Below are 56343 nucleotides of genomic sequence, written 5' to 3'. Positions count from 1 at the left end.
GGCGCGCTCTACCGGGGCGTCCGGCTCGCGGTCACCGGCGACTGGGCCAAGCGGCACGAGGACGACATGACCGCGCACGAGCGGTCGTTCCTCGACTCCAGCAGGCACGCCGAGGCGCTCGACCAGGCGCTGCGCCAGCGCCGCAACCGGCAGTTGCGCTGGCTCACCACGGCGCTGTCCGCGCTGCTCGTGGTGGCCGTCGCCGTCACGGTCGTGGCCGTCCGGCAACGCCAGGACGCCATCAGCGAAGGCCTGGTCAGCACCTCGCGGCAACTCGCGGCCGAGGCGGAGACGCTGGCGGGCAAGGACGTCGCCCGCGCGATGCGCGCGAGCCTGGACGCCTACCAGAGCTACCCCACGGTCGAGGCGCGCAGCGAGGTGCTCAGCCTCGCGTCGCGGCGTGACTACCAGGCGCTGCTGCCCTCGCCGTCGGACGTGCGCACGAAACCGGCGTTCACGCCCGACGGCCACCTGCTCGCCGCTCCCGGCGGACCGGGGCACGTCGACCTCTGGGACGTCGCCGAGCGCACCCGCCGCGACGAGCTGACCGGCTCGTTCGGCCAGGTGCTGGTGGTCGCGGTCAGCGTGGACGGCACCCTGGTCGCCGCGGGCACCGAGGACGGCGAGGTGCTGATCTGGAGGCTGGCCGACCGCTCGCTGGTGGCGCGCGGCGCGTCCTCCACCGACCCGGTCCGCGAGCTGCGGTTCAGCCCCGACGGCCGGGCGGTGGCGGTGGCGGACGCGGGTGCGACCCGGCTGCTCGACACCCGCGACGCCCGCCCGGTGACCACTCCGGGCACCGGCGCGGGATCCGGCTCGCTCGCGTTCAGCCCGGACGGCACGACGCTGGCGTTCACCGACGGCGGCGGGGTCGTGCTGTGGGACCTGCGCACGGGCAGCGCCGTCGGCACCCTGCCCTCACCGGAGGGGCTGCTGACCTCGGTGGCGTTCAGCCCGGACGGCCGCACGATCGCCACGGCAGGCGCGGGCCGGTCGGTGCGGTTGTGGGACGTGGGCACCCGGCAGCGGGTGGCCGACCTCGACCACGTGGACAGCGTCGCCCAGGCCGAGTTCGACCCGACCGGCGGACGGCTGTTCTCGGTCGACATCGGCGGCACCGTGGCCGTCTGGGACCTGGCCCGCCGGGCCCGCGTCGGCCAGCTCCTGCGGAACAAGAACCACGGCGTCGGCGGCGCGGTGTCCAGCCCGGACGGCCGGTTCATCGCGGGCAGCAGCAAGTCCGGCTTCCTGCTCTGGGACCGCACCCGCGTCCCGTTCACCGGGCACGTCGACACGGTCAGCGGGGTCGCGTTCGACCCGGTCGGCGGCAACGTCGTGAGCGGCAGCGCGGACGGGTCGCTGCTGGTCTGGGACCGCGAGACCCGCGCCCCGCTGGCGTCCGCGCCGGGCGGCGGGACATCGTCGCTGGAGACGCGCGGACCGTGGGTGAGCCCGGACGGGCGGTGGGTGGTCGCGGGCTACGGGGGCAGGGTGGTGCTGCGCGACGCCGCCACGCTGGCCGAGGTCGGGGTGGTGCTCGACGGGCACGTGGTGGAGAAGGCGGTGTTCAGCCCGGACTCGCGGACGCTGGCCCTGATCGTGGACGCCAGGACCGTGCGGTTCGTCGACATCGCGACCGGGAGCCACCGCGACCGGGCCGTGGACGGCGACGGGGCGCTGGACGTCAGCTACAGCCCGAACGGCCGGTCACTGGCCGTCGCGACCGAGCGCGGTCGGGTCCTGGTCTGGGACACCGAGACCGGCGACGAGGTCGTCGTGGCCGAGGACGGGCACGCGTCGACCGTCGTGTTCAGCCCCGACGGGACGGTCCTGGCCGCCACCACCTACCACGACGGCGCCGGGCGGGTCGTGCTCTGGGACGCCGCGACCCACCGGCGGACCGGGGAGCTGACCGACCCCGGCGGCCGGTTCAGCCTCCTCTCCTACAGCCCCGACGGACGGCTCATCGCGACCTTCGACCACGACGACACGGTGACCCTGCTCGACGCCGCCACGCTCACCCGGTGGGCGGTGCTGTCCGGGCACACCGGGCCGGTGACCGACCTGGCGTGGAGCCCGGACGGCACGCTGGCCAGCGCGAGCCGGGACCTGACCGTGACGCCGTGGACCACCGACGTCCAGGCCGCGCTCGGCGAGCTGTGCCGGGCGCTGGCGCGGGACTTCCACGACGGGGGAGCGCCGCCCGCGGCGTGTTCCGGTCCGACTCCCTAACACGGAACGTTGTACGACGTCGAGCTCTTGGCGTTGAACGACAAAGTCGGAACAAAAAGACTGCGAATTCGACGGGAATGGGTACGAGGAGGTCGTTGCGGGTTCGCTCGAAGGTGTGCCAGCATCTCCGTCGATGCGGTGGGAATGTCCCGCATTTCCCCTTGCGACTTCGGCGAATGCCTTGGAGTGATCTGCTGTGGAAACCGGGAGCACAATGCGGTCGATCCCGACCGCGCGCAGTTGTCCGTTCGACCCGCCGGAGGAACTGGGCCGGGCGCGGGAAGCCGCGCCGATCAGCCGGTTCTCCTTCCCCGACGGGCACCTCGGCTGGATCGCCACCGGCTACGCCGCCGTCCGCACGGTGCTCACCGACCCCCGGTTCAGCCACCGCGCGGACCTGGTGCGGCCGACGCTCGCCATGGACCGGGTGGAGATCCCCGAGGTGCTGCCCGGCATGTTCACCCGGCTCGACCCGCCGGAGCACACCAAGTACCGCAAGCTGCTCACGTCGGAGTTCACCCTGCGGCGGGCGAACGAGCTGGCGCCGCGGATCGAGCAGATCGCCGAGTCGCTGCTCGACGACATGGAGCGCCAGGGCCCGGTGGTCGACCTGCTGCGCTCCTACGCGCTGCCGCTGCCGTCGCTGCTGATGTGCGAGGTGCTCGGCCTGCCCTACGCCGAGCACGACCGGTTCCAGCACGACTCCGACACGCTGTTCGACCTGAGCGCGTCGGAGGAGGACACCGTCGCCTCCTGGGTGTCGATGATCGACTTCCTGAGCACCGCCATCAGGGCCAAGCACGACCAGCCCACCGACGACGTGCTCGGCAGGCTCGTCGCGAGCGGTGAGCTGGACGACGGCGAGCTGGTCACCGTCGCGATGATCCTGCTGATGGCGGGCCACGAGACGACGTCGAACACGCTGACCCTCGGCGTGTTCGCGCTGCTGGAGCACCCCGAGCAGCTCGCCGCGCTGCGCGCCGACCCGGCGCTGGTCGACAGCGCCGTCGAGGAGCTGCTGCGCTACCTCACGGTCAGCCACATCGGACCGGTGCGCACGGCGGTCGAGGACGTCGAGGTCGCGGGCACGCTGGTGAAGGCGGGGGAGTCCGTCACGATGTCGCTGGCCGCGGCCAACCGCGACCCCGTGCGGTTCCCGGACCCCGACGTGCTGGACCTGTCCCGTTCGGCGGCCGGGCACGTGTCGTTCGGCGGCGGCGCGCACCTGTGCACCGGTCTGCAACTGGCCCGTGCGGAGCTGCGGATCGGGCTCACCGCGCTGCTGCGCCGGTTCCCGACGCTGCGGCTCGCCGTACCGGCGGCGGAGGTCCCGCTGCGGGAGACGATGGTCGTCTACGGCACCCACAGCCTCCCGGTCACCTGGGACGTCGGGTGACCAGCACCCTCGACGGGCTGGCCCTGCACGGCGGGACCCCGGTGCGCACCCGGCCGTTCCCGGTGGCGACCGGGGCGGCGGGGCGCACGTTCGGCGAGGAGGAGAGCGCCGCGGTGCGGGAGGTGCTGACCAGCGGCAGGCTCAACGCGCTCGGCGGCTCGCACGTCGCCGGGCTGGAGTCGGACGTGGCCCGGCTGCACGGCGTCGGCCAGGCGGTGGCCTGCAGCTCGGGCACGGCCGCGCTGCACATGGCGATCGGCGCGCTCGACCCGGATCCGGGCGACGAGGTGATCACCACGCCGGTCACCGACTTCGGCACGATCATCGCGATCCTGGCGCAGAACGCGGTGCCGGTGTTCGCCGACGTCGACCCGCTGACCGGCAACCTGTGCCCGCGGAGCGTGGAGCGCTGCCTGTCCCCGCGGACCCGCGCGATCGTGGCCGTGCACCTGCTCGGCGCGCCCGCGCCCGTGGTCGAGTTGGCGGAGATCGCCCGCGGGCACGGGATCATGCTGATCGAGGACTGCGCGCAGGCGCTGCTCACCGAACCCGCGCCCGGACGGCTCGCGGGCACGGTCGGCGACGTCGGCTGCTTCAGCCTCCAGCAGTACAAGCACATCACCTGCGGGGAGGGCGGGCTGGCCATCACCGACGACCCCGTCCTGGCGCGTCGGTTGCGGCTGTTCGGCGACAAGGGACGGCCGCGCGACACGGCGGCCCGCACGCACCTGTCGTTCGGGATGAACTACCGGATGACCGAGTTGCAGGGCGCGGTCGCCAAGGCGCAGCTCGGGCGGCTCGGCGACGTGGTCGAGCGCCGCAGGCGCACCGCGCGCCGGTTGGCGGAGTCGTTGCGCGGTCTGCCCGGCGTCGGTCTGCCCGAGGAGACCGGCCACAGCTTCTGGTCGTTCCCGCTGGTGCTCGACCCGGCGCTGGCGGGCGGCACTAACCTGCGCTGGGCGTCCGCGCTGCGGGCCGAGGGAATTCTCGCCGAGGGCAGGCTGTTCGACCACCCCGCCTACGCCTCGCCGGTGCTCGCGAACGGCCGGATCTACGGCAACTCCACGTTCCCGCTGTCCAGCCCACCGTCCAGGAAGGACTGGAGCTACGGCCCCGGCCTCTGCCCGGTTGCCGAACGGCTGCTCGCCACCACGCTGCTGGTCCTGTTCTGGAACGAGAACTACACCGACGCCGACGTCGACGACATCGCCACGGCCGTGCGGAAGGTGCACGCCGCTCTCACGTGAGGAGAACCATGCCCAAGCACGTCCTGTTCCTCAGCGCTCCGGCCTTCGGCCACGTGTTCCCGACGCTCACCATCGCCGAGGCGCTCGCCAAGCGCGGCCACCGGGTCAGCTACGCCACCACCGAGCCGTTCGTCGAGTACGCCCAGCTCTCCGGCGTCGACCCCCTCGTCTACGGCCCGTCGCTCGCCGCCATCCCGGCGGCTGTGAGCGACCACGCCGACACCGCCGAGATCGTGCTGGCCTGCATGCGCTTCTACGAGGAGGGCCTGCGCTGCGTCGACGGCGTCGAAGCCCTCGTCGAGCACGCCCCGGACCTGATCGTCTTCGACCCCATGATGTACGGCGCGGCCGCGGTGCTCGGTCGCAAGTGGACGGTCCCGATCATCCTGACCCACCCGAACCTCGCGTTCAACGACACCGTCGACTGGACCGCGCCCCGCCGCGCCGAACTCCTCGCCGGTCCGCGAGGCGCCGAGGCGGCCGCCGTCGAATCCGGTCTGCAAGACCTGTTCGTCCAGCACGGCATCGACGAAACCCTGCTCCACCAACCGGACGACCTCGCCCTCGTCTTCGTCCCCCGTGATTTCCAGCCCCAGGGCGAGTCCTTCAGCGACCACTACGCCTTCGTCGGCCCGTGCAACGACGGCACGATCTTCCAGGGCGACTGGAACCCCCCGACCCCCGACCGCCCCGTCCTCTTCATCTCGCTGGGCACCGTCCACAACGCCCGTCCCGACTTCTTCCGCCTCTTCGCCACCGCCTTCGCCGACCTCGACTGGCACGTCGTCGTCACCCTCGGCGGCTGGGCGGACGCCGACCTCGGCGAGCTGCCCCCCAACTTCGAGGTCCACCCCTGGATCCCCCAGGTCGCCGTGCTCGAACACGCCACCGTGTTCCTCTCCAACGGCGGTCTCGGCGGCGTCATGTCCGCCGTCCAGCAGGGCACCCCGCTCCTGCTCGCCCCGGAGGTCGCCGAACAGGACATGGACGCCAGGCAGGTCGTCGAACTCGGCCTCGGCCGCGTCGTCGAGCTGTCGACCATCACCCCGGACGCCCTGCGCCACGCGGTACTGGACCTGGCCGCGGACGAACGGACGGCGGCCAAGGTCCGCTGGATGCGCGACCGGGTGCGGGAATCGGGCGGCACGGCGCGGGCGGCGGACCTGATCGAGGCGAGGATGGGCGGGTAGCCCGGAAATCCGGGGCGTCGATCCGCTACTCGGAGAACGCCAGGCTCCACCCGGTGTCCGCGGTCGGACCGAGGCCGTTGGCCCGCCGGTAGGTCGTGTGGTCGCGCCAAGCGTACGTGCCGGTGTACCAGTGGCGGTTGTCCCAGGTGTAGGGCAAGTCCTCGGGCACCGCGTGGAACATCATCGCGGACGTGGAGCCCGCCGGTGGGCTGGCGGCGATGTCGCCGTCGGGCAGCACGAAGGTGTGGTGGCCGGGACCGTTGACGGCCGCGGTCGGATCCCGCCCGGCCATCATGGTGGTCGGGTCGGAACCGAACACGCAGCCGGTGGACTTGTACCAGTCCCAGGGGTGGGTGGGGTCGCCTTCGGCGCGCAGCCGCAGGTCCGCCAGGCAGTACTGCTCGCTCCAACTCCCGTTGGCCGAGTAGACGACGTGCAAGCGCCCGCCGGGGTCCTTGACGACCTCGGGCGCCTCGTTGATGAACGGGTAGCCGACGACCCGCTCCCACGGCTCGCGCGGGCGTGAGACGACGTACCTGGCGCCGATCGGTGTGAGCGGGTCGGACATGCGGGTGATGTAGATGTTCTGCTCGACGGCGGTGCACCCCCAGCCCGACCAGACGAAGTAGCGCTGTCCTTCGAACGTCACCGGAACACCGTCGATGGCCCAGCGCCCACCCGGCAGGGCGAGCTCGCTCTCGGGCGTGTAGCCGGAGTCCGGCAGGTCCGAGCTGATCACGTACATGCGGTGCGCGGAGTCGTTGCCCGCCGAGAAGTAGATGTGGTACCGGCCGCCGTCGCGGACGATCTCCGGCGCCCACACCGAGCCGCGGCCGTGCGCGTCCAGCCAGACCCGGCGCGCGGGGGCCGCGGCCAGACCATCCACACTGGACGATTGCCGGACCTGGATGCCGCCGTCCCCCGCCTGCGTCGAGACGTAGGTGTCACCGACGCGGATCACACTCGGATCGGCCGCCCGCACACCGGTGTACGCGCGTGCCGACAGGTCGCACTCGTCCGCCGTGTCCGGCACGGCACCGTGGGCCGGTTGCCCGGTGAGCACGAGCGCCGCGACGGTCACGGCTGCCGCCAGGCGACCGCGCCGGGTCGACCGGGCTCGGGCGACTCCGGGGAGGAACGTCATCGGACTCCTTGGCGGGATGGTCGTGCGCTGCTCACGACCCTAGGTCCCAACGTCCTCACGATCGGGTGGGTTCCGCCGCCTGATCGGTGCGACTCCGAACCGATCAGGCGGTGTTCTCGCTCTCCATCCTCCGCAGGTGGTCGCGCTGGAGCACTCCCATGCGCAGGGCGTCGCGGTACCGCCCCGCCGCGAAGAACTCCTCCCGGAGGGTCCCCTCGTCCTGGAACCCCACCTTCCGGTACACGTGGATCGCCTTCTCGTTCGCCACGTCCACGATCAGGTAGACCTTGTGCAGGTTCAGCACGGCGAAGGCGTAGTCGAGCGCCTTCCGGGTGGCCGCGGCGGCCAGGCCCCGGCCCTGGTGCGACGGCGCGATGATGATCTGGAACTCGGCGTTGCGGTGCACGTCGACGATGCCGACCAGCTCGACCAGTCCGGCGGCTTCGCCGTCGACGTCGATGATGAAACGACGCTCGCGCTCGTCGTGGATGTGGCGGTCGTAGATGTCGCGCAGCTCCACCAGCGCCTCGAACGGCTCGTCGAACCAGTACGACATGATCTGGTCGTCGTTGAAGAGCTGGTGGACGAAGGGCAGGTCGTCCCGTTCGAGCGCGCGCAGGCGGAGGGGTGGCGTCGGCATGGGTCCACCGTAGTGGCGAGGCCTCAGCCGGTGCGCTCGTCGAGCAGCGCGATGAGGGCGTCGGCGGCGGGGGCGGACGAGGCCGGGTTCTGACCGGTGATCAGCAGCCCGTCCCGGACGACGTAGGGCTGCCAGTCGTCGGTCTTGGAGTAGCGGCCACCCAGCCTCGTGAGCTCGTCCTCGACCAGGAAGGGGACGACGTCGGTGAGACCCACCCCGTCCTCCTCGGTGTTGGTGAAGCCGGTGACGTCCTTGCCCCGGACCAAGGGCGTGCCGTCCTCGTCGGTGGCGTGGCGCAGAACGCCGGGCGCGTGGCACACGAGCGTGACCGGCTTGCCCGAGCGCAGCGTGCTCTCGATCAGCCGGACGGAGTCCGCGTCCTCGGCGAGGTCCCACAGCGGTCCGTGCCCACCGGGGTAGAAGACCGCGTCGAAGTCGTCGGCCTTGACGGAGTCGAGGCGTGCCGTGGACGCCAGGGCCGCGGTCGCTTCCGCGTCGGCTTCGAAGCGGCGCGTGTCGTCGGTCTGGGAGGCCGGTTCGTTGCTCACCGGGTCGAGCGGGGGCTGACCGCCCTCGGGGGAGGCGAGCACGACCTCCCAGCCCGCGTTCTTGAAGCGGTAGTAGGGGGCCGCCAGTTCCTCGAGCCAGAAACCCGTCTTGCGCCCGGTGTCACCGAGCTGGTCGTGGGATGTGAGAACGACGAGAACCTTCATTGTTCCTCCTCTATTAGACCGGTCGTCTCCAACCGGGTAAGCGTTCGGGATCGGACGCGCGTTCGTGCCGCGCTACTGGCCCAGGAGCCGGCGGGTGGCCGTCATCGTCGTGTCCATCGGCGCGCTGCTGCGGTGGATCTTGGCCAGCACGCTGGCGCCGAGCCACATGTCGTAGAGGACCTGCGCCGTCGCGCGCGCCTCCCAGGCGATCGTCAGCGACCCGTCCCGCAGCCCCTGGTCGATCACCTGCTCGACACGATCGACGATCGCGGTCGTGCCCTCCTTGAGCACGAGCCGCATGGACTCCGACAGGTCCGCCACCTCGGCTCCCAGCTTCACTGCCAGGCACCTGCCGTTGCAGTCGTCGAGGCTCTGCGTGTCGTGCCACTGCCGCCAGTAGGCCATCAGCCGCTCGGCCGCCGACCGGCCGCCCGGTTTCAGCAGGCGGTCCATGTCGGCGAGGTACTCGTGGAAGTAGCTCTTCATCACGGCCTCGCCGAAGGCGTCCTTCGAGCTGAAGTAGTGGTAGAAGGACCCTTTCGGCACCTTTGCCTCGGCGAGCACCTCGTTGATGCCGACCGCGGCGTACCCCTTGTGGGCCATGATCCGCTGGGCGGCGTCGATGATGCCCTGGCGGGTGTCGGTGTTCCCCGAGGTGGTCGGCACGACGGTCACGCTAGCACTCCATTAGACCGGTCGTCTAGCGGTCGGCATCCGTGGTGGGGTCATGCCGATCGACGTTCCGAACGCCGCCGCTCGAGTCCGAGCGACGGCGTTCGTCCTGGCCGACCCCGTCCGATGGATCAGGTCAGTTCAGGAACTCGGCTGACGGGTGCGACCGCGGAAAGGTTCGCAGGTACTCGAAGAAGCGGGCGAGCACCCGATCGCCACGGGTCAGGTTTCCGGGGGTGTAGCGCATGCCGGCGAAGATCGGCACGTCCTCGGAGGCGATCGACATCTCCAGGTCCAGCACGTAGTCGAGGAATTCGCCGGTTTGCTCGGACGTCTCACCGGGTTCGGGTTGAGCGCAGATCGTGTAGAACACGGTGGTCTGGCCGGGGGTGGGGATCCCCATCCAGGTGGACCACCCGAACCAGCGGCCGTCGACCGTTCCGTTCTGGTGGAACAGGTTCGTCCCGTGGATTTCCGGACGGATGTCGAAGACCACACCCGCCGGGGCCACCGCGTGGATGGGGAAGGTCGCCGAGTAGTCCTGCCAGGTGGCCTCCTCGTACGGATCGTTGCGCATGTCGAAGTGGTGCAGCTCGGTGACGTGCAGCAGATCGGGGGTGTTGGCGCAGATGACCCAGGGGTCGACCTGGAATCGGTCCGGGAAGGTCCCCGACCGGAGGACCAGTGAATCCTCCGGTCGATCGAAGTCCGGAATCGAGAAGCGCGGTTCCACGCCGTTGAACGCGAAGACGACGCCGTACCGCTCCACGGTCGGGAACCGGTACAGCGACGCTCGGGGCGGGACCGGATCCCCTGACGGGAGGTGTGCGCACCGCCCGCTGCCGCCGTCGTACTCCCAACCGTGGAACGGGCACCGGATGTTGCCGGACTCGGTGACCTGCCCGATCGACAAGTCCGCCCCGAGGTGCAGGCAGTACGCGCTGAACACGCGAACTTCTCCGTGTCGATCGCGGGAAACGATCACCCGTCCATCGAGGAAATCGCATCCGTGCACTCCTCGTGCCGGGACGTCGGAACTCAAGCAGACCGGAAACCAGGTTTCACTGAAAACACCTCCTTCGCCTTCCGCTGGGATCGCTCGTCCTTTGAGTCGGCGCTGCGGAGTCGTGTCGTGGGCTCGGTTTTCCTGAATTGCCGTCACTTGTGCACCCCTGCCATGGTATTCGATTTCCACGCTCAGAAAACACACCTGGTGCGAGATGAGAGTGGTGGGAGCCTGCTTGCCGCACCAGATGTTAGAGTCTAAGCTCTAGGAGAGCGGGCGGTCAACCAACCCTCGTCACCATGGAGGTTTCTGTGCTTGAGTCGAGATTTCCCGTCGTTGTGACCGCGGCCTGGACCGCGGCACGTCACGTGCTGGCTCTCGACGTGGGTGCGGATTCGGATCGCGCGCTGCCGGGCTGGACCCCCGGTGGTCACGTCACCATTCACACCCCTGCGGGTTCCTGCTCCTTGTCGCTGTGCGGTCGCCCGGCCGATGATCGCTGGCGGCTGGGCGTGAGGAATCGCGGCGACGGAGCCGCGCGGTGGCTGCACGACAACGCCACGGTGGGCACCTCGCTCGAGGCCAGTTCACCGTCGACCACGTTCGGGATCGATCCGAACAGCGACAACCACGTCCTGATCGCGGGCGGCGTGGGAATAACCCCGATACTCGCCATGGCGCTCGAACTCGCCGAACGAGGGGCTTCCTGGCACCTGCTGTACATCGGCTCGTCCCGGCAGGAGATGGCTTTCCTCGATCACCTCCGGGGCGTCCGGGAAAGGGTGACCGTGTGGGAGACGGCGTCGCGCGGACGACCGGACGTCGCCGCCTTGGTGGGGGAGTGGATCGAGGGGCCGTCGACCGTCGTCTACTGCTGCGGTCCGGCCGGGCTGATCGAGTCGGTTTCCGGTGTTTTCTCAGGCACCGGCAGCCCACGAGTCCTTTCCGAGCGCTTTGCGGCCACTGCTGACCTGGAGGGGAGTTTCGAGGTCGAGCTCGGTCGATCCGGTGGAAGGGCGCAGGTTCCGGCAGGCGTGAGCGTCCTGGACGTTCTCGAAGAGCGAGGAGTCGACATCCCGTGGTCGTGTCGAGCAGGCATCTGCGGGACGTGCGAAACGCCGTTGCTCGCCGGTCGGACCGACCACGGTGACAGCCTCGTCGGGATGACCCGCGCCGCCGACGTCTGCTTCCCCTGCGTGGTGCGCGCGGTCGACGGTGACGTCATCGTGCTCGACGTCTAGCGCGTGGACATCGTCCGATCAGCGGCTATCCGGTCGATCTCGGAGGTGACCTCGGCGGCGAAGTCCTCGGTCAGGTGCGGCTCGACGATCGAGAACGCCTGCCGCGCCGCTTCTCCCAACTGGGCGTGGGTAGCCGCGCGGCCCCCGTGGATCGCTCCGAGGTACTGCCACCACCCCACGAACACCACCGCGGTGGTCGACGCGCACCGGGCGACGGTGTCCCCTGGAAGATCGGGGCTCCGGAGATGTCCCAGCGCCCGCAATTCCTCGAACAGCGCGACCAAGCGGTCGGTAGCCCAGGACAGGGATTGCCTGTGTCGGGAAGCGAGGGAAGGGCTGGCGTGCATCAGCGTCGTCGAATCGGCGAAGACGAATCGGAACCGCTGGATCGTGTCAAAAGAACCCAGGTACGCCATCGCCACCCCGGTGGCCGTCACGGGCGAGTTCCAGGAGCCATTCCTGCGCACTTCGTCCGTCATGTGGGAGTACAGCTCCGAGGCGATCTCCTCTTTGTTGCGGAAGTGGTAGTACAGGTTGCCGGGGCTGATCTTCAGCTCTTTGGATATCTGATTCGTGGTGACGAGGTCGAACCCGTTCTCGTTGAACAGGCGGAGCGCCTCGGTCACGATTCGCTCTTTGTTGCCCATAACGGCCTTCCGTCACCCGGCTGTCGCGTGTCGCCGATACCCATCCAGCCCTCGCGGCCTTGGACACCGCGGAAGGCACTCTATCCCAACGGTCGCGCGGTCCGCGGTTCTCCGTCCACTCCGGACGGCAGGTCCGCGGCTACCGTGCTTCCGGGGCCAGGGTGAGCGGGAAACCGGACGACGGGGGCTCCCACTCGGCGATGTGCCGGTGGTCGGTGCGGCGCTGCCGTCGGTACTCGCCCGCGGGGAGCCCGTACTCGCGCTTGAAGGCGTTGGCGAAGGCGTAGGCGGAGCCGTACCCGCTGCGCTGGGCGACGATCGACAGGGGTGTGTCGGTCGTCCGGAGCAGGCGTGCCGCGGTGGTGAGCCGCCACCACGTCAGGTAGGTGAGCGGTGGCAGTCCGACCAGTGACGCGAACCTGCGGGCGAACGCGGCGCGGGACAGGCCCGCCTGCGCGCCCAGGGACTCGACCGTCCACCTGCCCGCGGGTTGCTGGTGCATGGCGCGCAGCGATCGGGAGATCGCCCGGTCCCCGAGGGCGACGCACCACCCGGTGTCCTGGCTCTCGGCGCGTTCGGTGATCCAGGCGCGGAACAGGTGCACGAGGACGACGTCGAGCAGCGCGGGCACCACCACGTCGTTGCCAGGTGCCTGGTGGTCCAGTTCGTCCCGCAGGAGGCTGATCGACGTCTGGAGGTTGGGGTGGCGATCCGATCGGGCGGGCACGTGCACCAGGTCGGGGAGGTCCTGGATGAGCGGGTGGGGACGTGCCTGGTCGAGTTGGTAGGCGCCGCACACCAGTTGGGTCGTGCCGTCACCGGCGTTCTCCAGCGCGTGTTCCGCACCGTGCGGGAACAGGACGGCGTCGCCGGGACGCAGGGTGACAGCGGCCCCCCGCCCACGGGTGATGCGGCACCGGCCTGCCGTGACCACGTGGAACCGGGCGCCTCCGAAAGACGGGAAGTCCATCCTCCACGCCGCTTCCGCCGATGTGAGCGACGAGTAGGGCCGACCCGCGCGCATCGCGCCGATCACATCGCTCAGCACGTCCATACCGAGCTCCTCTCCGACGATGTGGTTCATCTTGAAGCGGTCAGCGGAAGGGCGTCAGAGGGCCCCACCGCTTGATCGAGTACGCGCCGTTCGCGTAGGCGACTTCAGCGGCGGCCGCGCCGCCCAAGTGAGCGGGCACCACCAGGCTGTTGGTCGCTGCCGCCTGTTCGAGGACCCGATCGCGTGACCGCGCGGCTTCGACCTGGTCCTCGCTCAGACAGGTGTCGTGATTCGGCTCGATCATCTGGAGCGGCGTGTGGACGACGTCCCCGACGAACATCGCCCGGTCGGTGCCGGACTCGAGTCGCAGCACGGCGGAGCCCGGTGTGTGGCCGGGAGCCAGTTCGAGTGACAGGTCCTCGTCGATCCGGTGGCCGTCGCCTTCCCACAGCACCGCCTGGCCCGCCTGGTGGATCGGCAGGACGCTGTCGGCGAACGTGGCCCGACTGTCGTCGACCGAGCCGAACGTCGACCGTTGGACGTGGCCGTTGGCGGGATTCCAGTAGTCGAAGTCGGCCCTGCTCATCAGGTACCGGGCGTTCGGGAACGTCGGGACCCACTCGCCGTCGACGAGTCGGGTGTTCCACCCCACGTGATCGGCGTGGAGGTGGGTGTTGACGACGATGTCGACGTCCTCCGGCTCCACCCCCGCGTCCGCCAACCGGGCGAGGAAGTCGCCATCACGTCGGGCCAGGAGTTCGTGGTCACGGGGTTTGTCGTTACCCAGGCCCGTATCGACCAGCACGACCCGTCCGGCACTCCGCAGCACCCACGTCTGCATGTACGCGTAGTAGTCGCCGGTCGTGGCGTTCCAGAACTCCGGGTCCAGCCAGGACTCGTGCTCACGCCAGAGTTCGTCGGGCATGGACGGGAACAGGACCCCTGCTGGAGCGAAGTTCCCGTGCCACTCGACCACTCGGGAGATCTCGACATCACCGAGAGTGAATTTCTGCATGAGTCCAAAGTAGAAGGTGCGTGTGAGACGGGAAATGCTCGACCGTCTCCCGCTTTTAATCACGCGTCTTCGGGGATGCTCACGACCGCGCGTGCCGTGTACCGATCAGCCTGGGTAGTGACCCGGCCGTCCGCTCTGTGCCGGGCGGGGTGCGTCGGGACGACTGGGGGTCGCCTGATCTCGTGAACTTCCGGTGCTTAAGCGGGACTTGTGTGGCGACCGCCCGATGAGGGCCGGTAGTGCTATCAGGGATGAGCACCGATACCAGTCGTCCCGCGCCTCCCGCCGTCGTGCCGCAGCCCGAATCGCCAAGGCGCCGATCGCGGGTGGTGCTGGTGATCACGGCGTTGGTGGTGATGACCATCGCCTACGCGGTGATGCTGGTGGCCTTCAGCAGCACCGGCGACGGGACCCGGATCTCCTACACGCCGGGCACCTCGGCCGGACCGGACCGGCTGGTCATCGAGGCGAGCGTGCTGGACGTGGATCCGATTCGCGGTGCTTACCAGGTGGCCTCGCCTACCGGCCCGAGGGCGCGCTGCGGGCCTCGGACGGCTCGTTGACCCGGACGGTTCAGATCGAGATCGACGACATCGGCTCCGAACCCGTGGAGACCTACGACGCCGGGCGGCGGATGCCGCTGCACGACCTGAGCCTCACCGCCAGCGGCGACACGTCGCTGTACCCGTTCGACACCCACGACATCCCGCTGGAGATCAGCGTCTACGACGACGCGCGCAACCCCGTCCCCGCCGGGCTGGTGTTACAGGCTTCGCTGCACGACTGGCACGTCACCTCCAGCATGCGGCCCGACTCCCGCGACGGCGGCATCCTGCTCGACATCCAGGCCCACCGGTCGGTGTCGGTCATGGTGTTCGCCATCGGCCTGATGTGCGTGCTGTTCCTGCTCGTCGTGGTCACCGTCGGCATGGTCGCCCGCGCCGTCTCGCTGAAGAAGGTCGGCTTCCCCACTCTCGCGTCGCTGGCGGCGTTGCTGTTCGCCGTTCCCGGCATCCGCAACTCCATGCCCAACACCCCACCCGTGGGCACCCTCAGCGACTTCATCGTCTTCTTCTGGGCCCTGCTCATCACCACCGTCTGCATGGTCGTCGCCTCGGTCTCCTGGCTCCGCAACGCCGAAGAGGAACGCCCCGACTAAGCGACGGCGACCGCAGCCAAGCACACTCCCGGCGCCCAAGTGTCCGGGTCCACTCGATCGGCGCGGTCATTTCGCCCCCCAGGAGGCGGAACTGCGAGTTCGAATCCTGCCGGTGGCCACCAACGCAAAACCCGTTGGGCAGCGCGAATGCCGCTCAACGGGACCACGGTGCGGATGGAGTACAAGACAGGCAAGGGCTACCAGCAGATCACCGTCTGCCTCCTCTTCGGGAACCTCGACTACGACATGTGCGTCCGGAACGCCGGGACACTGCTGGAACGGGACGGGCAGGACGTGGACGGCAGAGTGAAAGGCTCGTCCAGCTCTCCCTACCGCTTGGCCACCTCCAGCATCGGGGTTGCGGCCGGGGTGGTGGTCACCACCCCGGCCGCGTTCGTGGTCCACGACCTCACGGCTCGAAGCCGCCCTCGAAGAGGACGCCGTGGGCCGCCGACATGACGACGATGCAGAAGGCCAGCACCGCGAGCAGCCCCAGCCTTCGACTCCGCGGGTTCAGCGTGGTGCTTCCACGCCCCAGCATCGCCACGAGGAACGTGACGAGGAAGGTACGTGCGCGCGCGGCGTCATCACGCCAACTGGAGGACTCGGTCCGCGTCAGCGTGAGTTGCCGGTCTTCCCGGCGGACCTCGCGGTGCCGGGGTTCAACACCAGGCCGACGAAACGCAAGTCGTCATCCGTGGGCGCCGCGTCCGCTTCCCACCGCGGCGGACGAGAGCGTGCACCCTGGCAAGCAGTTCCTGTAGCGCGGACGGCTTGGCGAGGTAGTCGTCGGTGCCCGCGTCCACCCGACCGGTGACGTCGTCGCGCGCGGTCAGCATCAGTTCGGGCGTCACATCGCCGGTGGCCCGCAGCACGCGGCAGGTGTCGAGGCTTCCGAGCTCCGGCATGGTGACGTCGGGGTCAGGTTCAGCGGGTGCTTCGATCCGCTTGTCCGATCAGCCGCGCAACGGCGGACGGCTGGCTGACCATCGCAGCGTGCGAGGTTTTTACCTCGATGGTGTGCGAGCCGGCGCGCTGGGCCATGAAACGCTGCAAGTCGGGGGCGATGGTCTGATCGCCCGTGGCGACCAGGAACCAGGACGGGATGGTCTTCCAGGCCGGGGTCGCGCTGAGGTCGGTTGTTGCGGTGGCGTTGAGCGGTCGCTGTGTCGCGGCCATGTTCGCCGCGGTGGTCGGGTCGACGTCGGCTGCGAAGGTCGCGCGGAATTCGGCCAGGTCTAGGTAGAGGTCGGTGGCGGTGCTGCCATCCGGCTGGTTGATCGTGACCGGTTGGAGCGGGAGTGCCGGGACCGGGTGCTCGACCGGGCGAGCGCTCAGTCCGCCCAGGCTTTCCCCGGCGTCGGGTGCGAGGGCGGCCACGTAGACGAGGGCCTTGACGGTGGTGACGCCTACCGCGGCATTGGTGATCACCATGCCGCCGTAGGAGTGGCCGACCAGGATGATCGGGCCGGTGATGCCGCGCAGGAAGTCGGCGACGTAGGCCGAGTCGCCTGCCAGTCCCCGCAAGGGATTGGTAGCCGCGCGGACGGGATAACCGTTCTTGCGCAAGTGCTGCATGACGCCGGTCCAGCCGGACGAGTCGGCGAACGCGCCGTGGACGAACACCACCGTCGGCTTGGGCGCCGGCGGCCAGGACGCCCCTTCGGCAGGCAGGGACACGGTGAGGCTGAGGGTGAGCACCCCGATGGCCGCACAGCGGAGAATCTTGAACATCGAATCCCTTTCGGGTCTGCCCGAACGTTTCGTTCGTGGCGGTGGGAGCCATGCCACGCGAGGTGTGAACCTGTCGAGGACGAGCGTTGGTCCAGAACCCGCTCGTTGGTGATCTCGATCTGGACAGTGTGAGTTTGTGGTGCGGGAAGTGCGATTGTCAAGCTTCAAGATCACGCGTCGCGTCGGTGGGCCCCCGGCCCGGTCGAGCGGGCGTAGTCGGTGGGGGTCAGGCCGTACTGCTTCTTGAACGTCCGGATGAAGTGGCTGCTGTCGGCGAACTGCCAGCGTGCGGCAAGTTCGGAGATGCCGAGCGAGCCGGACGGGGCCGTGAGGGCGAGCCGGGCCTCCTCCAGTCGCCGACGGCGGATGTAGGCGGTCACCGATTCGCCGGTCGCGGCGAAAGCCCGTTGCAGGGTGCGAACGGAGACGGCGAGCTCCCGTGCCAGCATCGTCATGGACAGGTCGGGCTCGGTGAGGCAGGTGTCCGCGAGGTCCTTCGCGGCCTGGGCGAGAGCGGGCGCCAGCAGGGGTTCCACGTCGTCGAACCTGCGCAGGGCCACCGCCTTGACCAGTTCGATCACGGTGTCGCGGGCGATCCGCACACCGGCAGGGCCGAGGTCGGACACCGTCGCCTGGACCATGTTCGTGTGGGCCAGCAGCAGGCGCATCTCGGCGGAGTCCGTCGGCCCGGTGATGATCCGGTCCCTGAGCAGTGGCGCGAGCATCGCGGAGGGCAGGAAGAGGAACTTCACCGTGGTGTGCCGCGCGATCTCGTAGCGCGGCGCGAGTTTGAAGGGCCGCAGGAGGAATTGCCCGGCCGACACCGTGCGTTCACCGCGATCGTGTATCTCGCCCAGCGTCAACGCCCCTCGCCGCACCACGTGCATCCGCACCAGGTCCTCGACGCAGTGGGAGTAGCCCGCCGCCTGGACGGCCGACACGCCGTGGAGAGCGATGATCGCGACGTCGCTCATCTTGGTGCCGCGGCTCTTGACCCGGAAGTCGCCGGTCGTGGCCGGGCTGAAAGCGGGCATGCGGAAACGTCCGCCGAACTGCGCCTCCCACTCGCGTCGGAAGGCGGCGAATCCGCGGGACGCGGTCTCGGGGACGGTGGAGTCGAGGGAGAACATCCCGCGAACCCCGTCCCCCTGTTCTCCGGTGCTGTTCATCACGGTTCATTCACCTTGCGGTCGTTGCCAGGTCGAAGCGGTGCATGGCGCGGATGTTCCATCCTGATGGCATCGCGGTTCAACGGCGTGAGGTGCCAGCGTCCATAGACTGCCGGACAGGGGACACGCGAACCCCGAGAACGTGATCGTGGCGAATTCATGACAAACCGGCTCGCCCCCTGGGCAATACCCCGAATGCAACGCCGATGAGCGCTGCCGTGCCCACGTGGTCGACGCACGACACGAAAGGCGAACAGTGAGGAAGTACGACACCGCCGTCATCGGCGGAGGACTCGCGGGATTGGCCGGTGCCGCCGCGCTCGCGGCGGCCGGTCGACGGGTCGTGGTGCTCGAGCAGTACTCCGTGCTCGGTGGGAGCACGCACGTGTTCCGCCGCAAGGGCCGGTGGGAGTGGCAGGTCGGCGTGCACCACCTCCCCGACTGCGGACCGAACGGTGACATCCCCACGGTGCTCCGCGGTCTCGGGCTCGGCGAGCACATCACCTTCGAACCCATGGACCGCACGGGGTACGAGCGCTACGTGTTCCCCGACCTCGTCTTCGACGCACCCGCGGACTGGGACGAGTTCACCCACCGCCTCACCGCGCTGTTCCCGCGGGAACGCCGTGCCCTCGAACGCTTCCTGAAGGTCGTGCGCGAGGTCGGCAGCGCCCTGGACCGGGTTCCCGCGGCCGACGTGGCCGCCATCGCCGGCAGGCTCGGGCACCACGCGCGGCTCGCCACGTTGTCCACCACCGAGGTCATGGACCTGCACGGTCTGAGCGACCGGTTGCGGGTGCTGCTCTCGCTGTCTCCCGGCGGCAGCATGAACTGCCCTCCCGACCGGCTCCCGTTCGCCGGGTTCGCCACCTTCTGGAACGTCTTCATCTCCGGCGGGTCCTGGTTCCCGCACGGCGGTGGGCAGGTGTTCTCGGCGAACCTGGCGCGGGTCGTCGAGCAGTTCGGCGGCGAGGTGGTCACCGGGGCGTTCGCCGAGGAGATCCTGGTCGAGAACGGGCGCGCGACCGGGGTCCGCCTCCGAGGTGGCGCGACCTACGCCGCGGACTCCGTCGTGTGCACCGCCGACATCAAGAAGACCTACGCGTCCCTGATCCCCGCGGCGGCCAGGGAACCGGAACACGCCCGCCGCGTCGCGAACTACCGCATGGCGACTCCGTTCTTCAACGCCTTCCTCGGAGCGGAGGTCGACCTCCCCGCCCTGTACCCGAACCGCGACCACTTCTCGATGCCCACCTGGGCAAGCTTCGCCGACATCGAGGAACTGCTGCGGTACCGGGACGGCGAGAACGCCGAGGCGTGGATCGACCGGGTCCGACCGGTCCTCCCGGCCTACGTCCACTGCTCGAACCTGAAGGACCCGACGAACACCCGCTACGCGCCCGCCGGGTCGAGTTCGCTCGAGGTGATGTTCCCGGTCAGGCTGGACTACCGGCTCTGGGACACCGCTCCCGCCGACCGGCGCGACCACGAGTACTCCAGGAACCCGACCTACCGGTTCGTCAAGGAGGCCCTGACCGACGTGATGATCGAGCGGGCGACGGACGTGCTCCCCGAACTCGAGGGCGCCATCACACACCGCGAGGCCGCGACGCCCATGACCCAGGAGCGCTACACCCAGTCCAGCGAGGGGTCGTCCTACGGGATCGAGTGGAACACGCGGCAGAGCGGATTCCTCCGACCTGACGCGAGGACGCACGTCGACGGGCTCTTCCTGGCAGGCGCCAGTTGCCGTTCCGGCCCGTCGACCGAGGGTGTGCTCCTTTCCGGGGTCGCCGCCGCGGGGGCGGTCCTCGGCCGCGACCTGCTCTCGGAGTTCCGCGCGGGCAGGCCCCTGGTCCCGGCGGGCTCCGTTCCCGCGGTTCCCGTCGACTGGGATCCGCTCGCGGCCGCCAAACCACGGCGACCGCGCCCCGAACGCCGGGCACCTGATCTGTCCGAAGTGGACACCTCGGCCTGACCGCTGGGAAACCAGGGTGTTGTGGTGCCCCTCCTGGGGGTCAGCCGTCCGCTGAAGGTGGCGGAACATCGGGAATTCGGACGATCCGGCTCGTGATCTCGCGGACGGCCTGGCCCAAATCGGGCCATGGGAACCCGGTCATGGTGGTCCTGGTCATCACCAGGCCGTTGAGCGCGGCGAGCAGGTAGGCACCGTCTTCCGCCGGGTCCGTGCTGGCCGACCCACTGGCGCGAACGCATCTCCTGATCGTCGCGACGAGCGCGTCGAACGACCGGTAGCCCGCGGCGTCGGACGCGTTGTCGATCCTGGTGAACATGAGCCGGTGCCGACCGGGGAACTCGACGCCCCAGGTCACTATTCTCTCGGCTCGCGCGAACAGATCGAGGATCGGGTCGGCAATACCCGCCGCCGCCGCGTCGCAGGCTTCGATCAACTGCTCGAAAGCGCGGTTGCGCAGTTCGCTGTGCAGGTGTGTGACATCGCGGAAATGCGCGTACAGCGAAGGGGCCGTGATGCCTACCCGCGCGGCGACCGCGCGCAGCGTCACGGCCGTGATGGCGCCTTCCTGCTGGAGGATCTCGAACCCCGCGACCAGGACGTCCTCCCGGAGCAGCCCACCCTCACCCGGCTTGTTGCGTCGACGCTGTGGCTTGTCCCGACCGCTCATCGCGCGAACTATACGGGCGTTTTCATCCAACTGCAAAGCTCCAGGAACAACCGCCCGAAAACAGGTTCTATACGGGCGTTTAGTTGGGTGCTACGGTCGAGTGGTCGTCTTGATCCGAGAAGGAGTTCCGACAATGACAGCCGATGTCGCGCCCGCCTACTTCAGCGATGAGTTCGCCCCCGTCCCGGACGAGGTGGAGGCCCTCGACCTGGAGGTGACCGGGCGACTGCCCGACGAGTTGGCCGGACGCTACCTCCGCAACGGCCCCAACCCGCTGCCGGGAACGGACCCCGGCCACAACTTCCTCGGGCAGGGCATGCTGCACGGCGTTCGCCTCGTCGACGGCCGGGCGAAGTGGTACCGCAACCGGTGGGTGCACACGCCGCTGATGGACGGCGTGCGGCCCGACCACACCGACCGGCTGAGCGCGCTGACGTGCACCACGTCGAACACCAGCGTCCTGCACCACGCCGGGAAGATCCTTTCCCTGGTGGAGAACGGCCTCCCGTGGGAGGTCACCGCGGACCTCGACACCGTCGGCCCCGTGGACTTCGGCGGGAAACTGCGCACCGCGATGACCGCGCACCCGAAGGTCGACCCGCTCACCGGTGACCTGTACCTCTTCGGCGTTGGTCTTCGACCGCCGTTCCTCACGTTCCACCACGTCACGGCAGCCGGTGATCTCGTGCGGAGCACCGAGATCACCGTGCCGGGCCCGACGATGATGCACGACTTCGCGATCACCAGGAACCACGTCGTCTGGCTCGACCTGCCTGTCGTCTTCGACCCGGACCTCCGCACCCGGCCGGGCATGCCGTTCCGCTGGTCGGACGAGTACGGCGCCCGGATCGGGATCATGCCTCGCGACGGCCGCGACGCGGACGTGAAGTGGATCGACGTCGAACCGGGCTACGCCTTCCACGTGGCCAACGCGAAGGAGACCACGCCGGGCCGGATCGTGGTCGAGGGCGTCCGCTACACGCCCTCCACGTTCGACCGGATCTGGACCGGCCTCGGCGGTGAACCCTCGCGATCCCTGGCGATGACCGGCTCGGGCGCCAACCTCTACCGCTGGACGCTCGACGTCGCGACGGGAACGGTGAGCGAGGGCGCGGTCGACGACCTCGACATCGAGTTCCCGACCATCAACGACAACCGCACCGGCCTCACCAGCGACCTGGTCTACGCGGTCACCGCCCCACTGCTGGTGGATGAGAACAACAAGCCCGCGATCATCAAGTACGACACCGCCAACGACACGCGCGACCAGTGGCTCCTCGACCCGTCCTGGCTCCCCGGCGAAGCCGAGTTCGTCCCAGCCGCGGGAGCCACCCGCGAAGACGACGGCTGGCTCCTGTCCATCACCACCCACAAGTCGGCCGACGCCGCGGCCCTCGTCGTCCTCGCGGCCGACAACGTCTCCGCGGGCCCCGTCGCCACCGTCCACCTCCCTCGCCGGGTGCCCCTGGGCTTCCACGGCAACTGGATCCAGGACTAGCTCGCGGCCGGACCCGTTTCCGGCGGATGAAGCCCTTGGTCGATCACCCTTCGCACAACGGAAGAAGGTCGGACCAAGGGCTTCAGCGGACACCCCCACTGACGACTCGGCCTTCAAGGACTGTCATGGCAAAGATCATCATCGCCGCTCCCGCAGCCCCTGGAGGGCTGTCGCCGTTGCTGCGTCTCGCAGGCAGCCTCGCCGCGCGCGGTCACCGGATCACGGTCGTCACCAGTGGTCGGTTCCGGGCGGACGTGGAGAACGCCGGGCTCACATTCGTGTCGGCCTACGACTCGACCGCATCGGACACCCTCGTCTTCGACGAGGCCAGCGGATGGGTGAAACTCGTCCGTGGACCGGAGAAGTCCAACAACGACTGGATTTCCCGGTTCGTCGATCCCGTGGCCGACCTGCACGCCGTGCTGACTCGCCTGTTCGAGGAGGATCCGAACCAGTACCTGATCTGCGACACCCTGTGGCTCGGGGGGTTGCCCACCGCTCTGGACACACCAGGGTCGCTGCTCCGCCGCTGGGTCGCGGTGAGCGCCGTTGCCTCGGCCCTCGAACAGTGAGGACACCGTCCCGATCACTCGGTCATGGGCCGCGCTTCTCGGAGGACGGGGACCTGCTGGACGTCCTGCTCGGTGCCGTCCCAGCCCGAGGACCGCAACCAGTCCTCGAAGCTCAGGAGCCCTGGGTGCGTGCGCCGCAGCAGCGGCACGTCCCTGTCCGATCCGACGACGTCGCGCGTTTGGAAGAACTCGAACATGGCGGCGAAGTCGTGTCCGAAGTCGGGGATGGTCGAGCGCACCGCGTCGAGCGGAACCGGGATGTAGGCCGCTGGTATCCCGGTGACCCGTTCGAACGTGTCGGCGATCTGATCACCGGTCAGGCTGTCTGCTGCCACCGCGAGGTCCGGTGATTCCCTGCTCTCCCACTGGTCGAGGACGTGGACGGAGAACCAGGCGATGTCGTCGAGGCCGATCAGGGGGTACCTGCCACTACCGAGAGGGATGTGGAACAGCACCCCCTCGCGGCCGTCGGGCAGCCTGCCGGGCTGCGGAACGAGGCGCGTCTGGAAGTTCTCGAAGTAGGGAGCGGTCGTCAGCACCGCGACGTGCCGCGAGTACCACCCGTCGTCCTCCTTGCGCATCATCTCATCGGACCGTCGCAGGCCGATGTGCGCCGCGACCGCACCCTTGCTGTCGTAGTGCGGCACCGGCACCCGTCCACCGGTGATCATCGCTGCGTAGTCCAAAGAGGACCAGACGAAGCGGTCGACCTTCGCCGCGCGTGCCGCGTCGAGGATCGCGACACCCTGGTCGAACTCGCCCGTCACGGAGCCGCTGGAGAAGAAATCGGTGTTGCAGAAGACCTTGGCGACCGATTCCATGGCTTTCCGCACGTCGGCGATGTCGTTGACGTCGCCGCGGACTGCTCGAACGCGACCACCGCCAAGATCGAGCAGGTGGGTGGCCCGCGCGGAGTCGGGGTCGCGGGTGAGGACGAGGACGTCGTCGGAGGTGGCTTCCAGCAGGCGGAGCACGACCCTGCTGCCCATCGCCCCGGTGCCTCCGATGACAAGAACGCTGCTCATGGTCGGATCTGGTTCCATGCGCTCATCCTGGTGATCATGGACATCTGGCGACATTGACCAGAAAGACAATGGGGATGAAGATCTGGCCATGTCTCACCGTGTTGTCGTCCTCGCCCTGGACGGGGTCAAACCGTTCGACCTCGGCATCCCCGGACAGGTGTTCGGGTACGCCTCCTCCTCGTCCGGTGAGCCGTTGTACGAGGTGTCGACCTGTTCCCTGGACGGCGGACCTGTCACCACCAACCAGGACTTCACCATCCAGGTCCACAACGACCGGTCGGCACTGGCCACCGCGGACACCGTCATCATCGCGACGCAGGACCACCGCGACCGCGACCTGCCCGGTCCGGGCGGACTCGACGACGATCTCGCGGCCGCACTGGCGGACATCGCCCCGACGACCAGGGTGATCAGCCTGTGCACCTCGGCGTTCGTGCTCGCCGCGACCGGGATGCTCGACGGGCAGAGCGCCACGACGCACTGGGCGCTGTGCGAGGAGTTCGCCCGCCGCTTCCCGCTCGTCGACGTGAACAAGAGCGTGCTGTTCGTCGACAACGGCCGCATCCTGACCTCGGCGGGCGCCGCCGCGGGAATCGACCTGTGCCTGCACGTCGTGCGACGCGATCACGGAGCGGCGATCGCCAACGCCACGGCGCGCCGGTGCGTGGTGGCGCCCTGGCGCGACGGCGGGCAGGCCCAGTTCGTCGAACGCCCGCTGCCCGAGCACGGCGACGCCTCGACCGCGGCGACCCGCCAGTGGGCGCTCGAGCGGCTCTCCGAGCCGTTGTCCCTCGCCGACCTCGCGAGCCACGCGCACATGAGCGTTCGCACGCTGACCCGACGGTTCCGGGCCGAGGTGGGGCAGACCCCGCAGCAGTGGGTGATCCAGCACCGGGTGGACCACGCCCGCTTGCTCCTGGAGTCCACCGGACTCGGCGTCGACGAGATCGCCCGCGCGGCGGGCTTCGGCGATCCGGTGCTGCTGCGCAGACATCTGCGCACCCACGTCGGGCTCACGCCGAACGCCTACCGCCGGACGTACGCGTCCACACCGCCCTCCTCGGTCGACCCACGCGAGAACACCTGGGGGCAGGGGAGCGTGCCTGTCGATCGGGGGAACGGCTTCGAACGGCCATGAGAGCGTGGGTCTCCGGCCATCGCGGACTAACGAGCGCACACGGGCTCGCCGCGGTCGACGCTGATGTCACGCGATCACGCGGAAATCTCCTTCATCGCCCTCTCGACGACTTCTGCGGGCGCGGAATCCGGGGATCCGGCGTGGTAGGGCGGTTCCGGCGCGTATTCGATGATGAGCTGGATGGTCTGGGCCACGTCGTCGCCCGCGATCAGGCCTGCCAGGGTCAGTGCCATGTCGATGCCCGCCGAAACCCCCGCCGCGGTCGCGTAGTGGCCGTCGATGACGACCCGCTCCTTCGAAGGTGTCACGCCGAGCTTGGCGAGGATTTCGTGCCCGGCCCAATGGGTCGTCGCCTGGCGGCCTTCGAGGAGTCCCGCGGCGGCGAGGAGCATGGACCCCGTGCAGGCTGAAGCCGTCCACGTCGAAGTCCGATCGACTTTTCGCAACCATTCGTGCAGGTTCTCGTTGGTCATCTGCTCCATCTGACCGGGACCTCCTCCGACGACCACCACGTCAGGATTCGGTACTTCGTCGAAGCTCGCGACGGCGTTGATCGACAGGCTCCGAAGGTCGTTGACGACGAGGCCCGGATGTTCCGCGACGAAGACGACCTCGGTGTCGGGAAGGCGGCCCAGGACCTCATAAGGTCCGATGACATCCAACGAGGTGAATCCGGGGTAGAGCACGATCGCGACCTGCATGTGAGAAGCCCTTTGGTTGCACCGGTGATGGAGTAGCCGGGCGGATGACGTCCGCGCGAGCGGCGCGTCGAATCCGCTGCCATCGACAGTGGCAGTGGATGAGCACCACGACAACGTCGTACAACCCACCAATTCGGCCATGTGGTCCAGAGCGCCGAACGTCTCTTGGCGCGGTTGCGGAACCGACTCAGCCCGCGATGTCCAGGACCAGCCCGATGAAGGTGTTGAGCAGGGAGGCGCCTGCGATGACTGTCCTGGCGTTCTCCATCGTCTCGCGTGTGGAGAGCGCGCGACCGATCGGCGTCGGCGATCTCTTTCGGGAGCCTGGCTCGTTCCAGGCGAAGATCCGGGTGGAAGGGGTGCGCCTCGAGTGCTGAGGTGAGCAGCCGCTCGGCGTCCCCCGCGGTTCCCGAATCCTCAAGCAGCCTCGAGCGGAGGATCACCCCCGCGACATTGTCGGGCTCGATGTCGGCGACCTGGTCGGCGCAGTCGTAGGCGCGAGCGGCGAGCCCGTTCGCGTTGCACGCCATGCCGAGTGCGGCCAGGGCGTTCGCCGAGCTCCGATCTGCCAGGACCGCGTCGAAGGCTGGTTCGAGTGCCTCACGTGGGCGGCCCAGGTCGAGGAAAGTTCGTGCGCGTGTGGCCGAGTGCAGCGAAAACGAAGAGCACGTCGGCGGCCGTCGCGGCGAGGGTTGAAAGGGACAGGTCGGCAGAAGCAGTTCGTCCGCAATCTTGCGGATTCCGCGATTTTGCGTTGTGGTTGCGGATTGTGGGGAATTCGCGGCGGCGGGTTCCCGGCACACGCCTACCGGGAACCCGCCAACTCTTCTCAGACTCGGCAGGCGATCATCATCCGCATCACCGAATGGGACGACGATCCTGTTCTCAGGGTATGGCGGCCAGGGCGCAGGCCGACGCCGCGACACGGAACCACACGCCTGTGGCGATCAGCGCTACGGTGCAAGCCGGGATGGCGGTTGGTGTTTGGATCGATCCGAGTATGCAGGCGGTGAGGCGTGCTCCGCTCACCGTGTAGCCGGTAGCTTGGAGATAGCTCGCGCACTGGCTGGCTGTGAGAGGTTCCGTTTGCGTGTCGGTCTGCTGGACGTGCGCTGTCGTCGCGTTTGGCCGCGTCTCGGCCTGCGCGGGCGCGGCTGCGAACGTGGTGACCATCGTGGCCGCAAGGCATACGAGCACGGCGCTGACGAGCTTCCAGAAGCGTTGCACAATACCTCCAGGTGAATGTCATTCAATGGTGTTCGACCGGTCTCCGGTGTTTCACTCGGAAACCGGACCGGACCGTCGTTTTGCGCTTCGCAGTGTTCACGGCGTCGTCAGGACCGGTCCTGGGCTCTGGCGATAGTGCGAGATCGATCCGCATCCCGGCCGCGACGCCGTACTTTTCACCGATTGGCGAGTCCGGCGGCTAGGCGGGCCAGGATGGCGAGCAGGTTCGACGGGCTGGTGGCGAAGTTGAGGCGGGCGAACGTCGAGGTGTCGGTCGGGGTGCCGTCGGCGAACTCGGCGCCCTCGCTGAGTTTCACGCCGATCTCCCGTTCGAGCCGGTGGGGTGTCGGTGCTCCGAAAGGGGTTGTGGCCAGGTCGAACCAGCTCAGGTAGGTGGCGTCCGGGGTGTGGTGGCGCAGGTCCCACGGCAATGCGCTCGCCCACTTGTCCACAATGGACCGGTTGTCCCGCAGTGTGGTCATCAACTCGGCCAGCCACGGATCGGATTCACGCCATGCGGCTACCGTCGCCGCGCGGCTCAGGGTGCTGGGTGTGCCGAAGTAGTCCAGTGGCGCCTTGGTCAGTGCGTCGTGCACGCGGTCCGGGCCGATGTGGGCGACGGCGCACCGCAGGCCCGCGATGTTGAACGCCTTGGTCGCCGAGGTCGCGGTGATCGTGCGGTGTGGTGCGAGGGTGGCGAACGGGACGTGGTGGTGCGGCTTGTGGACGAGGTCGGCGTGGATCTCGTCGGCGAGCACGACGAGGTCCAAGCGGTCGGCCGCGGCGGCGAGCGGGGTCAGTTCCGCGTGGGTGAAGGTGCGGCCGGTCGGGTTGTGCGGGTTGACCAGTACCAGTAGTCGGCAGCCCGCCAGTTGCTCGGTGAGCCCGTCGGTCGGGAAGGTCCAGCCGGTGTCGGTCCACTCGACCGGGAGGGGGACTACGCGGCGTCCGGAGCGGATGATGCTGGCTAGGAACGGTGGGTAGGTCGGCACGTGGATCGCGACGCCGTCGCCGGGTTTGGTGGCGTGCTCGATCATGACCTGGAGCACCTGGATGAGGTCGGTGAACACGCGGGTGCGGTTCGGTTCGGGGCGCCAGCCGTGCCGGGTGGCCATGCGGTCCTCGAACGCCGCCACCACGGGGTCCTCACCGGGCCAGAACGGGTAGCCGAAGTCCTGGCGTTCGACGACCTCGGTGATCGCCGCGCGCACGGCGGGCGCGGTGCCGAAGTCCATGTCGGCCACCCAGGCGCCGAGCACGTCCGGGGCCAGTGATCCCCACTTGACGCCGTGGCCGGACCGCAGCCGGTCGATGTCGATCGAGTCGAACGGGTTCACCCGCGCCTCCCCGTCAGCAGCGCGTCGCGCAGGACCTCCATCTGGCCGTGGTGCTGGGCCAGTTCCTCGTACACGTGCAGCAGTGCGGCGCCCTGCGTGAGTTGCCGGTCCGGCCCGAGGTAGTCGGGTGGGGGAGTGGTTCGGAGCGGGCTGGCCGCGTCCGCCGCTCGGACGTCGTCGACGAGCTGGGCGCGCACGGCCGCCGCCTCGGCGAGCAGTGGACCGACCGGCCCGGTGCTGGTGAACTCCGCCTCCCGGTCGCGCGTAACCTCCCGCCCCGCGACCAGCGACCCCGCCCAGTAGGACACGACCCCGAGGCAGTGGGTGAGCAGTGCGTACGGGGAATTGGCCCCCGGCAACGGTGGTCGGGTGTTGGCCAGGTCGTCGCCGAGCCCGTCGACGATGTCGACCATGCCGTCGAGCGCGCGGTGGGCGAAGTACAGGTAGTCGTCTTCGGTGATCATTTCTGGCTCCCGCCGACGTTGGCGTCACCTGCTCAGTAGGTGACGTCGCCAGAGTGGACGCGTGTTCCGTCACCTGTCAAGATGGTGACGTGAGCTTCGTCTTCGTCAGCGGTGACCTCGCGCTCGACTTCGTCGGCACTCGGAAGTGGCGACGCGGGGCTGCCGAGGAACTGCTGGCCACGCCCGGTGACCTCGCGCGTTGGGCCGTGGAAGCGGGTGTGCTGACCGAGGTGCCCGGAGTCGACGGGGCCGGGCTGCGCAGGCTGCTCGTGCTGCGTGAGGCGGTGTACCGGCTCGTTGGTCAGGGCATGGCCGGCGAGCCGTGGGCGGAGGACGACCTGCGCGTGGTGAACCAGGAAACCGGCAGCGCGCCCGCCCGGATGTCGTTGACCGCCTCCGGGGTCGTGCGGGACGGGGGCGTTGAGGCCGTCGCGGCGGATGTCGCCCGTGCCGCCGTGGACCTGTTGGGAGACCTGGCGAACGCTCCGATCAAGGAGTGCGTGGGGCCGGAGTGCACGCGGCTGTTCCTCGACCGGTCGCGTGGCGGGAACCGGCAGTGGTGCGGCATGGAGGAGTGCGGCAACCGCGTGAAGGCGGCGGCGTACCGGGCGCGCAAGGCCGGGGCGACCGGGTAGCCAGCACGACGGACTCAGCGATCGACTCCGGACGTCGGCAGCGATTGTGGGTGCGTGGCGAGGGCGTCGAGTTGTCGCTGTATTCGTGCGGCGTCGTCGGTGCGTCCTTGGTCCCGGTACAGCTCCAGGGCCTCGCGCCACATCGCGCGGGCTTGGTCGTGCTGGCCCAGGGCGGCGTGCGGGTGGCCCAGTCCGTCGAGGCTGTTGGCGACTTCGAAGGTGTCGTTGTGGTCGCGGTACAGGGTGAGGGCGTGCTGGTAGTGGGGAATGGCCTGCTCGTGGTGGCCCGCGTGGTGCTCGATGTAGCCCAGGCTGTCGTAGGCCGCCGCCTCACCGATGGGGTCGTCGTGGCGGTGGAACAGGGCGAGCGCGGCCCGGCAGTGGTCGCGGGCCTGGTCTGAGTCGCCGAGTCGGGCGGTGAACCAGCCCACGTTGTTGAGCATGCGGGCTTCCGACACGGGATCGTCGAGGGTGCGGGAGATGTCCAGGGCGTGGGTCGCGTGCTCCAGTGCCCGCCGGTCGTCCCCCTGCCGTTCCCAGGCCCTCGCGAGCGTGCGGTGGGCGAGGGCTTGGTTGGTGTGGTCGTGGTGCTGTTCGGCCAGGGCGAGGGATTGGTGCAGGTGCTCGATCGCCTCGTCGTGCTGCCCGAGGAAGGCGTAGGCGTCGCCGAGGAGCCGGTGGGCCATGGCGCGGGCGGCGGGGTCGGGGAGGTGATCGGCGGCGGCCTGCGCGGCTTTCCAGACGGTGAGGTGGTCGTGGCAGTGGCCCTGCCGGGTGTGGAAGGTGTTCAGGGTCCAGGCCAGTTGCCACACGGCCTGGTGCCAGCGGTGGGTGGTGGCGGTGTGCTGGGCGGCCAGCAGGCAGGGGTGTTCGGTGTCGAACCAGGCCAGCGCCGCCGAGGGATCGGGCAGTGGACGGGGGTGGCTGCCGAGCGCGGGTGAGTCGAGGCTGAGGGGGTGGCGGCGCGGGTCCAGGAGGTGGTCGCCGGTGTGGGCGGTGTGCAGGTAGAAGTCGACCGCCCGTCGCAACGCCGACTCCCGCACGTCCTGCGGTAGGCGGTGAGCGGTGTCGGTGGCGTAGTGGCGGATCAGGTCGTGCATCGAGTACCGGCCGTGCGTGTCCCGGTTGAGCAGGGACGCCTCCTGTAGGTCGCGCAGCACCCTGGTGGTTCGCGGCAGGGACAGGCCGGTGAGGCTAGCGGCGGCGGGCAGGCTCACGTCGGGGCCGGGCACCATTCCCAGTAGCCCGAACGCGATCTGCTGCTGGGTGGTCAGGGCGCGGAAGGACCAGGACAGCACGGTGGGCAGGCTGGTGGCGGGGTCGTCGTCCTCCAGCGCGTCCACGCCCAGGCCGCGCAGATCCGCGGCGAACTCGGCCAGCGGAACGTCGGGGTGGGCGTAGGCGCGGCCGGCGATGATGCCCAGTGCCAAGGGGAAACCGCCGCACAATCCGACCAGTTCGGCCACCGCGTCCGGTTCGGCCGCCACCCGTGCCGCACCCAGCCGTCGGGTCAGCAGGGCACGGGCCGCGTCGTCGCCGAGCGTGTCGAGGGTCAGGTGGTGCGCGCCGTGGCGGGTGATCAGGCCGGTGAGCGTTTTGCGGCTGGTCACCAGCACCGTGCAGGAGTCGCCGCCGGGCAGCAGGGGTGCCGCCTGCGCGGCGTCGGCGGCGTTGTCCAGGACGATCAGCATTCGTTTGTGCGTGACCAGGCTTCGGTACAACGCCGCCTGTGCCTGCGGGTCGACCGGGATGCGACCGGGGTCGGCGCCCAGGGCGTGGAGGAATCCGCGTACGGCCGTCGTCGGTGGCATCGGTTCGCTGTCCGGGCTGAAGCCGCGCAGGTCCACGAAGAGCTGCCCGTCGGGGAACCGGTCGAGGTGGCGGTGGGACCAGGTCAGGGCGAGCCAGGTCTTGCCGATCCCGCCCGCCCCGCCGATCGCCGAGATCACCACCGTGGCGGCGGCTTGTGCCTCCGAACCGGTGTCGGACGATGGCGGGTCCTGGCCCGGTTGGGTGGCCAGCGCCTGGTCCAGGCGGGCCAGTTCGGTGCCGCGGCCGGTGAACCACCGCGGCGGCGCGGGTAACTGCTGGGGGACCGGGTCTTGCGGTTTGGCCGCTGTGCCGCTGGTGGGCGGCGTGAGGGCTGGGTCGGTGTCGAGGATGCGCTGGTGCAGGTCCTGTAGCGCGGTGCCGGGTTCGGTGCCCAGTTGCTCGATCAGCCGGGCGCGCAGTCGTCGGTAGTGGACCAACGCGTCGGCGGTGCGGCCCGCGTTGTGCAGGGCGAGCATGAACTGGGCGGCGACACGTTCGTCCAGGTCGTCCTGATCCGCCAGCGCGAACAGTTCGGGCAGCACTTCGGTGTGCCTGCCGCAGCGCAACGCCACGTCGACGCGGTCCAGCCGGGCGGCGACGCGTTCCCGCTCGAGGTTGGTGCGCACCGCGGCCAACCAGGGAGTTTCCAAGCCGGCGAAGGGTTCTCCCCGCCACAGCCCGACCGCCTCTTCCAGCAAAGCCAGCGCCTGCGGGTCTTCACTCCCGCGCGCCTGCTCCACGAGTCGACGGAACCGATGCAGGTCCACCGCCTCGGGATCTACTTCCAGCACGTAGCCGCCACCGCGGCGCACGACCGCGACATCGTCGGCCGGCGTCAGCACCCGGCGCAGCCGCGACACGTAGTTGCTCGCCACGGGCCGTGCCTTGTGGGGCAACCGATCCGCCCACACGCGATCCAGCAACTGCTCCATCGTGACGACCCGGTTCGCCTCCACGAGCAGAACCGCCAACACACATCGCTGCCGTGCGTGACCAACCTCCACCAACCGGCCATCGACCTGCAACTCGACCGGCCCGAGCACGCGCAGCTCTGACGCCACGACCCCCACCTCCCCCGCGCCCCTTCTTACTCCGCCGCACCCTGCCTCACGACCGCTGACCAGGCGATTGCCAGAACGCGGTGCACCACCTTGTTCACCTGCTCGTTAACGGGAACGGTTTTTGGTGCACTGGCGGACGAAGGTGCTCGGTAACCCCACCGGGCGCGCGCAGACCGTGACGGTTGGGGGAGAGGTCGCGGGCAACATCGTTGCTTGGTGGCAGGACGAGCGGGTCTGCGCCGACGATGACCACGTCGTGCATTGGAGAACTTCTCGTTGTTCGACGACGATGTCGGCGCCCAGGTCGACCACTGTCTAGTGGTCCGCGGGCGCGGCGTCGGCGATCACGGTCAGGCCTTCGTGCTTGGCCAACCGGATGATGTACCCGCCGACGGCTTCGGTCACCTGGAAGTCCCCGCGTAGGACCTTCTCCTCGGGGGAATGAAACCGCCACTTGCGATGTCTATGAGATAGTCTGTGAATCAGACGGTCTGCTGGACCAAGTGTTGTGGAGGCTCTCATGGATGTCGGGCTGGGTGTCCTGCTGGACGCGGCGCGCTTGCCGGGTGCTCGGTTGACCGACCTCGCGGTGCGGGCGGAGCAGCGCGGTCTGGACCTGGTGGTCGTTGGTGGGGTTCAGGGTGGGCTCGACCCGCTCACGGTCGCCGCCTGGGTCGCGGGGGCGACGTCGCGGATCCTGGTGGGCGTTGCCGACGCGGGTGTGCCGCCCGCGCCGGATACGGGTGATCCCGAACAGCCGTTCCCGTTCGTGGTGGACAAGTCGTTGGACGGGCTGGGCTTGCTCAGCGGGGACAGGCTGTTGCGTGGGCCCGGCGCGTGGTCGGTGGCGGTGGATTCGACGATCGACGCCGTCAAAGCCGCGGCAGGTGCCGGTGTTCCGGTGGTCGTCGCGGTTCGCACGGTTCACGACGTGGACCGGGTGGTGGAGTTGCGGGTCGTCGACCATGCCCGGCGGCCCGCGTCCGTGCGTGCGCGGCGGATGCCGGGGATCGACTACGAAGGGGTGCCCGACGTTCTGGCCGCGGGGGTCGTCGAGCCGGGGGACAGCGCTTACCGGAGCGTGGCGTCGACCTACATGCGGGGCGGTGCGCCGGGGCTCGTCCTGCGGGCGACGACGGTCGAGGAGGTGGCGGCGGCGATCACGTTCGCGCGGCGGCACACCGACCTGCCGCTCGGGGTGCGCAGCGGTGGGCACGGGTTCAGCGGGCGTTCCACGAACCACGGCGGTCTCGTTGTAGACGTCGGGGGGATGGACGGTGTCGAGGTGATCGACCCGGACCGCAGGCTGGTGCGGGTCGGGCCGGGCGCGTCGTGGAAGCGGGTCGCGACGGCGCTGCGCCCGTACGGCTGGGCGATCGGTTCCGGCGACGCGGGTGGTGTCGGGGTCGGGGGACTGGCGACGGCGGGCGGCATCGGGTTCCTCTCCCGCAAGCAGGGGCTGACGATCGACCGGGTGCGGGCCGTCGAACTGGTGCTCGCCGACGGCAGTCCGATCCGGGCATCCGACGACGAGAACCCCGACCTGTTCTGGGCCCTGCGCGGCGCTGGGGCCAACTTCGGCGTCGCCACCGCCTTCGAGATCGAGGCGGAGCCGATCGGTGACGTCGGCTGGGCGAGCCTCGCGCTCGTCGTCGACGACGTCGCCGAGGCGCTGGAGCACTACGGCCGGGTCGCGAGCGAGGCCCCGCGCGACACGACCCTCTTCATGATGATCGGACCGCCACGGGGCGGCAGGTCCGTGATGCAGCTCTACGGGGTGGTGGACAACGCCGACCCCGACACCATCATCAGCAGGCTCACCCCGTTCGCCCGGATCGGACCCATCGTCCAGCAGAGCGTCACGGTGTCCGCCTACGCCGACGTGATGGACATGACCGACACGGGGCCGGGCGGCCACCAGGGTGTCGGCGAACCCGTGGCGCGCTCCACGCTCTTCCGGGAGTTCACCCCCGAGGTGGCCCGGCTGGCAGCCGACGCGGTGGCGAGCGGTGGCGTGGGGATCCTCTCCGTTCGCCAGATGGGCGGTGCCATCGCCGACGTCCCCGAAGGCGCCACGGCGTTCTCCCACCGCGATGCCGGCTTCGCCGTGGCCGTGCTCGGGTCGAACGCGCGGCGCGTCGACGCCGCGTGGGACCCGGTGCGCGGGCTCGGCATCGGCTCGTACCTGAGCTTCGAGACCGATCAGAGCCCCGAACGCCTCGGCGACGCCTTCCCGCCGCCCGTGCTCGACCGCCTCCGGGAGCTGAAACGGCGCTACGACCCCGGTTTCCTGTTCCGCGACAACTTCCCCATCGATCCGCGCCCCGCGGACGCCCGGCTCGAGGAGACCGCACGATGACCGACTACGGCCACGACCTGATCTTCGGCACCTTCGTCACCCCGACCGCGCGGAACGCGTCCGACGTGGTCGACCTGGCCGTGCTCGCCGACCGCTCCGGCATCGACCTGGTCACCTTCCAGGACCACCCCTACCAGTCGAGCTTCCTCGACACGTCCACGCTGCTCGCGTTCGTGGCCGCCCGCACGCGGAACATCCGCGTGGCCGCGAACGTCGCCAACCTCCCGCTGCGTCCACCCGCGGTGCTGGCGCGCGCGTCGGCGTCGTTGGACGTCCTCAGCGGTGGGCGTTTCGAGCTGGGCCTTGGCGCGGGCGCGTTTTGGAACGCCATCGAGGCCGTCGGGGGTCGACGGCTGACCCCGGGGCAGGGCGTGACCGCGTTGAGGGAGGCCATCGAGATCATCCGGGCGATCTGGGACACCGACGCGCGGGGGGACGTGCGCCACGACGGCGAGTTCTACCGGACCGACGGCGCCAAGCGCGGACCGCGTCCCGCCCACCCGATCTCGATCTGGGTCGGTGCCTACAAACCGAAGATGCTCGCCCTCACCGGGACGCACGGCGACGGGTGGATGCCCGCGATCCCCAACCTCCCGAACGGCGCCGCGTCGTACCCCGACCACAACGCCCGCATCGACGAGGCGGCCGTCGCGGCGGGACGGAGCCCGTCGGCGATCCGTCGTTTCGGCGTGCTCATCGGTGGCGGGTTCGGGGGCACACCGCGTGGGCTGCTCGACGGCCCGGTCGAGATGTGGACCGAGCAGCTCGCCGGACTCGCGCTGGAGCACGGCGTCAGCGGGTTCGTCGTCGCGACCGACGACCCGTCGACCACCCAGCGGTACGGGCTCGAAGTCGTGCCCGCGGTCCGCGAACTCGTGGCCCGCGAGCGGGGATGACGGCCTCCTACTTGGAGGAGCGGGCCTTCGGGCGGCGGCGCGGCGGTGGTGCCTTGCTCACCCCGCCCGCGAGATCGGTGACGACCTCGCAGGCGGCGTGGAGGGAGTCCGGCCCGACGGGGTGCTGACCCGCCAACCGGTGCAGCAGCACGCGCAGCGTGGTCCGCTCGTGGGGTTCGAGGGCGGCGAGCACGTGCTCTTCGACCGCGTGGAGCTTCTCGCTGAGCGTGTCGTGGAGGTCGCGTCCGTCCTTCGTGGGCACGACGTGGCGGTTGCGCCGGTCCGCGGGGTCCGGTTGGCGCGTGACCAGTCCGGCGTTTTCCAGGTCGTACAACAGGTACGTCATGACCGTGCGGTCGATGCCGAGGCGCTGGGCGAGCCCGGCCTGGCTCTCGGTGACGCCGGACACGGCGGCGCTGACGACCTGGAAACCGCGGGCGCCACCGGGGATCTCCTCCACGACGGCGTCCGTCGCCTTGAGGTAGGTGCGCAGCACGGTACCCAGGAGGTAGCCCAGGTCGGAGGTGAACGACGCGTGCGCACCCGCTGACCCTGCCGCCGATCCACCCGCTGTCGCCATGCGCTCACGCTATCACCAACCGAGCTGTCCGCGCAGATGATCTGCAACTAATATCATCTGTTGAGCATCGCGATGGGCGGCGAAGTCAAGGCGGGCCCCCTCTAGACCTGGTTCCGCCCCCCGTCGACGAACAGGTCGGACCCGGTGACGTAGCTGGCGTCGTCGGAGGCCAGGAACAGCACCGCCCCGGCGACCTCCTCTGGCCGTCCCACCCGTGCCAGCGGGATGCCCGCCGAGCCCGCTCGCTGGAACTCGCGGGCGTCCGGGTCGGTGCTGGTGTCGATGTAGCCGGGGCTCACCGCGTTCACCCGTACGCCCCGCGGGCCCAGTTCGACGGCGAGGGTGCGGGCCAGTGCGCGGGCGCCCGCCTTCGCCGCGGAGTACATGCCGAGGCCTGGCAGGCCCGCGGTGGCGCCGATGGAGGACATCAGCACCACGGAGGCGTGCTCGTTGAACACCGGGGCCAGTGCCTGCACGGTGAGGTAGGGCGCGCGCAGGTTCTGGGCCAGCACCTCGTCCACGGTTTCCGGGCTGACCTGGCCGAACGGGGTGAACACGCCGCCGCCGGCGTTGGTGAAGAGCACGTCCAGGCCTCGTCCCCTGGCGCGTACCGCCGCCAGCAGTTCGGCCAGGTGTTCCGGGTCGTTCGCGTCGCCGCGCACCCCGGTGGCGGCCGGGCCGAGTTCGGCCACGACCTCGGCCAGCACGTCGGGACGGCGGCCGGTGAGCAGCACGTGCGCGCCCTCGGCGACGAAGCGGCGGGCCGTGGCCAGGCCGATGCCCGCCGTGCCGCCGGTGATCACCGCGGTGCGGTTCGTCAGCTTGCCCATGTCAGGCCGCCAGCAGCGGGTAGTCGAGGTAGCCCAGGTCGGTGCCGCCGTAGAAGGTCGAGCCGTCCGGTTCGTTGTACGGGCCGCGCCGCGCGATGCGCTCGGCCAGGTCCGGGTTGGCCAGCCACGGCGTGCCCAGCGCCACCACGTCCGCGCCCGCGGCGAAGCCGTTGGCGACCCGGTCGTGCGGGGCCTCCGGGCTGGTGACCCGGTGCGGGTTGAGCACCAGCACGCCCGGCCAGGTCTTGCGCACCAGCGCGGTCACGTCGGGGTGGCCGGGGGTCTCCGAGACGTCCAGGAACGCCAAGCCGTCCCCGGCCAACTCGGTCAGCAGGGCCTCGTAGAGCTCCTCGGTGTTGCCCTCGTTCATGCCCTGGACCGTGCTGGCGGGCGAGATCCGCAGCGAGGTCCGGTCCGCGCCCGCCGCGCCCGCCATCGCCCGGACGGCCTCGACGATGAAGCGGACGCGGTTCTCCGTGCTGCCGCCCCACTCGTCGGTGCGCAGGTTCGAGTCCTGGCAGAGGAACTGCTGCGGCAGGTAGCCGTTGGCCGCGTGCAACTGGACGCCGTCGAAGCCCGCCGAGACCGCCAGTTCCGACGCCACCGCGAAGTCCCGGAGCGTGTCCCGGATGTCCGCGCCGGTCATGGCTTCGGGCACCTGGTGGTCCCGCAGGCCGTCGGGGGTGAAGGTCTGGCCTGGTGCGGCCACCGCCGACGGCGCGTGCGCGGCCAGACCGCCTCGCATGGTCGAGTGCCCGGTGCGGCCGCCGTGGAAGAGTTGCAGGTGGATGGTGCTGCCCGCCTCGTGCACGGCGTCGGTGACCTGCCGCCAGCTCGCGGCCTGCTCGGACGTGCCGATGCCCGGCGTGGTCGGGTAGGACTTGCCGCGCTGGCTGATCTGGGTGGCCTCGGTGACGATCAGGCCCGCACCCGCGCGCTGTCGGTAGTACTCGGCGATCGACGCGGTGGCCAAGCCCTCCTCGGTGGCCCGGCTGCGGGTCATCGGTGCCATGGCCAGGCGGTTGCGGATGGTCGTGGTGCCGACCCGGAGCGGTGAGAAAGCGTTGGTATCACTCATGATCCCTAGCTTCGAGTGATCCGTTTCCCTTGCCAACCGGCCGGTAATCTACTTACTCTGGAGAAGTGACTAGCCCTGTAGAAGTGCAAGCACACCTGATCGACTCGACCTCCTGCGAGGCCGCCGGCGGGATCATGGCCTTCGTGTCGCGGCGCTGGACCTCGGCGATCCTGCTGGCCGGGGCCAGAGGTGCGAGGCGGTTCGGGGAGTACCGGCGCGTGGTCGTCGGCATCTCCGACCGCATGCTGTCGGTTCGGCTGGTCGAACTCGAACAGCACGGCCTGGTGCGCCGCGAGGTGGTGCCGAGCATGCCCGTGCAGGTGCTCTACCACCTGACGGATCGGGGGCGGAGCCTGATCGGCGCGGTGGACGCCATCACGCGGTGGGCGCACGAGTCGCGCTGACCGACTGCCGCTGTCATCCGGTCATCTGGTTGAAATTTCAGCTCGCGGTGCTAGCGTGGTCTAGGCGCTGAAATTTCAACTACTTGTGGAGGTGGCCGTCGATGGACCGTTTGGCGGGCAAGGTGGTGATCACCACCGGCGCGGCCGGTGGGCTGGGGTTCGCCGGGGTGCGGGCGATGGCGGCCGAGGGTGCGCGCGTCGTGATGATGGACCTGTCCCCGACGGTCCACGACCGGGCGGAGGAACTCGCGGGGAGCGGCTTCGACGTCACGTCGCACGTCGGTGACGTCTCCGTCGAGAGCGACGTGGCAGGCGTCGTGGCGCTCGCGAAGGAGACGTACGGCAGGCTCGACGTGCTGTGGAACAACGCCGGGCTGGTGAGCGGCGGGTGGATCGACCAGGACACCGACGTCGTCGGGGTCAGTCGTGACTTCCTGGTGCGGACCCTGGAGGTGAACGCGGTCAGCGTCTTCCTCGGCAGCAAGCACGCCGTCCCCGTGATGGCCGAGTCCGGTGGCGGATCGATCATCAACACCTCGTCGGTCCAGGCCGCGGGCGGAGACCTGGCACTGGTCGCCTACGGCACGAGCAAGGCGGCCGTCAACTACCTGACGAAGTCGGTGGCCACCTCGTTCGGGCACCTCGGCATCCGCAGCAACGCCCTGGCCCCAGGGCTCATCCCGCCGCCCGCCGCGGGGGCGCACCAGCTCGAGGCCGTGGCACCGCTGCGGATGATGGTGGACTCGCAAATGCTCGACGCCGTCGGAGAGCAGGCCGACGTCGCCAACGCCGTGGTGTTCCTCGCGTCGGACGAGTCGAAGTTCATCACCGGTCAGGTGATCTACGTCGACGGCGGCGTGACCGGGCACCTGCCGACGTTGTCGGATCGGCGCAAGCGGGCTGTCGCGTGAGGTCGGCGTCCCGCACGTGCGGGACGGTTGAAATTTCAGCGGGGTCGGTAGCATCGCCACGGATGCCGAGGAGCCAGTCGCGGAGGACAACGATGCCGAAGACCCGGTGGCTGGACGACGAGGAGCAGGTGACCTGGCGCAGCTTCCTCATGGCCAGCAAGCTCTTGATGGATCGGGTCGAGCGCGACCTGAAACGGGAGTCCGGGCTCTCCTTCGCCTACTACGACGTCCTGACGAGGTTGTCCGAGGCGCCTGGCCGCTCGATGCGGATGGCGGACCTCGCCGCCGCGTGCGTGTTCGACCGCAGCAGGCTGAGCCACACGATCGACCGCTTGGCCAGGGACGGCTGGGTCCGCCGGGAGGAATCGGGCACCGATGCCAGGGGACAGCTCGCCGTCCTCACCGCCGAGGGCGTCAAGGAGGTGAGGCGTGCCGCGCGTCGGCACGTCGAGCAGGTTCGCGAGCTCGTCTTCGACCGTCTCAGCGGGGAGCAGCAGCGGGCGCTGCGTGAGATCAGCGGGGTGCTGGCGACCGGGATGGCCGATGGGGCGACGCTCGCCAGAATGGGATGGCCTGGCGAGTGACCTGGTCGGTCTAGGTCATGTCCTGGGCGCCGCCGCGCAGGGCGTAGAAGCCCGCCGCCGCGGTGCCCAGGCACAGGGCGACGGCGCTGAGGCCGAGTGACCAGTGGACGCCCACGGCGGCGCCGAGGAGGCCGACGGTGAAGCCGCTGCCCGCTCGCAAGCCGCCGGACGACATCCCGTACAGCCCGACGACACGGCCGCGGTCGGCGGGTGGGGCGAGTAGTTGGACGACGGTTTGGCCGATCGACATGGACGCCATGTTCGCCACGCCGCCGACGAGCAGCATGAGCAGCGCCACCGGGTAGCTGGCGGTGAAGGCGAAGAACAGGCTGGTCAGGCCGTAGATCGCGGTGCTGAGGACGGCGGCCTTGACGTTGGGTTTGATCCGGCCGGTGGCCTCCAGCAGGATGCCGCCGATCACGCCGCCGACGCCGTTGGCGAACAGCAGGACGCCGTAGGTCAGGCCGGAGTCGCCCGTGCCCAGGTCGTGGGCGAAGATCGGCATGGACGACTGGAGCGAGGCGCCGACGAAGAACGAGCCGAGGCCCGCCAGGACGATCATGCTGACCAGGGTCCGGTTGGAGCGGACGTCGCGGAACACGCGGATCGAGTCGACGATGCCCAGTCGCGGGCGTGGGACGCCCTCGTTGCGGGTGTGGCCGGTGAACTTCGTGCGGAACAGGAACAGCGTGAGCGGCAGGTAGAACAGGATGTTGACGAAGATGCCCGCCGTTGACCCCAGGAACAGCAGCAGCGCCGAGCCGACGACCGGTCCGAACAGGACGCCGAGGCTGCGGAACGTGGCGTTGAGGCGGATCGCGCTGGGCAGTTCGTCGTGCTCGACGAAGTCGTGCAGCAGCAACTGCTCGCCAGGGCCCCACAGGGCGCCCGCGCAGCCGTGCAGCACGAGCAGGACGCACGCGTGCCACACCTGGAGCGTGCCGGTGAGGAACAGGACGCCCCACGCGGCGGACACGGCCATGAACAGCACCTGCGCGCCCTGGATGAGCCTGCGGCAGTCGAACCGGTCGGCGAGCGAGCCGAAGTAGACCGAGAAGAACAGGAACGGCAGCCAGTGGCTGATCACCTGGAACCCGCTGAGCGCGGGGGAGTGGAACTTCTCCCACAGCACCCAGTAGGTGATGACGTGCTCGATGTTGTCGGCCATCATCGCCAGGCCTGCGCCGAACAGGTACGGGCGGCAGTCGCGGTTGCGCAGGGCGGCGAACTTGCGCGGTCCCGCCTGCGGCTGGGCGACGTGGGTGGGGACTCCGCACGCGGCGCACATGGGCAGGGCACTCCTCGGGTCGGTGGGGCTCCCGCGCCAGGGGTAAATACGAGGCAGCGTGTCCCGCAATGCACGATAGCAAGTCGGGATCGCACCTCACGTTCCCGGCCGCCCGAACGTCTACGAGAGGTGAGCGTGAGGCCGTTCGAACAGATCGTGGACCAGTACGGACAGGTGGTCCTGCGCGTGTGCCGTGCCGTCGTCGGCCCGGTGGACGCCGAGGACGCCTGGTCCGAGACGTTCCTGTCGGCGCTGAAGGCCTATCCGGGCCTGGCGGAAGACGCCAACGTCGAGGCGTGGCTGGTCACGATCGCCCACCGCAAGGCCGTCGACATCACGCGGGCGAGGGCTCGCGGGGCCGTGCCGGTGGAGGAACCACCCGAGGCCGCCAGCCGGTCCGGCAGACCGGAGGACTGGGACGGCGACCTGTGGAACGCGTTGGCGAAGCTGCCCGACAAGCAGCGGGCGACGGTCGTCTACCACTACCTCGTCGGCCTGCCCTACCAGGAGGTCGCCGCGATCGTGGGCGGCTCGACCGACGCCGCCCGCCGGGCGGCCGCCGACGGGGTGAAGGCCTTGCGCGCCACCTATCGGGAAGGAGCACCGGTGTGACCGACCTCTTCGACACCCTGCCGGTCGTGGACGCGACCGCGGACGCCCGACTTCGGGACCGCCTCGCCGCGGCGGCCGAGCGCGACGGGCTGCTGGACGTGGCGTACCGCACGATCGACTCGCCCATCGGCGGGCTGCTGCTCGCCGCCACCTCCGAGGGGCTGCTGCGGGTGGCCTTCGAGCGCGAGGACCAGGACGCGGTGCTCGCGGCGCTGGCCACGGCCGTGAGCCCCCGGATCCTCGCCGCCCCGGCCCGGCTGGACCCGGTGGCGCGTCAACTGGACGAGTACTTCACCCGGCGGCGGCGCACGTTCGACGTGCCGCTCGACCTCCGGCTGACCAAGGGCTTCCGGCGGGCCGTGCTCGCGCACCTCGCCGTGATCCCCTACGGCCGGACCGAGAGCTACGCCGAGGTCGCCGCCGCGGCGGGCAGTCCACGGGCCGTGCGCGCCGTCGGTACGGCGTGCGCGACGAACCCGCTGCCACTCGTCGTCCCGTGCCACCGCGTGGTGCGCTCGGACGGCACGTCGGGGAACTACCGCGGCGGCGAGGAAGCCAAGCGGGACCTGCTTGCACTGGAGGCGTCATGACCGGCGTGCGGCACGTGATCACCGGGTCCCCGGTCGGCGACTTGACGCTGGTGGCGGACGGTGACGCGTTGATCGGCCTGTACTTCGAGGGGCACAAGCGGACGCCACGACTGCCGGACCTGGGGCCGCGGGTCGACGACGGTGCCGTCTTCGACGCGACCGCCCGTCAGTTGGGCGAGTACTTCGACGGCGAGCGCACCGCGTTCGACCTCCCGCTCGCGCCGCGCGGCAGCGCGTTCGAACGCCGGGTGTGGGCGCTGCTCACGAAGATCCCGCACGGCGAGACCCGCACGTACGGGCAACTGGCCGTGGAACTGGGCGAACCCGGTTCGGCCCAGGCCGTGGGGAACGCCAACGGGTGGAACCCGATCAGCATCGTCGTGCCGTGCCACCGCGTGGTCGGCGCGACCGGGGGGCTGACCGGGTACGCCGGGGGGTTGGAGCGCAAGCGGTTCCTGCTGAACCTGGAGGAGCCGCCCGCGGAGGCCGACGGTCGGTTGTTCTGACCCGTTGCGCGGAGGGCGTACGTGATCGTCGAGGGTGGCGCGTTGTCTGCGAATCAATACCGCCTGGGTATCGATCGATAGTGAGCCGGTCCTTCCTCCTGGCCCGTGACCGTCGTTGACTGGACATCGGTCCCGCCACGACGCGGGGCCGCATCGGGAGTCGACAACACCAGGAGTCAGCACGTGAGCGAGTCCTTGAACGGCAAGGTCGTCATCGTCACCGGGGCATCGTCCGGGATCGGTGCGGCGACGGCGCGACTGCTCCACGAGGCCGGTGCGCACCCGGTCCTGGCCGCGCGTCGCGCCGACCGGCTCGAGGTGCTGGGCAAGGAACTGGACGGGGCGCTCGCCGTCCCCACCGACGTCACCGTCCCGGACCAGGTCAGGGCGCTCGTGCGGGCCACCGTCGACCGGTTCGGACGGGTGGACGGCCTGGTCAACAACGCCGGGGCGGGGGCGGGGTCCACGATCGACGGAACGACCCCGGAGGCGTTCCTGGACCTGCTGAACCTCAACGTGGTGGGCGTCGTGACGACCATCCAGGCGGTGCTGCCGCACATGCGGGCGGCCGGGCGCGGGCGCATCGTCAACATCAGTTCGGGCGCCACCGGGATGCCGATGGCGGGCAACGCGATCTACCCGGCCGCCAAGACGGCGGTGAACTGGCTGAGCCAGGTGGGTCGGATGGAACTGCTGGACGACAACATCCAGGTCACGCTGCTGCTGCCGTCGGTCACCGACACCGAGTTCTACCCCGAGGGCGGTCTCCCGGCCGGGCTGGTCGCGCATTCGCCCGAGTACGTCGGTCGGGTGATCCTGCGGGCCCTGCGCACCGGCGAGGAGCGGATCGACATCCCGCACGGCCCCGAGCAGCCGGAGTTCCCCCTGGTCGGCTGAGAGTCCGATCGTCTATTGATTTTCGATAGGTAGCCATCGATAATCGATGCATGGACAGTGTCGCGATCCTCGTCCTGCGGGCCTTCATCCTGTTCGGGGGGCTCAGTGCCCTCTTCGGGCAGGTGGTGATCATCCCCGTGCAGGCGCGCGACCAGGCGGAGAAGCTGCCCGAACTGGCGCCGATGGCCACGGCCTACACGGTGCTCGCGATCCTGGTCGTCGCGTGCGTGCAGGCGGCGCTCGTCGCGGTGTGGATGCTGCTGGCGATGGTGGAGGCCGACGCGATCTTCACCCGGCGGGCGTTCCTGTGGGTCGACGTGGTGACCTGGGCGGCTGTCGGGGCGACCGCGTTGACCTTCGGTGTCGCGGGGCACCTGTTCACGCTCGAACTGGAGGAGCCCGCGAGCTTCCTGTTCTTCCAGGTGGCCGCGGTCGGGTTCGTCGAGTTCGCGTTCGTCCTGGTGATGGTCGTGATGCGCGGTCTGCTGCGGAAGGCGGCGGCGATCGAGGGCGAACTCGCCGAGGTGGTCTGAGTGGCGATCGTGGTCGACATCGACGTGCTGCTGGCGAAGCGGAAGATGTCGGTGGGGGAGTTCGCCGACGCCGTCGGCATCACGGTGGCCAACATCGCGGTGTTGAAGAACGGGCGGGCGAAGGCGGTGCGGTTCAGCACGTTGGACGCGATCTGCCGGGTGCTGGAGTGCCAGCCGGGCGACGTGCTGCGGTGGGTGCCCGACGAGGCGTGACGCTTTCGTGACCCGGTGGGGTGCAGCGGACGCGGCGCGGGTGGCACCTGACCGTCGTGACCGGTGAGGTGGCGACTGGAGCGGCGGTCGGGATGGTGGACGGCGCGGACCCGCCCGACGACGCCGCGCTGTGGGCTCGGGGCGACCGGGAGTCGTTCGGCGAGCTGTTCGAGCGGCACGTCGAGGCGGTCTGGAACCACGCGTACCGGTTGACCGGGTCGTGGGAGCAGGCGCACGACGTCACGTCGGCGACGTTCCTGACCGCGTGGCGCACCCGCGCGGACGTCGAGCTGGTCCGTGACAGCGCGCTGCCGCTGCTCTACACGATGGCGGGCAACGTGGCGCGCACCGCCCACCGCGGCTCGGCCCGGCGGTCCCGGTTGCTGCGCAAGGTGTCCGGACCGTCCACTGTGGATGACCACGCCGACGCGGTCGCGCACCGGGTCGACAGCGAGGCCCGGCTGCGGCTGGTGGTCGCCGCGGTCCGCCTGCTGCCGCCCGCGCAGCGCGAGGTCGCCGAACTCTGCCTGCTGGGCGACCTGCCGATCGCCGACGCCGCGCGCCACCTCGGACTGGCCGAGGCCTCGGTGCGCTCCCACCTGTCCCGCGCCCGTGCCCGGCTGCGCACCCTGACGGAGGAGACCCGGTGAACGAGACCCCCGGCATCACGCCTCCGCGCCCGCTCCCGCCCGAGGTGCGCGAGCGGCTGCGCGGCGAGTTCGAGCGCGGTGTGGACCGGCGGCGGGTGCCGGCGGTGCCGGTGCTCGGAGCGGCCGCCGCCGTGGTCCTGTTGGCGGGCACCGTCTTCGTGCTGCGGCAGGTGCCGGACGCCGAGCCCACGGCCGCGGGAGGACCCGGCCTGGACCGGGTGGCAGCCGAGGCCGCGCTGGACCGCTGCTGGTCGGCCGTCCAGAGCGCGGGCGCCGCGGACCGCTTCCCCGAGCGGTCCCGCTGGCGGCCGTCGTTCACCGTCGGGGACGCCCGGCTCGGCGTGGTCGCCGCCCGCGCCGACGGCAGGCCCTTGTTCTGCCAGACCACGGCGACCACGGCCACCGTGACCGACCCGTCCGCCGCGCCGGGCGGTGGCACGACGGCCGCCCTGTTCAGCCGGGAGGGCGTCGTCGCGGGCGTGACCGACGTGAACCGGATCGTGCTGGCCAACGACGGCCCGGTGAAGAGCCTCCTGCGCACCCTCGACGCGGGCGACCGCATGTTCGTCGCGCTGACGGACGTCAACCCCGGCCGGACCGCGCTCACCGTCCGGACCACCGGACCCGAGAGGGTGCTCGCCGCCCCCGAGGCCCCCGCGATCGTGGTCCGCGACCGCCCCGACGGCCCGCCCCCGGACCGCGCGTCCGACGCGGGCAGCGCGTTGGGCGCCTGCCTGGACCACTCCTCCACGCCCGTGCGGGACCCCGACTCCTACGAGCCGGGCGCGACCGTCCTCTACCCCGGCGGCCGGTTCGTCCTCGGCCGCGGCGCGCGGGGCGTGGTCTCCTGCCGGTCCGACGAGCAGCGGACCAGGGCCGTCGTGACGCCCGTCCTGGGCGGCGACCAGCCCGCCGTCGTCAACTTCCCGACCGCCGTCGCCGCCGATCGCCAGGTCGTCACGGGTGAACTGAGCGCCGAGGTCGCCAGCATCGAGATCGGGTTCGACGGCGGACCGCCGGTGCCCGCCGCCGTGGCCAACCGCACCTTCGTCCTGCTCGTGCCCGCCGAGGTCGGGAACCCGAGCGTGGCGGCCCTCCACGTCGTCGTGCGCGACGCGGAGGGCCGTGTGCTCCTGGAGGGGCCGTGGTCGTTCTGGAAGTAGGGCCTCAGGTCGTGATCTTCTCCGGGGCGCGGGTCTTGAGGCCGAGTTCGGCGGTCGGCGTTCGGAACGTCTCCTTGCCCGTCGCCACGGCCACGACGTTGACCAGACACAGGGCGGCCGTGAAGATGGCCACCCCCAGCCAGTTCGCGCTCTTGTCACCCGCGATGGCCGCGGAGATGGTGGGCGTGAAACCGGCGACCGCGAAACCGATCTGGGTCCCGATGGCCATGCCCGACAGGCGGACCTTGGCGGTGAACATCTCGCCGTAGAACGACGGCCAGATGGCGTTCGTCGCGCTGTAGACGACACCGAACAGCAGGATGCCCACGAGGAAGATCACCGGGTAGTTGCCGGACGAGATCGCGCCCAGGTAGCCGAACATCAGGACGGCGCAGCCCAGTGAGCCGCCGATGAACACCGGTTTGCGGCCGACGCGGTCGGAGAGCCTCGCCCACAGCGGGATGGCGGCCAGCGCGACGACGTTCGCGAGCACGCCGACCCACAGCATCGGCGTCCTGGCCAGTCCGGCGGAGTTGACCGCGTAGGACAGGGCGTAGACGGTGAAGATGGTGCTGACGGAGGCGATGACGGCCGCCGCGACGACGCGCAGGACGTCGGCCCAGTGGTCGCGGAACAGGATGGTGATCGGGAGCTTCGCCGGGGTCTTGCCCGCGATCTCCTGTTCGAAGACCGGGGTCTCGTCGAGCTTGCGGCGGATCACGAAGCCGACGACGACCACGAGAGCGCTGAGCCAGAACGGGATCCGCCAGCCCCACGACAGCAACTGGTCCTGGGGGAGCGTGGCGATCGGCAGGAAGACGGCGGTGGCGAGGATCTGGCCCGCCTGGGTGCCGCTGAGGGTGAAGCTCGTGTAGTAGGCCCGTTTGTGGTCCGGGGCGTGCTCCAGGGTCATGGAGTTCGCGCCCGCCTGCTCGCCCGCGGCGGACAGGCCTTGCAGGAGCCTGGTGATGACCAGCAGCACCGGCGCGGCGACGCCGATGTCGTCGTAGGTGGGCAGGCAGCCGATGAGGAACGTCGAGAAACCCATCAGCAGCAACGTGAACACCAGCACCCGCTTGCGGCCGAAGCGGTCGCCGACGTGGCCGAGCACCACCGCGCCGACGGGGCGGGCCAGGTAGCCGACGCCGAACGTCGCCAGCGCCAGCAGGGTGCCGGTGGCCGGGCTGGACGTGGGGAAGAAGATCTTGCCGAAGACCAGCGCCGCGGCGGTCCCGTAGATGAAGAAGTCGTAGTACTCCAGTGCGCTCCCGATCCACGCGGCGAGAGCGGCCTTGCGGGGTTTGCCGGGCGTGAGCGTGGGACCGGCGGGCTGTGCGGCCACGTTGGGCTCCTCTGTCAGTGCTCCGTTGCAGAACAGGGACCGGCTACGTACGTACTAGATAGTTAATAGCGGAGATGGTGGGGACTCGGCACCCCCGTGTCAAGGGTTCAGCGAGAGGTCAGGTAGCTCACGAGCAGGTCGCCGACCATGCGCCGGTGGTGGTCGCGGCGGGCCGGGTCCAGCATGTCGCGGTCGAAGATGGCGTTGAACGTGTGCCGGTTCGCGATCCGGAACACGCAGAACGCGCTGATCGCCATGTGCACGTCCAGCGCGTCGACGTCGTCGCGGAAGTACCCGGCGGCGCGGCCCCGGTCGAGGATGCGGGTGAGGACGTCCAGCGCGGGGTTCGCCAGCCCGGCCAGTTCGGTCGAGTGGGCGATGTGCTCGGCGCGGTGGATGTTCTCGATGCTGACCAGCCGCACGAAGTCCGGGTGTGACTCGTGGTGGTCGAACGTCAGCTCGGCGAGGCTGCGCAGCGCGTCGATCGGGTCGAGGTGCTCGACGTCCAGGTCGCGCTCGATGGAGCGGATGACCGCGTACGAGCGTTCGAGGACCTCGATGAAGAGCTGCTCCTTGCCGCCGAAGTAGTAGTAGATCATCCGCTTGGTGGTGCTGGTCTTGGCGGCGATCTCGTCCACCCGAGCGCCGTCGTAGCCCTTGTCGGCGAACTCGTGCGCGGCGACGGCGAGGATCTCGGCCTTCGTGCGCTCGGCGTCGCGGGAGCGGTCGACGGTCGGCGCTTCCCCGGAGGGCAGTGCTGCCACGGACTTCCTTCCTCGCCACGGGTGGTCCCACCACTCTAGGTGGCCTCTTCCCCGTTCCGCCCGCCGTGGGGTACAACTAACTCACCAGTTCGTACATTACGAGGAGAGGTCGCCGATGTCGCACACCTCGTTCCCCGACGCGGTCCGCGAGCACGCCGACCTGGCGCGAGGCGCGCTCCTGGTCGGTCTCGTGGGAGCGGGCATCGGGCCCTCGCTGAGTCCCGCGCTGCACGAGGGGGAGGCGCGCAGGCTGGGCCTGCGCTACCGGTACCGGCGGATCGACCTCGCCGACTGGGCGCTGCCGCCCGAGGCCGTCGGCGACGTACTGGCGATCACCCGCGAGGCGGGCTACCGCGGCCTCAACATCACCCACCCGTGCAAGCAGGCCGTCCTGCCGCACCTGGACGAGCTGTCCGCGGACGCCGCGGCGCTCGGTGCGGTCAACACGGTCGTGTTCGAGAGTGGCCGGGCCATCGGGCACAACACCGACTGGTACGGCTTCACCCGCGGCCTCGCCGTCGGACTGCCGGGCGCGGGCCTCGACTCCGTCGTCCAACTCGGCGCGGGTGGCGCGGGCGCCGCGGTGGCGCACGGGCTGCTCACGGCGGGAGCGGGCACCGTGCGGATCTTCGACCTCGACGCGGACCGCCGCGACGCGCTGGTCGAGTCGCTGAGGAGCAGGTTCGGCGCTCCCCGCGCGACGGCGGGCCACGCCGACGGCCTCGCGGCGGCGGTCGGCGCCGCCGACGGCCTCGTGCACGCCACCCCGACCGGGATGGCCGAGCACCCCGGCCTCCCGCTGCCCGCCGACCTGCTGCGCCGGGACCTGTGGGTCGCGGAGGTCGTCTACCGGCCGCTCGACACCGCGCTGGTCACCGCGGCGCGGGCGCGGGGCTGCCGCGTGCTCGACGGCGGCCGGATGTTCGCCTACCAGGCCGCGGCGGGGTTCAAGCTGTTCACCGGCGAGGACCCCGACGTCGACCGGATGCTCAGCCACTTCGACCACCTCGTGCGCACCTCGGGGGAGAGGACGACCGATGCCCGCTGAGCGCCGCCGGGGGATCGCCACCGTGTGCCTGTCCGGGACGCTGGAGGACAAGCTGACCGCCGCCGCGGCGGCCGGGTTCGACGGCGTGGAGATCTTCGAGAACGACCTGCTCGCCTCGCCGTGGTCCCCGGCGCGGGTGCGGCGGGAGTGCGCGCACCGCGGCCTCACGATCGACCTCTACCAGCCGTTCCGCGACTTCGAGGCGGTGCCGCCCGCCGTGCTCGCGCGCAACCTGCGGCGGGCCGAGTTGAAGTTCGACGTGGTGGAGCAGCTCGGGGCGGACACGATCCTGGTCTGCTCCTCGGTGTCGCCGGACGCCGTGGACGACGACGACCTCGCCGCTCAGCAACTGCGCACCCTCGCGGAGCGAGCCGGGGAACGCGGCCTGCGCGTGGCCTACGAGGCGCTGGCGTGGGGCCGGTTCGTCAACACCTACGACCACGCGTGGCGCGTCGTGCGCGCCGCGGACCACCCCGCGCTCGGCGTGTGCCTGGACAGCTTCCACGTGCTGTCCAGGGAGGTCGACCCGGTCGCGATCCGGACCATCCCCGGTGACAAGGTGTTCTTCGTGCAGCTCGCCGACGCGCCGAGGCTGCGGATGGACGTGCTCCAGTGGAGCCGCCACCACCGGCTGTTCCCCGGCCAGGGGGCGTTCGACCTGACCTCGTTCGTCGACCACGTGCTGGCCACCGGCTACCGCGGACCGCTGTCGCTGGAGGTGTTCAACGACGTCTTCCGCCAGTCCGACCCCTTCGCCGCCGCTGTCGACGCGATGCGGTCGCTGCTCCTGCTCCAGGAGTCGGCCGACGCCGCGCCCGTGCTGGAGGGCCACGCCTTCACCGAGATCGACGTCGACGACACCGCCGCCGCGCGGGTCGGCTCGGCGCTCGCCGGGCTCGGGTTCACCGCCGCCGGACGGCACCGGACCAAGCCCGTGGAGCTGTGGCGGCAGGGCGGGGCGCGGGTCGTGCTCAACCACCGCCGCCCCGTGGACGGCGGGCACGCCGCCGTCACCGCCGTGGCCGTCGCGAGCACCGACCCGACCACGTCGTCGGCCCGCGCCAAGGCGTTCCTCGCCCCGTCGCTCGGGTCGTCGGCGGTCGCCGCGCCGGACGGCACGTCGGTGATCTTCTGCCGCGACGACCTGGACTGGCTCGCCGACTTCGCCCCGTTCGACACCGCCGCCGGTGTGCTCGACGCCGGGGTGCTCGACACCGACCACGTCGGGCTGACCGAGCCGTTCGACCGCTTCCAGCAGGCCGGTCTGTTCTACCGCGCCGTCCTCGGCCTCGACCTGGCCGACGAGGCGGAGTTCGCCGCGCCGTTCGGCCTGGTGCGCAGGCACTCCGTCGCCGATCGCGGGCACCGCGTCCGCGTCGCGCTCGACTCGACGCTCGTGCGCCGCGGCACGTGGGGGCCCGACGTCCGCGAGCCGCAGCACGTCGCGTTCAGCACCTCGGACGCCATCGCGGGCGCGCGCCGGATGCGGGACCTGGGCGCGCCGCTGCTGGACATCCCGGACAACTACTACGACGACCTCGACGCCCGATTCGCGCCCGATCCCGATTTCCTCGCCTCGCTGCGCTCGCTGTCGGTTCTGTACGACCGGGACGGGAGCGGTGAATTCCTGCACTTCTGCACGGAGCTGCTCGGCGACCGCGTGTACTTCGAGGTCGTGCAGCGGATCGGCGGGTACCAGGGGTACGGGGCGGTCAACGCGCCCGTGGTCATGGCCGCGCACCGCCGTCGGCGGAAGTCGGCGGGATAACACTTGTGGGTGAAGAATTCGGGGGTTCCGCTCTAGATCGCGCACACCGCCGACGGGATTGTCGGAGTCGACCTTTACCATTCGCCGGGTGACCGCCTACGACGAATTCGACGACCTCGACGCGAACGCCCTGCCCCCGCGCCAGCAGCAGATACTGGTGGCGATCCGGGACTGGTCCGTGCGGCACGGGTACTCGCCGAGCAGCAGGCAGATCGGTGAGGCGGTGGGCCTGCGGTCGTCGTCCTCGGTGTCCAAGCACCTGGCGAGCCTGGAGGACAAGGGTTTCCTGCGCCGCGGCGAGTCGGTGTCGCGCCCGATGGACGTGCGCGGGTTCCTGAAGGAGCCGGAGCGGCGCGAGTCGGACGACTCGGTGTCGGTGCCCGTGGTCGGCCACATCGCGGCGGGCAGCCCCATCGCGGCCGAGGAGCACGTCGACGACGTCCTGTCGCTGCCGCGCGGGATCACCGGTCGTGGCACCGTCTTCGGTCTGCGCGTGCGCGGCGACTCGATGGTCGACGCCGCGATCTGCGACGGCGACATCGTCGTGGTCCGCCAGCAGTCCGAGGCCCACTCGGGCCAGATCGTCGCCGCGATGATCGACGACGAGGCCACCGTGAAGGTCTACCGCCGCCGCAACGGCCACGTCTTCCTCGAACCGCGCAACCGCGCGTACCCCGTGCTCGACGGCGACAAGGCGGTCGTGCTGGGCGTCGTGGCGTCGGTGCTGCGCAGCTTCTGAGTCGGGGGTATGGGAATGAGTGGGGCTTTCGACCCGCACGGGCTGATCGCGGGCAGCAGGCTCGGGGTATTGGCGACCATCAAGGCCGACGGACGGCCGCAGTTGTCGCCCGTGCAACCGTTCTACGACCGCGCCGCCGGGGTCGTGCTCGTGTCGACGTCGGCGGGGACGGCCAAGGTCGCCAACCTGCGCCGGGACCCGCGGGCGGCGCTGGAGGTGACCAGCGCGGACGGCTGGGAGTGGGCCACGGCGGAGTGCGTGGTCGAGATCGTCGGGCCGGGCACCGATCCGCTGGGGCCGGAGGTCGAGGCGCTGGTGGACTACTACCGGCGTGCCGCGGGGGAGCACCCGGACTGGGACGAGTACCGGGCGGCGATGGTGGCCGACCGGCGGGTGCTGCTCACGTTGACGGTCGAGAAGGTGTACGGGGCCAAGGTGAACTAGGGCTTGGTCAGCGTCGTGCGGCACACCGCAGGTGCATTCCCCACCCGTGAAAGCTGATGCCTCGATGCGGAATTCTCACGTCCCAGAAGAGGGTTCGGAACCGGATCCTCGCGCGCCCCGGATCATCGGCACCGCTCGCGAACGTGGAGAGGGACTTTGCGGCTTGTGCGGCGTGAACGGTCCGCTCACCCGCGCCCACATCCCGCCTCAGGCCGCGGGCAATGATCGACGTGTTGGTCGCTCCAGGCTTGTCCTGCGTGAGGGACGTTACGAGAACCGGCCGAAGGACGGTGGACTGTACGTTCGCGGTCTATGCGTGACGTGCAATGGCACCAAGCAGAGGAAGCACGAGGCCGCGTACGTCGCCTTTGCTCGTGCCCAAGCACCGCTGTGGACTCGCAACCTCGGCCTGGCCCTACCGCGCCGCGGAGCCTTGGTCGACGGGGAGTTCCGCTTGGGCGCGGTCGCCCGCGTCATTCTCATCGGCATGTTCGCGCTGAACCCGAGGTTGCGCGTTCTCTTCACCACTCTCGCGGATTCGCTCGTGACCGAGGCGCCGGAAATCGATCTTCCGCCGAACGTCAGTCTGCGACTGGCCCTGCTGCGCGGTCCGAGTGCCCGGATCGGCGGAGGTGACTCCGGACAGTTGATCGGACAGGACTACAGGGGCGAGCCTCTGGGATTCGTCACGTTCGGGGGCGTCTATTTTCCGCCGTTCGCCTGGCACCTGGCGTCCGACAAGTGCGCGCTGCTCGACCACGAGGGGTGGGCTGACGTGTCGCACTGGCTGAATTTCGATTCGATGAGCGAGCAACGGCTGGCCACCGCCTGCGACCTGACACTCCCGTTCGTTACCCACCCCATGCAGCACCCCACGCACAAGAAGTCGTGGTTGATGTTGTACGCCGCCGGGATCACGGAGATCGTCGAGTCGACGGATCTACCTCGGTCCCTGCTGAGTCGACTCAGGTAGAGACTCGTACGCGCTGGCAAAGGCCGAGCCGTCGGACTGATTCCACACCACCCTGGACTCCCGCCCGGCGAAGGCGCATCGTGTGCGGGACGCGGTTCGGTGGCACGACCTGGAGTGGCTGATGCGCTACCTGTTCCGGCCACCCGCGGGTGACGCGGCCGGCCTGTTGGCGCTGCCGTGGGAGCAGCCGCTCGAAGAGTGGGACGAGAGTTTGCTCTTGGACGTGCCGCAGCGGGGGATTTCGCGGCACGTGGTGCGGTTCGTGGCGTGTGACGGTGGGGTGTACGCGCTCAAGGAGATCGCCGAGGCCCTGGCGCGTCGGGAGTACGCGTTGCTGACGGGGTTCGAGGAGGACGGGTTGCCGTCGGTTTCCGTGCTGGGGTTGTGCGTGGACCGGCCGGACGACCAGCAGGCGATCCTGGTAACCCGGTACCTCGAGTACTCGATGTCCTACCGGTACCTGTTCTCCAGCCCCAGGCTGGAGCACTCCGTCGAGCGGCTGCTCGACCCGCTGGTGGAGCTGCTGGTCCGGCTGCACCTGGCGGGGATCTACTGGGGTGACTGCTCGCTGTCGAACACGCTGTTCCGGCTGGACGCGGGGAACCTCGCCGCGTACCTGGTGGACGCCGAGACGGCGGAGCGCCACGCGAGCCTGTCGGCGGCGCGGCGCGAGTACGACGTGGACCTGGCCGCCGAGAAGGTGGCCGGCGAGCTGATGGACCTCAGCGCGGGCGGGCTGCTGCCGGACGGGATCGATCCGATCGAGGTGGCCGAGAAGCTGCCCGCGCGGTACGCGGACCTGTGGGACGAGGTGACGCACGAGGACGTGTTCCGCCTGGACGAGCAGCGGTACCGGGTGGCGGAGCGGTTGCGGCGGTTGAACGACCTGGGGTTCGACGTGGGCGAGGTCGAGTTGGTGACGTCGCCGGAAGGTGCTCGGCTGCGGGTGGACATCCGGGTGGCCGAGCCCGGTCAGCACCGGCGGGAGCTGTTCCGGTTGACCGGACTCGAAGTGCAGGAGGGGCAGGCGCGGCGGCTGCTCAACGACCTGCGGTCGTTCCGGGCGTACCTGGAGCAGCGCGACGGCCGACCGGTCGCGGAGACCACGGCCGGGCACCACTGGCTCAACGAGGTGTACCGGCCGGTGGTGGACGCGATCCCGCCCGACCCCACGGGGCGGCGGCCACCCGCGGAGATCTTCCACGAGGTGCTGGAGCACCGGTGGCTGGAGTCGGAGCGGGCCGGCCGCGACATCGGCACCACCGCGGCCGTCCGCTCGTACCTGGAGAACGTGACCCCCGAGTTCGGCGGGGTGACGGCGGGCGGCCACCTGGACCGCGGGATCCCGCTGCCCGCCACCGCCCTACTCGACGAGCCAGACGGCGGCGTCGACGGGGAGTAGACCCGCCGGGGCCGGGGAGGTGCTGGCCAGCAGGACCCGAGGCCCGGCGGGCAGCGCGACGGGCTCGGTGCCCATGTTGACGACGCAGGTGAAGCCGGGGGAGCGGTCGAACGCGAGCACGCCGGGCCCGAGGTCGTCGCGGAACCGGAGCGACCCGTCGCCGAGCGCCTCCGTGTCGTGGCGCAGGCGCAACGCCGTCCGGTACAGCTCCAGCGTCGACTCCGGGTCGCCGGTCTGCGCCGCCACCGACAGCGGGCCCCAGTCGGCGGGCTGCGGCAGCCAGGTCGTGGCGCCGGGCCCGAAGCCGTACGGGGGAGCGTCACCCGACCACGGCAGCGGCACGCGGCAGCCGTCGCGGCCCCGGTCGGTGTGCCCGGAGCGCTGCCACGTGGGGTCCTGGAGCACCTCGTCCGGCAGGTCCTCCACCTCGGGCAGCCCCAGTTCCTCGCCCTGGTAGAGGTACGCGCCGCCGGGCAGCGCCATGGTGAGCAGCACGGCGGCACGGGCCCGGCGGAGCCCGAGCGCGAGGTCCGCGTCCGGGTCGGTGGTGCTCCGGCCCGCGACCTGCCTGCGGCGGGCGTAGCGCGAGACGTGCCTGGTCACGTCGTGGTTGGACAGCACCCAGGTCGGCGGGGCGCCCACGGCGGCGTGCTCCGCGAGGGTCTCCTCGATGGCGTCGCGCATCGCCGCGGGCAGCCACGGCGTCGTGAGGTAGGTGAAGTTGAACGCCGTGTGCAGCTCGTCGGACCGCAGGTACCGCGACAGCCGGTCGGGCTCGTCGACCCACGCCTCGGCGACGAAGACCCGCGGCGGGTCGTACTCGTCCGCCAGGGCGCGCCACTCCCGGTACACGTCGTGCACCTCGTCGCGGTCCCAGTGCGGGTGTGCCGTCCACGGCGGGCGCACGAGCCGACCGTCGACCTCGACCCGCTGCGGTGGGTACCGCCGCTCGCCGACGTCCGGCAGTCCCGGTTCCTTGACCAGCGAGTTGGCCACGTCGATGCGGAACCCGTCGACGCCGCGGTCGAACCAGAACCGGAGCGTCTCGGCGAAGTCGGCCCGCACGTCGGGGTGCTCCCAGTTGAGGTCCGGCTGGCCGGGGTCGAACAGGTGCAGGTACCACTCGCCGTCGGCGACCCTCGTCCACGCCGGACCGCCGAACACGCTGCGCCAGTCGTTCGGCGGCAGCGCGCCCCGGCCGCGGCGGAACAGGTAGCGGTCGCGCGCGGGTGTTCCAGGAGCGGCGGCGACGGCCTCGCGGAACCACGGGTGTTCGCTGGAGGTGTGGTTGGGGACGATGTCCAGCAGCACCCGCAGTCCGCGCTCGTGCGCCTCGCCGATCAGGAGTTCGGCGTCGGCGAGCGTGCCGAAGCGGGGTTCGACGGCCCGGTAGTCGCTCACGTCGTACCCCGCGTCGACCATGGGCGACGGGTACCAGGGGTTGATCCAGAGCGC

At 70.2% G+C, this 56343-nt stretch carries 58 protein-coding genes (2 of these 58 running past the window's edge); 33 read left to right on the top strand and 25 right to left on the bottom strand.

Annotated elements, in window-relative coordinates; translation table 11 throughout:
- From NZH93_RS50705 to NZH93_RS17850, 4 genes are all read left to right on the top strand, one after another.
- Positions 1-2232 carry the 3' portion of a WD40 repeat domain-containing protein gene (locus NZH93_RS50705; protein WP_259624232.1) on the top strand. Its footprint begins 1230 nt before the window's first position, so the window shows 2232 of its 3462 coding nt (coding positions 1231-3462); its start codon lies off the left edge, out of view; its stop codon occupies positions 2230-2232.
- Between the two features lie 214 nt (positions 2233-2446).
- Positions 2447-3628, top strand: coding sequence for a cytochrome P450 (locus NZH93_RS17860; RefSeq protein WP_259624231.1), 1182 nt, complete (start codon positions 2447-2449; stop codon positions 3626-3628).
- Positions 3625-4875 (top strand): DegT/DnrJ/EryC1/StrS family aminotransferase, encoded by a 1251-nt coding sequence (locus NZH93_RS17855; protein WP_259624230.1) that lies wholly within the window; start codon positions 3625-3627, stop codon positions 4873-4875. Before NZH93_RS17860 ends, NZH93_RS17855 begins: the two co-directional genes overlap by 4 nt.
- Positions 4876-4883: 8 nt before the next feature.
- The gene (locus tag NZH93_RS17850; RefSeq protein ID WP_259624229.1) at positions 4884-6065 is read left to right on the top strand and encodes a macrolide family glycosyltransferase; all 1182 of its coding nucleotides are present in this window, start codon (positions 4884-4886) and stop codon (positions 6063-6065) included.
- 25 nt (positions 6066-6090) lie between these two features.
- Here the strand turns inward: NZH93_RS17850 and NZH93_RS17845 are convergent, their stop codons facing one another.
- The 5 genes from NZH93_RS17845 to NZH93_RS17825 form a co-directional block, all read right to left on the bottom strand.
- Positions 6091-7209 (bottom strand): glycoside hydrolase family 43 protein, encoded by a 1119-nt coding sequence (locus NZH93_RS17845; protein ID WP_259624228.1) that lies wholly within the window; start codon positions 7207-7209, stop codon positions 6091-6093.
- 103 nt (positions 7210-7312) lie between these two features.
- A complete protein-coding gene (gene speG, locus NZH93_RS17840) occupies positions 7313-7849 on the bottom strand; it encodes a spermidine N1-acetyltransferase (protein WP_259624227.1) in 537 nt (178 codons plus the stop codon).
- 23 nt (positions 7850-7872) lie between these two features.
- On the bottom strand, positions 7873-8562 hold the full coding sequence (locus NZH93_RS17835) for a type 1 glutamine amidotransferase domain-containing protein (RefSeq protein WP_259624226.1): 690 nt from the start codon (positions 8560-8562) through the stop codon (positions 7873-7875).
- A gap of 72 nt (positions 8563-8634) precedes the next feature.
- Complete coding sequence (locus NZH93_RS50700) at positions 8635-9237, bottom strand: TetR/AcrR family transcriptional regulator (protein WP_259624225.1); 603 nt, start codon at positions 9235-9237, stop codon at positions 8635-8637.
- Between the two features lie 133 nt (positions 9238-9370).
- Positions 9371-10429 (bottom strand): aromatic ring-hydroxylating oxygenase subunit alpha, encoded by a 1059-nt coding sequence (locus NZH93_RS17825; protein WP_259624224.1) that lies wholly within the window; start codon positions 10427-10429, stop codon positions 9371-9373.
- Positions 10430-10539: 110 nt separating this feature from the next.
- Between NZH93_RS17825 and NZH93_RS17820 the strand changes: the two genes are divergently transcribed.
- The gene (locus NZH93_RS17820) at positions 10540-11481 is read left to right on the top strand and encodes a PDR/VanB family oxidoreductase (protein ID WP_259624223.1); all 942 of its coding nucleotides are present in this window, start codon (positions 10540-10542) and stop codon (positions 11479-11481) included.
- Here the strand turns inward: NZH93_RS17820 and NZH93_RS17815 are convergent.
- The 3 genes from NZH93_RS17815 to NZH93_RS17805 form a co-directional block, all read right to left on the bottom strand.
- Positions 11478-12107, bottom strand: coding sequence for a TetR/AcrR family transcriptional regulator (locus tag NZH93_RS17815; RefSeq protein ID WP_259624222.1), 630 nt, complete (start codon positions 12105-12107; stop codon positions 11478-11480). The two genes, NZH93_RS17820 and NZH93_RS17815, sit on opposite strands and share 4 nt — an antisense overlap.
- A 160-nt stretch (positions 12108-12267) precedes the next feature.
- Entirely contained in the window at positions 12268-13182 is a 915-nt protein-coding gene (locus tag NZH93_RS17810) for an AraC family transcriptional regulator (RefSeq protein WP_259624221.1), read from the bottom strand.
- A 40-nt stretch (positions 13183-13222) separates the two neighbouring features.
- A complete protein-coding gene (locus tag NZH93_RS17805; protein WP_259624220.1) occupies positions 13223-14137 on the bottom strand; it encodes an MBL fold metallo-hydrolase in 915 nt (304 codons plus the stop codon).
- Between the two features lie 335 nt (positions 14138-14472).
- On the opposite strand from NZH93_RS17805, the gene NZH93_RS17800 reads away from it, so the two are divergent.
- The 3 genes from NZH93_RS17800 (at position 14473) to NZH93_RS17790 (ending at position 15755) form a co-directional block, all read left to right on the top strand.
- Complete coding sequence (locus NZH93_RS17800) at positions 14473-14700, top strand: hypothetical protein (RefSeq protein WP_259624219.1); 228 nt, start codon at positions 14473-14475, stop codon at positions 14698-14700.
- The gene (locus tag NZH93_RS17795) at positions 14697-15296 is read left to right on the top strand and encodes a DUF8686 domain-containing protein (RefSeq protein WP_259624218.1); all 600 of its coding nucleotides are present in this window, start codon (positions 14697-14699) and stop codon (positions 15294-15296) included. The genes NZH93_RS17800 and NZH93_RS17795 overlap by 4 nt, the downstream gene beginning before the upstream one ends.
- Positions 15297-15470: 174 nt before the next feature.
- On the top strand, positions 15471-15755 hold the full coding sequence (locus NZH93_RS17790; protein WP_259624217.1) for a hypothetical protein: 285 nt from the start codon (positions 15471-15473) through the stop codon (positions 15753-15755).
- 203 nt (positions 15756-15958) lie between these two features.
- Here the strand turns inward: NZH93_RS17790 and NZH93_RS49835 are convergent, their stop codons facing one another.
- From NZH93_RS49835 to NZH93_RS17775, 3 genes are all read right to left on the bottom strand, one after another.
- Positions 15959-16204, bottom strand: coding sequence for a response regulator (locus NZH93_RS49835; protein ID WP_276023567.1), 246 nt, complete (start codon positions 16202-16204; stop codon positions 15959-15961).
- Positions 16205-16223: 19 nt separating this feature from the next.
- On the bottom strand, positions 16224-17030 hold the full coding sequence (locus NZH93_RS17780; protein ID WP_259624216.1) for an alpha/beta fold hydrolase: 807 nt from the start codon (positions 17028-17030) through the stop codon (positions 16224-16226).
- Positions 17031-17200: 170 nt separating this feature from the next.
- Entirely contained in the window at positions 17201-18199 is a 999-nt protein-coding gene (locus tag NZH93_RS17775) for a helix-turn-helix domain-containing protein (protein WP_259624215.1), read from the bottom strand.
- Between the two features lie 256 nt (positions 18200-18455).
- On the opposite strand from NZH93_RS17775, the gene NZH93_RS17770 reads away from it, so the two are divergent.
- A complete protein-coding gene (locus NZH93_RS17770; RefSeq protein WP_259624214.1) occupies positions 18456-20177 on the top strand; it encodes a phytoene desaturase family protein in 1722 nt (573 codons plus the stop codon).
- Between the two features lie 40 nt (positions 20178-20217).
- Here the strand turns inward: NZH93_RS17770 and NZH93_RS17765 are convergent, their stop codons facing one another.
- Complete coding sequence (locus NZH93_RS17765) at positions 20218-20844, bottom strand: TetR/AcrR family transcriptional regulator (protein ID WP_259624213.1); 627 nt, start codon at positions 20842-20844, stop codon at positions 20218-20220.
- 133 nt (positions 20845-20977) lie between these two features.
- On the opposite strand from NZH93_RS17765, the gene NZH93_RS17760 reads away from it, so the two are divergent.
- Both NZH93_RS17760 and NZH93_RS17755 read left to right on the top strand, forming a co-directional pair.
- Entirely contained in the window at positions 20978-22342 is a 1365-nt protein-coding gene (locus NZH93_RS17760) for a carotenoid oxygenase family protein (RefSeq protein ID WP_259624212.1), read from the top strand.
- Between the two features lie 125 nt (positions 22343-22467).
- Positions 22468-22914, top strand: coding sequence for a glycosyltransferase family protein (locus NZH93_RS17755; protein WP_259624211.1), 447 nt, complete (start codon positions 22468-22470; stop codon positions 22912-22914).
- 14 nt (positions 22915-22928) lie between these two features.
- Here the strand turns inward: NZH93_RS17755 and NZH93_RS17750 are convergent, their stop codons facing one another.
- The gene (locus NZH93_RS17750; protein ID WP_259624210.1) at positions 22929-23939 is read right to left on the bottom strand and encodes an NmrA family NAD(P)-binding protein; all 1011 of its coding nucleotides are present in this window, start codon (positions 23937-23939) and stop codon (positions 22929-22931) included.
- Positions 23940-24027: 88 nt separating this feature from the next.
- Here NZH93_RS17750 and NZH93_RS17745 point away from each other — a divergent pair, with 88 nt between their 5' ends.
- Positions 24028-25077, top strand: a complete 1050-nt coding sequence (locus NZH93_RS17745) for a GlxA family transcriptional regulator (protein ID WP_259624209.1) — start codon at positions 24028-24030, stop codon at positions 25075-25077.
- 74 nt (positions 25078-25151) lie between these two features.
- On the opposite strand, the gene NZH93_RS17740 is transcribed toward NZH93_RS17745, so the two are convergent.
- Complete coding sequence (locus tag NZH93_RS17740; RefSeq protein ID WP_259624208.1) at positions 25152-25778, bottom strand: DJ-1/PfpI family protein; 627 nt, start codon at positions 25776-25778, stop codon at positions 25152-25154.
- A gap of 215 nt (positions 25779-25993) precedes the next feature.
- Here NZH93_RS17740 and NZH93_RS17735 point away from each other — a divergent pair, with 215 nt between their 5' ends.
- Positions 25994-26155 (top strand): hypothetical protein, encoded by a 162-nt coding sequence (locus tag NZH93_RS17735; RefSeq protein ID WP_259624207.1) that lies wholly within the window; start codon positions 25994-25996, stop codon positions 26153-26155.
- A gap of 508 nt (positions 26156-26663) precedes the next feature.
- On the opposite strand, the gene NZH93_RS17730 is transcribed toward NZH93_RS17735, so the two are convergent.
- The 3 genes from NZH93_RS17730 to NZH93_RS17720 form a co-directional block, all read right to left on the bottom strand.
- The gene (locus NZH93_RS17730) at positions 26664-27005 is read right to left on the bottom strand and encodes a hypothetical protein (RefSeq protein WP_259624206.1); all 342 of its coding nucleotides are present in this window, start codon (positions 27003-27005) and stop codon (positions 26664-26666) included.
- A 176-nt stretch (positions 27006-27181) separates the two neighbouring features.
- Complete coding sequence (locus NZH93_RS17725; protein WP_259624205.1) at positions 27182-28342, bottom strand: MalY/PatB family protein; 1161 nt, start codon at positions 28340-28342, stop codon at positions 27182-27184.
- A complete protein-coding gene (locus tag NZH93_RS17720; RefSeq protein ID WP_259624204.1) occupies positions 28339-28806 on the bottom strand; it encodes a DinB family protein in 468 nt (155 codons plus the stop codon). Before NZH93_RS17720 ends, NZH93_RS17725 begins: the two co-directional genes overlap by 4 nt.
- An 89-nt stretch (positions 28807-28895) precedes the next feature.
- Between NZH93_RS17720 and NZH93_RS17715 the strand changes: the two genes are divergently transcribed.
- Positions 28896-29441, top strand: a complete 546-nt coding sequence (locus NZH93_RS17715; RefSeq protein WP_259624203.1) for a CGNR zinc finger domain-containing protein — start codon at positions 28896-28898, stop codon at positions 29439-29441.
- Positions 29442-29455: 14 nt separating this feature from the next.
- Here the strand turns inward: NZH93_RS17715 and NZH93_RS17710 are convergent, their stop codons facing one another.
- On the bottom strand, positions 29456-32314 hold the full coding sequence (locus tag NZH93_RS17710; RefSeq protein ID WP_259624202.1) for an AfsR/SARP family transcriptional regulator: 2859 nt from the start codon (positions 32312-32314) through the stop codon (positions 29456-29458).
- 520 nt (positions 32315-32834) lie between these two features.
- On the opposite strand from NZH93_RS17710, the gene NZH93_RS17705 reads away from it, so the two are divergent.
- Positions 32835-34673, top strand: coding sequence for an FAD-binding oxidoreductase (locus NZH93_RS17705; RefSeq protein WP_259624201.1), 1839 nt, complete (start codon positions 32835-32837; stop codon positions 34671-34673).
- The gene (locus NZH93_RS17700) at positions 34670-35569 is read left to right on the top strand and encodes an LLM class flavin-dependent oxidoreductase (RefSeq protein WP_259624200.1); all 900 of its coding nucleotides are present in this window, start codon (positions 34670-34672) and stop codon (positions 35567-35569) included. Before NZH93_RS17705 ends, NZH93_RS17700 begins: the two co-directional genes overlap by 4 nt.
- Positions 35570-35576: 7 nt before the next feature.
- Here the strand turns inward: NZH93_RS17700 and NZH93_RS17695 are convergent, their stop codons facing one another.
- The 3 genes from NZH93_RS17695 to NZH93_RS17685 form a co-directional block, all read right to left on the bottom strand.
- The gene (locus tag NZH93_RS17695; protein ID WP_259624199.1) at positions 35577-36149 is read right to left on the bottom strand and encodes a MarR family winged helix-turn-helix transcriptional regulator; all 573 of its coding nucleotides are present in this window, start codon (positions 36147-36149) and stop codon (positions 35577-35579) included.
- Between the two features lie 101 nt (positions 36150-36250).
- Positions 36251-36979, bottom strand: a complete 729-nt coding sequence (locus NZH93_RS17690) for an SDR family NAD(P)-dependent oxidoreductase (RefSeq protein WP_259624198.1) — start codon at positions 36977-36979, stop codon at positions 36251-36253.
- Position 36980: 1 nt separating this feature from the next.
- Positions 36981-38057, bottom strand: a complete 1077-nt coding sequence (locus NZH93_RS17685) for an alkene reductase (RefSeq protein ID WP_259624197.1) — start codon at positions 38055-38057, stop codon at positions 36981-36983.
- A 65-nt stretch (positions 38058-38122) separates the two neighbouring features.
- Between NZH93_RS17685 and NZH93_RS17680 the strand changes: the two genes are divergently transcribed.
- The 3 genes from NZH93_RS17680 to NZH93_RS17670 all read left to right on the top strand — a co-directional run bounded on the left by NZH93_RS17680 (position 38123) and on the right by NZH93_RS17670 (position 39956).
- Positions 38123-38461 carry a winged helix-turn-helix transcriptional regulator gene (locus NZH93_RS17680; RefSeq protein WP_259624196.1) on the top strand — a complete coding sequence of 113 codons (339 nt, stop codon included), beginning with the start codon at positions 38123-38125 and terminating at the stop codon, positions 38459-38461.
- 101 nt (positions 38462-38562) lie between these two features.
- On the top strand, positions 38563-39372 hold the full coding sequence (locus NZH93_RS17675; RefSeq protein WP_259624195.1) for an SDR family NAD(P)-dependent oxidoreductase: 810 nt from the start codon (positions 38563-38565) through the stop codon (positions 39370-39372).
- 92 nt (positions 39373-39464) lie between these two features.
- Positions 39465-39956: a MarR family winged helix-turn-helix transcriptional regulator gene (locus NZH93_RS17670; protein ID WP_259624194.1), complete on the top strand. Its 492-nt coding sequence runs from the start codon at positions 39465-39467 to the stop codon at positions 39954-39956.
- 10 nt (positions 39957-39966) lie between these two features.
- On the opposite strand, the gene NZH93_RS17665 is transcribed toward NZH93_RS17670, so the two are convergent.
- Entirely contained in the window at positions 39967-41244 is a 1278-nt protein-coding gene (locus NZH93_RS17665; RefSeq protein WP_259624193.1) for an MFS transporter, read from the bottom strand.
- Between the two features lie 135 nt (positions 41245-41379).
- Here NZH93_RS17665 and NZH93_RS17660 point away from each other — a divergent pair, with 135 nt between their 5' ends.
- The 8 genes from NZH93_RS17660 to NZH93_RS17625 all read left to right on the top strand — a co-directional run bounded on the left by NZH93_RS17660 (position 41380) and on the right by NZH93_RS17625 (position 46408).
- Positions 41380-41856, top strand: a complete 477-nt coding sequence (locus NZH93_RS17660; RefSeq protein ID WP_372506666.1) for an RNA polymerase sigma factor — start codon at positions 41380-41382, stop codon at positions 41854-41856.
- Positions 41853-42446 (top strand): methylated-DNA--[protein]-cysteine S-methyltransferase, encoded by a 594-nt coding sequence (locus NZH93_RS17655; RefSeq protein WP_259624191.1) that lies wholly within the window; start codon positions 41853-41855, stop codon positions 42444-42446. Before NZH93_RS17660 ends, NZH93_RS17655 begins: the two co-directional genes overlap by 4 nt.
- Positions 42443-42952, top strand: a complete 510-nt coding sequence (locus NZH93_RS17650) for a methylated-DNA--[protein]-cysteine S-methyltransferase (RefSeq protein WP_259624190.1) — start codon at positions 42443-42445, stop codon at positions 42950-42952. Before NZH93_RS17655 ends, NZH93_RS17650 begins: the two co-directional genes overlap by 4 nt.
- Before the next feature lie 183 nt (positions 42953-43135).
- Entirely contained in the window at positions 43136-43849 is a 714-nt protein-coding gene (locus NZH93_RS17645) for an SDR family NAD(P)-dependent oxidoreductase (protein WP_259624189.1), read from the top strand.
- A 50-nt stretch (positions 43850-43899) separates the two neighbouring features.
- Positions 43900-44382: a DUF2975 domain-containing protein gene (locus NZH93_RS17640; RefSeq protein WP_259624188.1), complete on the top strand. Its 483-nt coding sequence runs from the start codon at positions 43900-43902 to the stop codon at positions 44380-44382.
- A complete protein-coding gene (locus NZH93_RS17635; RefSeq protein WP_259624187.1) occupies positions 44383-44595 on the top strand; it encodes a helix-turn-helix domain-containing protein in 213 nt (70 codons plus the stop codon).
- A 92-nt stretch (positions 44596-44687) separates the two neighbouring features.
- Positions 44688-45245 (top strand): RNA polymerase sigma factor, encoded by a 558-nt coding sequence (locus tag NZH93_RS17630; protein ID WP_259624273.1) that lies wholly within the window; start codon positions 44688-44690, stop codon positions 45243-45245.
- Positions 45242-46408 carry a hypothetical protein gene (locus tag NZH93_RS17625; protein WP_259624186.1) on the top strand — a complete coding sequence of 389 codons (1167 nt, stop codon included), beginning with the start codon at positions 45242-45244 and terminating at the stop codon, positions 46406-46408. Before NZH93_RS17630 ends, NZH93_RS17625 begins: the two co-directional genes overlap by 4 nt.
- Positions 46409-46412: 4 nt before the next feature.
- Here NZH93_RS17625 and NZH93_RS17620 read toward each other — a convergent pair whose 3' ends face one another.
- Positions 46413-47750 (bottom strand): MFS transporter, encoded by a 1338-nt coding sequence (locus tag NZH93_RS17620; protein WP_259624185.1) that lies wholly within the window; start codon positions 47748-47750, stop codon positions 46413-46415.
- Between the two features lie 107 nt (positions 47751-47857).
- A complete protein-coding gene (locus NZH93_RS17615; RefSeq protein WP_259624184.1) occupies positions 47858-48514 on the bottom strand; it encodes a TetR/AcrR family transcriptional regulator in 657 nt (218 codons plus the stop codon).
- A gap of 115 nt (positions 48515-48629) precedes the next feature.
- On the opposite strand from NZH93_RS17615, the gene NZH93_RS17610 reads away from it, so the two are divergent.
- The 6 genes from NZH93_RS17610 (at position 48630) to NZH93_RS17585 (ending at position 54888) form a co-directional block, all read left to right on the top strand.
- Positions 48630-49562 carry a shikimate dehydrogenase gene (locus tag NZH93_RS17610; RefSeq protein WP_259624183.1) on the top strand — a complete coding sequence of 311 codons (933 nt, stop codon included), beginning with the start codon at positions 48630-48632 and terminating at the stop codon, positions 49560-49562.
- Positions 49552-51330 (top strand): sugar phosphate isomerase/epimerase and 4-hydroxyphenylpyruvate domain-containing protein, encoded by a 1779-nt coding sequence (locus tag NZH93_RS17605; RefSeq protein WP_259624182.1) that lies wholly within the window; start codon positions 49552-49554, stop codon positions 51328-51330. The genes NZH93_RS17610 and NZH93_RS17605 overlap by 11 nt, the downstream gene beginning before the upstream one ends.
- Positions 51331-51418: 88 nt before the next feature.
- A complete protein-coding gene (lexA, locus tag NZH93_RS17600; RefSeq protein WP_259624181.1) occupies positions 51419-52069 on the top strand; it encodes a transcriptional repressor LexA in 651 nt (216 codons plus the stop codon).
- A 15-nt stretch (positions 52070-52084) separates the two neighbouring features.
- On the top strand, positions 52085-52513 hold the full coding sequence (locus tag NZH93_RS17595) for a PPOX class F420-dependent oxidoreductase (protein ID WP_259624180.1): 429 nt from the start codon (positions 52085-52087) through the stop codon (positions 52511-52513).
- 454 nt (positions 52514-52967) lie between these two features.
- Positions 52968-53486 (top strand): hypothetical protein, encoded by a 519-nt coding sequence (locus tag NZH93_RS17590; protein WP_259624179.1) that lies wholly within the window; start codon positions 52968-52970, stop codon positions 53484-53486.
- Positions 53487-53568: 82 nt separating this feature from the next.
- Positions 53569-54888, top strand: a complete 1320-nt coding sequence (locus NZH93_RS17585) for a DUF4032 domain-containing protein (RefSeq protein ID WP_259624178.1) — start codon at positions 53569-53571, stop codon at positions 54886-54888.
- Here NZH93_RS17585 and NZH93_RS17580 read toward each other — a convergent pair.
- A protein-coding gene (locus NZH93_RS17580) for a glycoside hydrolase family 13 protein (RefSeq protein ID WP_259624177.1) crosses the window boundary here: on the bottom strand, positions 54850-56343 show its 3' portion. Its footprint extends 141 nt past the window's final position; the window shows 1494 of its 1635 coding nt (coding positions 142-1635); its start codon lies beyond the right edge, outside the window; its stop codon occupies positions 54850-54852. The two genes, NZH93_RS17585 and NZH93_RS17580, sit on opposite strands and share 39 nt — an antisense overlap.

It is taken from the genome of Umezawaea endophytica (genome assembly GCF_025061645.1).
Classification (GTDB): domain Bacteria; phylum Actinomycetota; class Actinomycetes; order Mycobacteriales; family Pseudonocardiaceae; genus Umezawaea; species Umezawaea endophytica.
The sequence above is the reverse complement of the archived record's forward strand: the minus strand, read 5'-3'. Positions and strand labels throughout refer to the sequence as shown.

Bases quoted from the DNA above. Each gene is read 5' to 3' on its own strand.
- NZH93_RS17860 (WP_259624231.1), top strand. From the start codon at position 2,447: ATGCGGTCGATCCCGACCGCGCGCAGTTGTCCGTTCGACCCGCCGGAG.
- NZH93_RS17850 (WP_259624229.1), top strand. From the start codon at position 4,884: ATGCCCAAGCACGTCCTGTTCCTCAGCGCTCCGGCCTTCGGCCACGTG.
- NZH93_RS17845 (WP_259624228.1), bottom strand. From the start codon at position 7,209: ATGACGTTCCTCCCCGGAGTCGCCCGAGCCCGGTCGACCCGGCGCGGT.
- speG (WP_259624227.1), bottom strand. From the start codon at position 7,849: ATGCCGACGCCACCCCTCCGCCTGCGCGCGCTCGAACGGGACGACCTG.
- NZH93_RS17835 (WP_259624226.1), bottom strand. From the start codon at position 8,562: ATGAAGGTTCTCGTCGTTCTCACATCCCACGACCAGCTCGGTGACACC.
- NZH93_RS17820 (WP_259624223.1), top strand. From the start codon at position 10,540: ATGGAGGTTTCTGTGCTTGAGTCGAGATTTCCCGTCGTTGTGACCGCG.
- NZH93_RS17810 (WP_259624221.1), bottom strand. From the start codon at position 13,182: ATGGACGTGCTGAGCGATGTGATCGGCGCGATGCGCGCGGGTCGGCCC.
- NZH93_RS17805 (WP_259624220.1), bottom strand. From the start codon at position 14,137: ATGCAGAAATTCACTCTCGGTGATGTCGAGATCTCCCGAGTGGTCGAG.
- NZH93_RS17790 (WP_259624217.1), top strand. From the start codon at position 15,471: ATGGAGTACAAGACAGGCAAGGGCTACCAGCAGATCACCGTCTGCCTC.
- NZH93_RS49835 (WP_276023567.1), bottom strand. From the start codon at position 16,204: ATGCCGGAGCTCGGAAGCCTCGACACCTGCCGCGTGCTGCGGGCCACC.
- NZH93_RS17780 (WP_259624216.1), bottom strand. From the start codon at position 17,030: ATGTTCAAGATTCTCCGCTGTGCGGCCATCGGGGTGCTCACCCTCAGC.
- NZH93_RS17775 (WP_259624215.1), bottom strand. From the start codon at position 18,199: ATGAACAGCACCGGAGAACAGGGGGACGGGGTTCGCGGGATGTTCTCC.
- NZH93_RS17765 (WP_259624213.1), bottom strand. From the start codon at position 20,844: ATGAGCGGTCGGGACAAGCCACAGCGTCGACGCAACAAGCCGGGTGAG.
- NZH93_RS17760 (WP_259624212.1), top strand. From the start codon at position 20,978: ATGACAGCCGATGTCGCGCCCGCCTACTTCAGCGATGAGTTCGCCCCC.
- NZH93_RS17755 (WP_259624211.1), top strand. From the start codon at position 22,468: ATGGCAAAGATCATCATCGCCGCTCCCGCAGCCCCTGGAGGGCTGTCG.
- NZH93_RS17750 (WP_259624210.1), bottom strand. From the start codon at position 23,939: ATGAGCAGCGTTCTTGTCATCGGAGGCACCGGGGCGATGGGCAGCAGG.
- NZH93_RS17745 (WP_259624209.1), top strand. From the start codon at position 24,028: ATGTCTCACCGTGTTGTCGTCCTCGCCCTGGACGGGGTCAAACCGTTC.
- NZH93_RS17740 (WP_259624208.1), bottom strand. From the start codon at position 25,778: ATGCAGGTCGCGATCGTGCTCTACCCCGGATTCACCTCGTTGGATGTC.
- NZH93_RS17735 (WP_259624207.1), top strand. From the start codon at position 25,994: ATGAAGGTGTTGAGCAGGGAGGCGCCTGCGATGACTGTCCTGGCGTTC.
- NZH93_RS17720 (WP_259624204.1), bottom strand. From the start codon at position 28,806: ATGATCACCGAAGACGACTACCTGTACTTCGCCCACCGCGCGCTCGAC.
- NZH93_RS17705 (WP_259624201.1), top strand. From the start codon at position 32,835: ATGGATGTCGGGCTGGGTGTCCTGCTGGACGCGGCGCGCTTGCCGGGT.
- NZH93_RS17700 (WP_259624200.1), top strand. From the start codon at position 34,670: ATGACCGACTACGGCCACGACCTGATCTTCGGCACCTTCGTCACCCCG.
- NZH93_RS17695 (WP_259624199.1), bottom strand. From the start codon at position 36,149: ATGGCGACAGCGGGTGGATCGGCGGCAGGGTCAGCGGGTGCGCACGCG.
- NZH93_RS17690 (WP_259624198.1), bottom strand. From the start codon at position 36,979: ATGGGCAAGCTGACGAACCGCACCGCGGTGATCACCGGCGGCACGGCG.
- NZH93_RS17685 (WP_259624197.1), bottom strand. From the start codon at position 38,057: ATGAGTGATACCAACGCTTTCTCACCGCTCCGGGTCGGCACCACGACC.
- NZH93_RS17675 (WP_259624195.1), top strand. From the start codon at position 38,563: ATGGACCGTTTGGCGGGCAAGGTGGTGATCACCACCGGCGCGGCCGGT.
- NZH93_RS17670 (WP_259624194.1), top strand. From the start codon at position 39,465: ATGCCGAAGACCCGGTGGCTGGACGACGAGGAGCAGGTGACCTGGCGC.
- NZH93_RS17665 (WP_259624193.1), bottom strand. From the start codon at position 41,244: ATGTGCGCCGCGTGCGGAGTCCCCACCCACGTCGCCCAGCCGCAGGCG.
- NZH93_RS17650 (WP_259624190.1), top strand. From the start codon at position 42,443: ATGACCGGCGTGCGGCACGTGATCACCGGGTCCCCGGTCGGCGACTTG.
- NZH93_RS17640 (WP_259624188.1), top strand. From the start codon at position 43,900: ATGGACAGTGTCGCGATCCTCGTCCTGCGGGCCTTCATCCTGTTCGGG.
- NZH93_RS17630 (WP_259624273.1), top strand. From the start codon at position 44,688: ATGGTGGACGGCGCGGACCCGCCCGACGACGCCGCGCTGTGGGCTCGG.
- NZH93_RS17610 (WP_259624183.1), top strand. From the start codon at position 48,630: ATGTCGCACACCTCGTTCCCCGACGCGGTCCGCGAGCACGCCGACCTG.
- NZH93_RS17605 (WP_259624182.1), top strand. From the start codon at position 49,552: ATGCCCGCTGAGCGCCGCCGGGGGATCGCCACCGTGTGCCTGTCCGGG.
- NZH93_RS17595 (WP_259624180.1), top strand. From the start codon at position 52,085: ATGAGTGGGGCTTTCGACCCGCACGGGCTGATCGCGGGCAGCAGGCTC.